A 56,395-nucleotide genomic window follows, 5' to 3' on the forward strand; every position below is an offset into this window, starting at 1 on the left:
GCCGTGATCCCGTTCTCCCCATGGCGGAGCGACGGCGGCGGGCTGCTGCCGGACTCGCCGTTCATGGGGTCCATCGTGTTCCTCATCGTCGTGGTGTTCTCGGTGACGGGCATCGTCTACGGCGCACGGCTGGGTACCATTCGCACCGGCGGCGACGTGGCCCGTCACATGGGGCAGGGCCTGCGATCCATGACCAGCTTCCTCGTGGTGGCCTTCGCCCTCGCACAGTTCCTGGCCCTGTTCGAGTGGAGCGGGGTCGGCACCTATCTCGCCGTGCACGGCGCGGCCTGGCTCGAGTCGGCGCAGCTCGGCGGACTGCCCGTGATCCTGGCCTTCGTGGTGCTGTGCGCGGTCGCCAACCTCTTCATCACGTCCGGCACCTCGATGTGGGGGCTGATGGCGGTCGTGTTCGTCCCCATGCTCGGCCTCGCCGGCCTCGAGCCCGCCTTCGTGCAGGCGGCCTTCCGGATCGGCGACTCCTCGACGCAGATCATCACCCCGCTCAGCCCCTACCTCATCGTGCTGCTGGGGATGGTGCGCCGGTACGAGCCGGACGCGGGCCTCGGCACGCTGGTGGCACGTCTGGTCCCCTTCACCCTCGTGTTCTTCACGGTATGGGTCGCGGTCCTCCTCGTGTTCTACGGTCTGGACCTGCCGATCGGACCCGCGAACGGCATCCACCTGGAGTGACGTCCGGCCGACCGCGCGGGGCGGTGCGCCCCCGGTCGGTCCTGTCATCGGCGGCGGTGCGCCCCCGGTCGGTCCTGTCATCGGCGGCGGTGCGCCCGTCGTCGGCGCCGGTGCGCTTGTCGGCGGCGGGGCCGACGCACGTCCGTGGGTCGGTCGTCGTCCTCGTGAGGCCGGTCGGAGCGCTAGCCTGATCCCACCCCCGACCAGGCCAGGAGCCCCCGATGATCTTCACCCAGTCCTCCAAGCTGCGCGACGTCTGCTACGAGATCCGCGGCCCGGTGCCCGCAGAGGCTGCGCGCATGGAGGCAGAGGGGCACAAGATCATCAAGCTGAACATCGGCAACCCCGCCCCGTTCGGCTTCGAGTGCCCCGACGAGATCCTCGTCGACATGATCAAGAATCTGTCCACCGCACAGGGCTACTCCGACTCCAAGGGCATCCCTGCGGCCCGTCGTGCGGTCGCGCAGTACTACCAGACCCGCGACATGCCCGGCATCGGGCTGGATGACGTCTACCTCGGCAACGGCGTCTCGGAGCTGATCCAGATGGTGTGCCAGGCACTGGTGGACGACGGCGACGAGGTGCTCGTGCCGCAGCCGGACTATCCGCTGTGGACGGCGTCGGTCGCGCTCGCCGGGGGTCGTGCCGTCCATTACGTGTGCGACGAGGAGGAGAGCTGGTGGCCCGACGTCGAGGACATCGCCTCGAAGATCACCGAGCGCACCAAGGCGATCGTGGTCATCAACCCCAACAACCCCACCGGCGCCGTGTACCCCGAGCACGTGCTGCGCGACATCGTCGAGGTCGCCCGCACGCACGGCCTGATGATCCTGGCGGACGAGATCTACGACAAGATCCTCTACGACGATGCGGTCCACACCCCGATCGCGTCCCTCGCGCCCGATCTGCTCTCGATCACCTTCAACGGGCTGTCCAAGGCGTACCGCGTGGCCGGCTTCCGCGCCGGATGGATGGCGCTGTACGGGCCCAAGGATGATGCGACCAGCTTCATCGAGGGCCTGGACGTGCTCTCGAACATGCGGCTGTGCCCGAACGTGCCGGCCCAGCACGTGGTGGCGACGGCGCTGGGCGGCTATCAGTCGATCAATGAGCTGCTCCTGCCCGGAGGGCGTCTGCTCGAGCAGCGCGACGTGGCCTATGAGGGGCTCAGCGCGATCGACGGGGTCAGCGTGGTCAAGGCCCAGGGTGCGCTGTACATGTTCCCGAAGCTGGACCGCGAGATGTACGCGATCGAGGATGATGAGCAGTTCGCCTATGACCTGCTGCGCACGCAGAAACTGCTGGTCACCCACGGCACCGGTTTCAACCTCGCCACGCCGGACCATTTCCGCCTGGTCACGTTGCCCAGCACGGAGCTGCTCGCCAACGCGATGGACCGCATCGCCGACTACCTCGCCGGCATCCGCCGCTGAGCACGGGCGGCCGCGCCCGGACGGCGAGGGCGTACGGCGAGGGCGGGCGGCGAGCTCAGACCGCGGCGCGCTCAGACGGCGAGGGCGAGCAGCAGCGCGAGCACCGCGAGCAGGGGAAGCGTCCCCTGCCGCACGGCAGCGCCGCGATGCGCGGGCGAGCTGAGCAGCAGCACCGTGGCCGCTGCGAGCATGCACCCGGTGCCGGCGAGCATGAGCGTGATGCCCACCGTGCTGAGCCCGGCGAGGGCGAGGACGGCGCCGAGTGCGGCGAGCACGCCGAGGAACAGGTTGTAGAAACCCTGGTTGAACGCCAGGTCGTGGGTCGCGGCCACCTCGGCCTCGCTCTGCTCCCCGAACACCTTCGCAGCGCGGGGGCTGCCCCAGGCGAGCGACTCGAGGACGAAGATGACCGCGTGGAGCAGGGCCGCGAGCAGGGCGAGGACGGATCCGAGGGCGAGCACGGCGGCCTTCCGGGGAGAAAAGGGGTGAGCGCGGCGGCGGGAGCGGTTGCCGACTCCTGCCGCCGCGGATCAGGCGTTCGAGGTCTGGGGCATCCCCGACTGGGAGACGCGCACCATCTCGTCGCGCTCGACGACCTTGACGCGGGCGCGGGGCTCGCCGTCGGCGTCCACCGCGGCGGCGCCGAGCGACTTCTCGTGCTCGTCCAGGGCGGTCCAGCCCTCCCACGTCGTGTACTGGACGCCGCGGTCCTCGAGCAGGCGCAGGATCGCGTCATCATCGCGCTCGGGGGCCGCAGCGAGGACGCCGGCGTCGATGTCCTCGATCAGCGAGGTGATGGTCTCGATCGCGTCGGACTTCGTGGCGCCGATCAGGCCCACCGGTCCGCGCTTGATCCAGCCGTTGGCGTAGACGCCGGGCAGCACGGTCCCGTCGGCCTCGGTGACGCGGCCGGCGTCGTTGTGGATCACGCCGCGCGCGGCGTCGTAGGGGATGCCGGGCAGCTCCGAGCCGTGGTAGCCGACGGCGCGGTAGACCGCACCGATCTCGTAGTCCAGGAACTCGCCGGTGCCCTGCACGCGACCCTCGGCGTCGAGGCGGGTGCGCTCGAAGCGCATTCCGGTGACCTTGCCGTCCTCGCCGAGCACCTCGACGGGGCGGTGCCAGAAGTGCATGTGCAGGCGACGCTGCGCGGGGTTGCCGTCCTTGTCGGTCGGCTCCTCGCCGGCGGCCTCGCGGCGCTGCTGCTCCTCGAGCCAGCCCACGAAGGTCCGCGTGACCTGGTCGGTGCGCTTGTCCGCCTTGATGGCCTCCCACTCGGCGTCGGTGATCTGCTCGACGTCGCGGGGGTCCATGACGACCTGGAGGCCCTTGGGGTGGGCGAGCTCGCGCGCCTCGAGCGGGGAGAACTTGGTCTGGGCGGGACCGCGACGGCCGAAGATGTGCACGTCCGTGGTCGCGGCGGCCTGCAGGCCCTCGTAGACGTTCTCGGGGATCTCCGTGCGCAGCAGCTCGTCGGCGCTCTTGGAGAGCACACGGGCCACGTCGAGTGCGACATTGCCGTTGCCGATCACGGCGACCGACTCCGCGTCGAGCCGCCAGGTGCGGGGGTAGTCGGGGTTGCCGTCGTACCACGCCACGAAGTCGGCGGCGCCGTGGGAGCCTTCGAGGTCGATGCCGGGGATGTCGAGGTCGGCATCCTTGAGGGCGCCCGTGGCGAAGATGACCGCGTCGTAGTGGGTGCGCAGATCCTCGGCGGTGAGGTCGGTGCCGAACTCGACGTCACCGAGGAAGCGGATGTCGCCGCGGCCCAGGATGCGGTGCAGGGCGGTGATGATGCCCTTGATCCGCGGGTGGTCGGGCGCGACGCCGTAGCGGATCAGGCCGAAGGGGGCGGGGAAGCGGTCGAACAGGTCGATCGAGACCTCGAGCTCCCCGTTCTTCACCTGCGGGGTGCGCAGAAGGGTCTCGGCGGCGTACACGCCGGCAGGGCCGGAGCCGATCACGGCCAGACGGAAGGGCTTCTGGGAGGAGGACATCTCACCTCGGTCTCGTGGCGCCGTGGCGCCGGGTCTGGTGCGTCGTCGAAGGCGTCGTCGAGGGCGCGCTGATTTCCGCACCACTGTATACGCGAAATTCGTTCCGTCCCCGGTGCATGTGAGCGGCTCGACGCCGCGAAACCGCTCGAGATCAGGCCTGTTCTGCGGCAAGAACGCAGGTCGCCGGCGTCGTACGGGTGCTGGGGACGAGGGACGCCCGGCGCTGACTTAGCGTGCGCAGACGTTCACTGTCGGTCATCTTCCTCGCGAGGGGACTTCCGGCCGCCACGGCGCCTCCTGACGACGGCTGCGACCCCCGACGACGGCGTCCCCCGGTGACGACCACTGACGGCGACTCCCGACATTGACGGCGATTCCCGATGTCGTCCCTCGACGACGACGGCGGCTCGACGGACTACTCCGGGGTGGGGGCCGACGCGCCCGTCGTCGCGACCGGCTTCTCGGAGGCGGAGGCCGAGGCGTCGACCGGGACCACCTCGACCGCGACGTCGAGCGTGCTGCGGGATCCGGGAGGGCCGACGACGATGCCCTTCAGCGGCGGCACGTCCGCGTAGTCCCGGCCCCAGGCCGTGGTCACGAAGCGCTGATCCACGAAGGTGCGGTTGGTGGGGTCGATGTCCACCCAGCCGATCCCGGGCACCAGCACGCTCAGCCACGCATGGGAGGCCGCCGAGCCGACCATCTCGCCGGCGGGCTGGGTGACCAGCGCCCCGGCCTGGGAGGGCGCGGTGCGCAGATAGCCGGAGACATAGCGCGCGGCGAGACCGGCCTCCCGCACCGCCGCGACGCCCACGTGCGCGAAGTCCTGGCACACGCCGTGCCGCGCGGAGAGCACCTCCTGCAGGGTGGAGGCGACGGTGGTGGCCGAGGAGTCGTAGGTGAAGTCGGTGTGGATCAGGCCGGTCAGCTCGGCCAGGCACTCCCCGATGGGCCGCTCCGGGGTGAACACGGCGTCGGAGAGCTCCCTGGCGGCGGTCCCGGCGGGGATCCTCGGCGAGGGGTGCACGAAATCGATGCTCTCCGCGGGCAGCAGCGGCCCCCAGTGCTCGGGGCCGCACAGCTCCCACGGGCGGGACATCGCGTCGGCGCCGTACCGTCGTTCCGCCACGGTCACCAGGGCGTGGGAGTGCACATCGAGCCGTTCGTGCATGCCGTCGACCAGCAGGTACGTCGACGAGTTGCCGAAGAAGTCGGTATGGGCCGTGAGCCGAGCCGGCGCCGGATCCACGGCCACCTCATGGGAGAGCACCCGCTGGTGCGGGGTGGCGCGGGGCTCGACGTGGGCGCGGCCGTAGTTGCGCGAGACCGGCTTCGCATAGCGATAGCTGGTCAGGTGGTGAACGCGGTAGTCGAGCGACGGGGCCGACGGCTCGTCGTCGTGGCGCAGCGGGATCTTCGGAGCGGCACGGCGTGCGGGTCCGGGATTCTCAGACATCGTCGATCCCCCATCGTGACGTGGCCTCCGAGGGCCGGAAGTAGTGGTCCTCCAGAGCGGTCGCCAGTTCGCGCAGCGAGGCGATCGCGGAGTCGACCTCGGCGAGCATCGCCGTCGGCGCCCCTCCGCTCTCGCCGCCCTCGACCAGCATCCCGCTGCCGGGGCGCAACAGGGACCGTGGCTCCCAGGAGGCGATGCGGGAGCGCAGCGAGGTCCACGGCGCGCGCAGCTCCGGGGCGGGCTCCACCTCGGGCAGGCGATCGAGGGTCGACCCCAGGCGCTCGATCTGGAAGGCGATCGATCGCGGCAGCGTGGTGTCGTGCAGCAGCAGCTCGAGGAGGAGCTCGGGCTGGACGGCCGCATGGAACGAGCGCCGGTAGGAGGCCCCGGACTCGGTGATCTGGGCGATCGCGGTGGCGATGCGGATCTCGGCGGCGCGGGAACGGCGATGGCCCAGGGCGACGCGCAGCAGCGCGAGCAGCCCCATCGTCCGTTCGAGCTTTCGTCCGGCTTCGGTGAAATCCCATCCGAGGTTGCGGGGCATGGAGTCGGCGACCGCGCCCGAGAGGGTCAGGCAGCCGTCGACCACGTCGGTCAGGCCCTGTTCGAGCGGCTGCAGGTCCGAGCCGTTCAAGGTGCCGAAGCTACCGCGCATCCGCGCGATGATCGGCCACACGTCATCGGAGACGAGATCCCGCAGGGTGCGAGTGGTGTGGGCCAGCGACGAGTAGGACTGGGCGAGAGAGCCGGGCCGGCCCGCGTCGGTGAGCAGGCTCAGGATCTCCCGGTGCACGGCGTCGGGATCCGTCGGATCCAGGGCCTGGAACCCGGGATAGGTCGTGGTGACGTGGGTGACCGCCCCGAGCAGCACCGCCTGGGCCGTGGTGGCAGCGCGGCTGTGCTCGGAGCCGAGGTCGTTGGAGGTGTCCAGCACGGTGCGCAGCAGCCGGGCGGTGGAGTCGACCCGCTCGAGATAGCGGCCGAACCAGAACAGGTCCGAACCGATCGACCGGGTCATCGCGGGCGGGGCGGCGAGGACTCCGTGGCTGGCGGGGCCACCGTTCCCCTGTGCACTCATCTCGAGGGTCGAGCCGTTCAGCGCGGAGTCGTCCGGGCGGGGCTCCTGGAGATCGCGGGGATCATCCGGCAGGGAGGAGGGCTCCGGGACGGCCACGCAGATGTCCTTGAGTGCTTCGGGGCCGTCGTCCGCAGTGCGGGCGACGCCGCCGGGGAGCACGTCGAAACCGTCCTCGGAGGCGATCACCAGCAGCTGCAGACGGACGGGCCGCTCCACGAGCTGGTCGCCGCCGTGGGGGTCCACCGACAACCAGCCGGCGCCCATCGGTGCCTGACCTGCCTGACCCGGAGAATCTGCCGATCCTGGCGGACCCGGAGACTCTGCCGGACCTGCCGGACCTGCCGGACCTGCCGGACCCGTCGGATCCGCCGGACCTGCCGGCCGCAGCTGGAGGTCCTCGTGGAGGATCTGACGGCACAGATCCGGCAGGGTGGCCCGCAGCGCAGGGTTCTCGAGCAGACCGGTGCCGAAGGGGTTCAGCATCTGGAGATCGCCGCAGCGTGCGGCCTCGACCAGCCCGGTCACTCCGCCGTAGGGCGTCGGCCCCAGATCCAGGGGATCCAGCAGGTGCGAGGGCAGCAGGCGCACCAGGGAGTCGACCGTGTCCCCGGAATCGGACTCCAGGCCCGGTCGGCGCAGGGTCAGCGTGCCGGACCCGGTGCGCAGGTCGCCCACGGAGACCAGAGGCGCGCCCAGCAGGTTCGCGAGCCAGCTGTGGTCGAAGGCGCGCAGCGGGTCCTCGGGATCGGTGTCGGTGAGCACCACGGTGCGTCCCGCACGCCCCTCGGCACGGGAACGGTGATGCAGTGCCGTGCGGACGGTGTCGAAGAAGGGGTGCAGTCGGCGCAGCGCGGTCGAGCCGTACAGGGTCGGTGCGCAGCGGGAGAGCACCCGGCGCAGCTCCAGGGCGGTGCCGGCGCCCTCGGGCACGTCGAGGTGGTCCTCGTGCACCACCCAGCTGCCCTCCTCGGTGCGGGAGACGACGCAGCTCAGCGCGAACAGATGGGCGGAACCGGCGGACGGGATACCGATCGCGGAGCGCAGGTAGGCCGGATCCTGGAGGAGCTCTGCCGCGGGGGCGACGTCGGTGCCGAGCACCGTGCGCGGTCCGTACAGATCCGCGTACAGCGCATCGAGCAGCCGCATCCGCTGCACCAGGCCCGAGGAGAGGGTCTCCCACTCCTCGGCGTCCAGGACGACGGGGACCGGATCGATGCGCGGAGGGGCGACGGAGACGTCGGCGGCGAACATCCTCGCCGCCGACGTCGCGGCGCGCGACCGGCCGACGGGGCCGAGCGCGGCCAGCTCGTCGGCCAGGGCCGTGGGTGGTGCGATGCTCACCCGTCCATCGTAGGCACGGAGCCCTGATGGGTAGTCAGGAGAGGCGTCACGAGCCGGTGCCGACGGGCAGTCCCTCGGAGGGCTGGACCACCACGAAGCCCGGGCCGTGGAAGGCCAGCTGGAATGATTCGCCGGAGCCGCGCCCGATCAGCGAGCCCATCTTGAAATCGTTCTTGATCTGCGGCTGCAGGTTCGCGGACCAGCACACGGCGGCCTGCGGATCCACGAAGGTGGGCTGCTGGGAGCAGTCCAGCAGCATCGGCGGCCCGTCGGACGTCACCGCGACCATGCCCTGCCCCTGCAGGAACAGGTTGAACAGTCCTCCCGCCATGAACCCTGCCCCGCCGAGCGACCGGATGTCCCACTGGATGGAGGAGTCGAAGGCCAGCATGTTCCGGGTGTTCAGGGTGAGGGCTTCGCCCTCGAGCTGGATCAGGAAGATCTCGTTGGCCTGGCGGGCGTAGAAGATCTCGCCGTGGCCGCGGGTGCGCATCATGTTCGCGCCTTCGCCGGTCGCCATCTTCTTCAGCAGCTTCATGCCGCCGCCGGAACCCTGATAGGAGAAGTCCATCTGGCCCTGATAGGCGACCATCGCGCCGGCGGAGGAGATGATCTCGGGGGCCTGCGGGTTCAGCGAGCAGCGCAGCATCTTGGGGGACTGCAGCGCCCAGCGATCCGTGGTCTGGCGTTCCTGGTTGGAGGCGTCGAACAGGTTGGAGCGCATGGCGGCCCTCTCCTCGGGTGGGGTGATGTGTGCGAGCGGACGACTCGGGGGATCGAACGGTTCGCGGTGTGACGACGCGCACCGCATGGCGAGGGAGATCTTCTCACGGTGGGGCAGACACCTCCCGGCGGTGCCGCATCGCGGTGCGGAACGGCGCGACGCGCGTGCACTGAGGGCGCGATGCGCGTGCGGAGCGGGTTCGATGCGGGTGCGGAACAGGAGCGTGCAGGGATCCGCGGTGGTGACTGTGTGCGGGAGCGGTGAAGCGGATGCCTGCCGGCCGCCGCGCCTCGTAGCATGGCGGACATGGTCGAAACTCCGCCTCCCGGCTCCGCGGGATCCACCGGATCGCACGGGTCCCCTCGCGGCGAGCGCCGTGATCCACGGCTGGTCACGCTCGCCGAGGACTCCGGCTACGAGATCCTGGGCAGGATCGGCGCCGGCGGCATGGGGATCGTCTACCGGGCGTTCGATGCGGATGACCACGAGGTGGCCATCAAGCTGCTGCGCCATGAGATCTCCGACGATCCTCGAGCGCGCGAGCGCCTCTCCCGCGAAGTGGCCGCCCAGAAGCTGGTGCGCAGCGACAACATCGTGCGGATCCTGGATGCGGAGCTGGATTCCTCGGACGCCTTCGTGGTCACCGAGTTCGTGCCAGGCCCGACGCTCGAGGACGCCGTGCGCACCCAGGGCGGCCTGCATCCCGAGGCGGTCCGCGAGATCGGACTGGTGATGGGCGACGCCCTCAACGCGATCCACCGCTCCGGTGTGATCCACCGCGACCTCAAGCCCAGCAATGTGCTGCTGCGCGGTGCCGACGAGGAGGACCTCACCGGTTTCGATCCCGACGGCGACCGGCTGGACCCCGTGATCATCGACTTCGGGATCGCGATCGCCGCCGAGGAGTCCCGCCTGACCTCGACCGGGCTCGTGATGGGCACGGCCGCCTACCTGGACCCCGAGGTGATCCGCACCGATCACACCGGTGAAGCGGGGGACTGGTGGGCGTGGGCAGCGCTGCTGGCCTTCGCCGCGACGGGCCGAGAGCCCTTCGGCAGCGGCCGCGCCGACCTCGTGTTCCTGCGTGCCGAGCGCGGCGAGATCGACGTGGACGGCCTGCCCGTCGAGCTCGCCGCCTGGCTGCGTTCCGCCCTGCAGTCCGAGCCGTCCCAGCGCCCCGCCCCCGAGGATCTGCTCGCGCGGCTCACGGAGCTGGACCTCAGCCGTTACGAGGACGCCGGGCCGACGGAGGCGCTGAACACCGATGGCTCTACGGCCGCGCTCCCGGTGACGGGGGCAGGAGGGGCTGCCGGCGAGGACACCGATGCCGTGGGCACGGCCGCGACGAACGCTGGTGCTGGTGCTGGTGCTGGTGCTGGTGCTGGTGCAGCCGGTGCGGCTGCCGCTGGTGCGGTCGGCGCGGCGTCGGCCGCAGCCGCCGACGGGCCCGGGACTGGTGGTGTCGACCCGCGGCCTCCGCACAGCCACGAGGCGATCGGTGACGAGCCGCCGACGGAGGCCCTGTCGCCGATCACCAGCCCGGACGAGGCCCCGACCCAGGCCCTGCCGCGCGTCGGCACCCCGGATGAACCGCCCACCGAGGCGCTGTCCCTCGGCGGCTCGGGGTACGACGCGGAGGACGCTCCCACGGAAGCCCTGCCCGTGATGGGCCCGCCCACCCGGCAGATGCCCGTCGTGCCCCCGCCGGCCCCGCCGCCGCCCGAGCAGACCGGCGGATTCGGTGTGACCTCGCAGTACCCGGTTCAGCGAGCCCCGCAGCAGTACGCCGCCGACCCTCGGCAGGCCGCGCACTACCCGGCCCCGGGCCAGACGGTCGCGCAGCCGGCGCAGCATCCCGCGTACGACCCCTCGGCGCTGCAGCAGGGGCCGCCGCCGAGCTACCCGGTCCAGGGCGGGGGCCAGATGGCTCCGATGCAGCAGGGCTGGCCCGCCCCGGCTCCGCGGCCTCCGCGCCGCCCGGTGCTGGTGTGGCTCGGGCACCTCTTGATCATCGCCCTCGCTGCGCTCGCGCCGTACGTCTCCCTCATCGCGTTCGTGCTGCTGGGCACCCTCGCCCGCACCTGGGAGCGTTCGCACCGACGGATCGCGGACCGCCGCATGCGCGGCTCCATCGGCTCCGGTCCGCTGTGGGCCGCCGGTCTCATCAGCCCGTTCGCCGCTCTCCTGGGCCTGCTCGAGATCGTTCTGCAGGCCATCTTCCCGCTGATCCTCGGCGTGCTGGTGGGCATCGCGATCGATGCGGGATGGACTCTGCTGGAGGGCTCGGCCCCGCCCGACGGGGTCGCCTTCGGCGCCGCGATGGCGGTGACGCTCCTGATCACCTGGGTGGGCCTGGGCAGCCGCACGACCCGCAACGGTGCTCATCGCATGGTCGATGCGGCAGCGCCGGACCGTGTGTGGACCTCGGTGGTGCTCGTGCTGCTGCTGGCGCTGGTGGGCGCCGTGGTGTTCACCCTGCTGGCCCGCGAGGGCATGGTCGACTACTTCCCGTTCCCCTCCGGCCCCCGGCTCGAGGACATCGCGATCTGGAGGCGCTGAGCGACGCCGAGCCTGTCCGTGAGGTGCCTCATCCCTCCGGTCGTGCTCAGGGAACCCCGGTTAAACTTCCTCCGACCTGTCACCCACCGCAGCCCCGTCCCGGGGTGAGGAGCATTCATGGCCGCGTCCGGATCATCGAAGTCAGCGCCCTCGCAGTCAGCGCAGGAGCGCCGCGAGGCACAGAGGGAGAAGCTCCGCCAGCAGCGTCAGGCCGAGCTGCGCCGGCAGCGTTCCGTGCGCACCGTGGTGATCGCTGCGATCGTCGTGGTCGCGCTGGTCATCGCGAGCGCCATCGGTTTCCTCGTCTACCGCTCCATGCAGCCCGAGCCCGCACCCACCGTCCCGACCGGCATGAGCGAGGACCAGCCGTACCTGACCTTCGGTGCCCCCGAGGACTCCGGCAAGCCGGTCGTCGAACTGCACCTGGACTTCATGTGCCCCATCTGCGGGCAGTTCGAGGAGGTCAACGGTGAGGACGTCATGTCGATGGTCGAGGACGAGGAGATCACCCTCCACCTCGTGCCTCGCAACATGTTGGACTTCGCCTCGACCACGGGCGACTACTCCTCCCGGACGGCCGCCGCCATGGTCTCCGTCTACGAGGAGGACCCGGAGGCGTCGCTGGCCTTCATGCAGCTGCTGTTCGCGAACCAGCCTGCAGAGAACTCCGCCGGCCTCACCGACGAGGAGATCTGGGCCTATGCGGAGGAGGCGGGTGCCTCGGCCGACGTCAAGGCGTCGATCGATGCCGAGACCTACCGTCCCTGGGTGAACCAGATCGCCGATCCCTATGCGGCCGACAAGACGGAGGGCACGCCCTACGTCGAGATCGACGGGACGCAGTTCCAGGACTGGCAGACCGAGGGCGCCCTGCGCGAGGCGGCGCTCGCCGCCGGTGGGGACGCCGCGGCCTCCGACGGTGGTGAGGGCTGAGAAGCTCGTCCGCGGAGCCCGCTGGGCTCCTCTAGACTTCTGGGGTCGGCCGATCCGTCGGCCGACCCCACCCGCTGGAGTGGCGCAACGGTAGCGCACCTGTCTTGTAAACAGGTGGTTGCGGGTTCGATTCCCGTCTCCAGCTCGATCAGGAAGACCCCATCAGGCGCAATGCGTGATGGGGTCTTCCGCTGTGGTCCTTGGACCCGCTGTGATCCCGTCGTGGCCTCGCTGTGGCCCCGCGGGGCGGTGCCGTCACCGGCCCCGGGACGGGGCTCCATGAGCGGTCAGAAGCGGGAGTAGGTCACCTTGTTCACCGTGAAGCCGTGGCCGGTCATCACGTTCCAGCAGGTCATCCCGTCGAAACGGCTCGTGCAGGCCACGTCGCCATGGGCTGAGCTCTTGTCGTACTCCAGGGTCTGCGCGGAGTCGCTGAGGAAGGACTTGCCGCAGGCGGTCGCCGCGTCCTCCGCTCCGACCTGGATGGAGAAGGGGCCGTTGTCACAGTCCTCGAGGCTCGCGTCCGCGTAGTCCCGCTCGAGCACGGAGCAGGCCACGGAGTCGTCCTCGAGCAGGCAGACGATGTTTCCGGTGGGGGACTTCAGCGCCGTGATGTCTTCGGCGTCGTCGGGCGCTGGGGAGACGGGCTCCTCGGAGGGCTCCTCGGTGGTGGGCTCCTCGGTCGGCGACTCCGAGGGGGCCTCGGAGGCCGAGGTCGCACTCGTGCGCTGGTAATCCTCGCCATCGTCGCTGACCCAGGCCCGCACCACGAACGCACCGACGATCACCAGCAGAAGCGCCAGCAGCAGGCAGCCGCCGCAGGCGAACAGGGCGCGTCGACCGTTCGAGCCGGAGCCATCGGAGTCGGCCTCCGGTGGCACGGTGGGAGGGCCGCCTGCCGAGGCGGCCGCAGTCGGGCCGGTCTGACCGTGCGGCGGCACGCCGTAAGGGTCGGGCGTCGGATAGTCCGGATAGGTGGCGGCCGGGGAGGCGCTGGTGCCAGCAGCAGGGCCCGTACCCGCGACGACACCAGCGCCTGCTCCCGCAGCGACGACTGCGCCGGCACCTGCGCCTGTGCCGGCACCTGCTGCGGGGGCGGCGTCCGAACGGGATACTGAGGAGGGGCTGGTCGCGGGGGACGCCCCTGCGGGGCCGAGGGGGACGACACGGGCGGACGGGGCCACACGCACGCCGCCGGTCGTGGGAGCGGCGGGCGCGGAGTCGGGTGACGCCGCACCGGCGGGGGAGGGGGCCGACCCCTCTGCCGGGGAGGACGCGCTCCAGGCGTCGGCCGACGCGAGGTCGCCCCAGACGGACGCTTCCTCGGAAGCCTCGGAAGCCTCGGAAGCCTCGGAAGCCTCGGAAACCTCGGAAACCTCGGGCGAGCCGGTGGTGCGAGCATCAGCCGCCGCGGCCTCGGGCCGAGCGGAGCTCTCGGCCGTCTCCGCGTCGTCCTGGTCGGTGACGGCGGGCGAGATCTGCGTGTCGTCCTGATCGGTGATCACGGGGGACGCCTGGGTCTCGTCAAGGTCATAGTCGTCGGAGCCGTCGGAGCCGTCGGAGCCGTCGGAGCCGTCGGAGCCGTCGGAGCCGTCGGAGTCGCCGGACGGTTCTGCGGCCCTCATGGCCTCGTCGTACGCTTTCTTCGCCCAGGGGTTCGTCGCCAGGATCCACGACCGCGCCACCTCGGGGCACGACGGGTTCAGCACGATCGTCCTCTGCAGCTGAGGGTGCTTCTCGGTCAGTTCGAGAAGGCGCTCCGGCGGGGTGCTCGGATCGCGTGCTTCCTCAGCTGATGATCGTGGCTCTGCCACATCCACTCCCTCGGTGTCGACACGGGCTCGCGGGGGCGCCCAGGTACGGCTCGAGCCGTACGAGGACGGGGACGAACCTCCGAGAGTCTGACACCAGGCACTCCAGCGGTCCACTCCCGAGCCCGCGATGTGGATCCCTTCCCGGTCTGGTCGGCAGGTCACGAGATGGCGCGGACCAGGGGTGCGGGCACACTTTTCCTGCCGTCATCGATCCCGCGGGCCGTTGGATCTGTGACGGTGCTCATGGCATGCGCGGATCGTGGTGGAGACCCACGGGTCCACAGGGATCTCCGCGCAGCTGCGCGCCCTCCGCAACAGCTGGGCGTGGCCCGTTGGGGAGCGAAGCGCGGAACCGGAGCGGCGAGAACTCCTGCGGCGCGGCAGGCACCGCCGGTATCCTGCGCCTGACGCTCGGCCGAGCGCGGGGGCACGGTCGACAACGATCGTGCAGGACGAAGACGACGACACGGGGGAAATCGATGATCATCTGGCGCGGTTGGGGGTTCCTGGCCATCGTGTACATCGCGCTCGGCGCGGCGCTGCTGGGAGGACTGATCGGAGCATCGCTCCTCCAGTCGTCGACGGCCGCCGGCCCGCTCGCGGGCGTGGGGATCCTGATCGGCGGAGCGCTGACCGCCGTGCACGGCTGGTACCTCAACGTGCTGCGCCCCCGCCGGCGAGCCGATGAGTGGGAACAGGCCGAGCGGCCTCGGCTCGAGGCCGCTGCGGATCAGGGCACCCTGGTCGTCGCCAATGTGCAGCCGCGCAGCCCTGAGGAGGCCGCCGACATGATCGAGGCCGTCCTCACCGACGGGCGCCGTGCGATCGGTCGGCACGGCCCGCATTCGGTGTTCTGGATCCCGATGGAGATCATCGGGATCCTGGCGATCGTCGGCGGACTCGTCCTGGCAGGGGCGACACTGGCCGGTGCACTCCTGGCGTGAGGCCCGGCCCACCTGGCTCACCTCGGTGACAGCTCTCAGCAGGTGCAGCGGTCGGTAGGATGCGCGACAGCCCGGGACCCCTCGGTGCAGCGGAGGCGAGCACGGGACGGGAACGGATGAGCGATCACGCGCAGTCGGCGGGCACGACGAGATCTCGGAGGCTGACCGTCGCCCTGCTCCTCTCCATCGGATGCCTCACCGCCTCCGTGCTCCTGCTGCTGGCCACCACCGCCGGCGGCATCACCTATCTCGTGCTGCAGAAGCGTGCTGCAGAGGCCGCGACCACATTCACCGGCGCGACATACGCGTTCGGCTACCCCGTGGACTGGCACCGGACCACGACCGGCGTCGAGCTTCCTGATCCCGATCAGGTGCTCGAGCTCAGGAACGACGACACGACGAAGTACGTGACGGTCCTGGACCGCAGCGGGGCGATGTCGGCCGCAGGGGAGTGCTCGGACGCTACCGCGCGCGCGAACAGCCAGGGGTTGGGGGCCGACCAGAACGAGGTGATCGGTGCTCGTGACGTCGACGGCCGTGAGGCTCTCCACCATCGCGCCGTCGCCACCGACCTGGACGGGGAGCACTCCTCCAGCGTGGTGGACACCTGGTGCCTCCCCAAGCCCGACGGGGTGGTCCTCTTCGTGGCCCAGACCTTCAGCGACGATGACAGCCCCGAGTCGATGCCGGATGCGGAGAGGATCCTGGACAGCTGGGAGTGGACGGTCGACGGCCTGTCCGCGGAGGACTCATGACGCACCAGACCACGAGGCCGGCAGGGGCCCGCCGTCCCCTGATCCTGCTGATCGCAGGCTTCCTGATCGCGGCGCTGCTGCTCACGCTGCTGGCCGTCGGCACGGTCACCTACCTCGTGCTGAGCACCAGGCCGGAGCCCGCCGCCGCCCCGGAGTTCCCGACCTACCAGGCGCCGACGCCCATGACCGAGGTCGATACCGGCTGGTACACGTTCTCCTATCCCGCGCACTGGGCGCCCCAGGACCCGTCGGAGGACATCTCCTCGTTCGAGTACGTCCTCACGACCCTCGACGCTGCAGACAACTCGAAGATGGCCGTCATGGATTACGTGGTCGAGGACGGGATCGAGGAGGAGTGCCTGGATCAGGCCGAAGCGCTGAGACTCCACGAGATGCCCGATGTCGAGGTGGACGGTCGCGTCGCAGCGCACTATCAGACCATCGCGCCCGCCCCGGACACGGAGGAGACCATGGTCCAGGACCTGTGGTGCCTGCCCAGGCAGTTCCACATCGTCGTGGTGCTGGGACGCACCAGCGGGCCGGAGGCCGAGGCCGCAGGGGTCTCCGAGGCCCAGAAGGTCCTGGACACCTGGTCGTGGACCACGGAGTCCTGAGCATCCCGGCTGCTCGACCCGGGAGAGTTCCTCAGGGACCCACGAGAGCCAGGGAGAGTCAGGGGGCGGGGGTCAGGGCCTCACGTCAGCGGACCCAGGTCCACGTATCGAGCATGACCTCGGCGACAGGCGCGGGGCCGGCGCCGTCGGGGGAGGAGCCCTCGGCGAGGAGGACGACGACGCTCTCGGCATCTGCCATGCAGTACGCATCGCCCTGATGCCATCGGTCCTCGCTGTACGAGACCCACCGACTGTGCGCCGCGCGAGCACCGTCGACCATGAGCGGGTCGAGGACCTCGGCGGAGACCGTCGCCAGGCCCTGCTCCTTGGCGCTGTCGAGCAGCACGGAGCAGAAGCCAGCGGCATTCCGGATGCCCGTGGTCTCGCGAGCGATCGCGACCCGCTGATCCTCGGAGGGGGGCGCGAGGGCCGAGAGCACCCGGAGGGAGACGAACTCAGGGTTCTCGACCTCGGACCATCCCGCCGGGACCACGGTGCTGATGCCGTCCACCTCCAGCGGGACCGTCTCCGGGGACGTGGCGGCATCGCGCTGGATGACCAGATAGGTCACTCCGCCGCCGATCGCCAGGACGAGTGCCAGGCACAGGAGACCGGTGCAGAGGAGCACCGCGCGCACGGCACGCCGTCGGCGAGGAGGCCCGCCGCTCGCCGCGGACTCATCTCCCGCAGAGCCGGAGGCATCCTCCGCGGAGCAGGGCGCATCGCCCGCCGGGCCGGGGGACCACTCCTCGCGACCGCCGGGCGGCCCGGCGACGCGGGTCGTGTCCCCGACCCGGGTCCTCACTGCGGGATCCGCCAGTCGATCGGTGCGGCGCCCTGCGCCTCGAGCAGCTCGTTGACCCGGGAGAAGGGGCGCGAGCCGAAGAATCCGCGGGAAGCGGACAGCGGACTGGGGTGCGGGCTCGCGACATACGGCACGTCACCGAGCGCTGGGATCAGGGCCTGGGCATCGCGCCCCCACAGGATCGCCACGAGCGGCCCGCCGCGGGCGACCAGCGCCTGGATCGCGGCGTCGGTGACGAGCTCCCAGCCCTGGCGTCGATGCGAGGCGGGGGCGCCCGGCGTGACCGTGAGGACCCGGTTCAGCAGCAGCACGCCCTGATCCTGCCAGGCCGTGAGATCGCCGTGGCTCGCACGCGGTATGCCCAGGTCGGTCTCCAGCTCGGTGTAGATGTTCGCGAGCGAGCGCGGCAGCGGCCGCACGTCACGGTGCACCGCGAAGGACAGCCCGATCGGATGGCCGGGCGTCGGATAGGGGTCCTGACCGACGACGAGCACGCGCACGTCCGCCATCGGGCGGGTGAAGGCCCGCAGCACGGCATCGCCGTGGGGGAGGTAGCCGCGGCCGGCCTCGATCTCGGAGCGCAGGAACGTTCCCAGGGCGTGGATCCTGTCCTCGACGGGGGCGAGGGCCTGGGCCCAGTCGGCACTGATGGTCTCGGGAAGAGGCGTCGGCATGTGAGCAGTCTTCCACCCGTCGGGGGAACGCGGCGAGCCGAGTTCGGCAGCGGTCCGCTCCCGCGTAGCCTCGAACCATGTCCGCTGACCATGCCCGTGATCGAGATCGCGCCCCGCGCGAGAGCGAGGCGACCGATGCGGCGCTGTGGGACCCGGAGACCGGCGACGCACCCGATCCGGTGACCGGTCCGGCGCCGTCGGCCCCGCAGGACGGACTGACCGAGCGCGACCGGATGATCCTCGCGCTCGAATCCCGCACCTTCCGCTACGTCGGGGCCAAGGAACGAGCCATCCGCGAGGAGATCGGCATCTCCAAGGTGGCGTACTACGTGCGGCTCAACGCCCTGCTCGATGACCCCTCGGCCCTGCGCGCGGCCCCCGCCGTCGTGAACCGGCTACGCGACCGGCGCACCTCCGAGGACGGCGTCCCGCCGGTGCGTGACTCCGGTCGCGTGGCCTGACGGACCGGGTGCCGGGGCGTGTGCTCCACCCGCAGGACGGATCGAGCAGGTTTAATGGGGCCGTGGCTGATTCCCAGTATCCTTACCCGCCGGACCGGTTCGACGACGAGGCGGACGCCGTCTCGTTCCACGGCGCCCATCGCGCCGAGGAGCCGTTCTGGCGACAGAACCTGCTCTACATCATCATCATCGGCGCCGCGCTGGTGATGCTGATCGTGCTCCTGTTCGTCATCGGAGGTCGCGGAGGCGGCGGCGATGATCGTGCGCAGGACCCCACCACTCCCGCCGCGAGCGAGGACTCCTCGTCCGAGTCCGAGGCCGAGGAGAGCGACGAGGAGGAGCCTGCGGCGGAGCCGGACAAGTCCACCCCCGTGCTGGTCGTCAACGCCGGCGGGATCAACGGCCTGGCCGGGACCTGGCAGGAGAACCTCGAGGATGCCGGCTGGTCCGACATCAGCCTCAACACCGCGGACAACGTCCAGCAGGAGCCCATCGTGTTCTACCGCGACGCGGAGGATGCGGACACCGCGAAGGCCCTGGCCGAGGAGGTCGGCGCCGGAGAGGCCCGCCAGAGCGACGAGTACGACGCGCGCATCACCTTCGTGGCGGTCGACGAGCCCGATGCGGGCGACGACGGGGGCGACGGCGAGGGCTGATCCGCTCGTCGCCACGCCTTCTGTTCCAGCATGCGACGCGCGCCTGCCTTCCCCCTGGGGTCGGCGGGCGCGCGTCGTGCTGTGCGCGGCGGCCGGTCCGGGGCAGATCCGGGGATGCGGGCGGTCGTCGGCTCTGCACTCCGGCGTCGGCCCAGAGCAGAAAGCACGAATCCGACCCTGCGGAGTTAGCACTCTCCCCCTCCGAGTGCTTATGATGATCTGGCACTCGGTGATCGAGAGTGACAGCGCCCCTCGGGGCAGTCGCCCTCGGGAGTCGGGAGCCTGATCGGACAGCAGGCACTGCTGCTCGACCACGAACATTCCGGCCCCGTGAGGGATCCGGCGCCGTGGGACATGAACACGGCGTGGGATCTCGTCCGTCGCGGGCACAGGGTCGGGTGGACACCACACCACACGGGAGAGATTCCACAATGGCCAAGCTCATCTCTTACGACGAGGAGGCCCGGCGCGGCCTCGAGCGGGGAATGAACCAGCTCGCCAACGCCGTCAAGGTCACCCTCGGCCCCAAGGGCCGCAACGTCGTCCTCGAGAAGTCCTGGGGCGCCCCCACCATCACCAACGACGGCGTGTCGATCGCCAAGGAGATCGAACTCGACGATCCCTACGAGAAGATCGGCGCCGAGCTCGTCAAGGAGGTCGCCAAGAAGACGGACGACATCGCGGGCGACGGCACCACCACCGCCACCGTCCTTGCCCAGGCACTGGTCAAGGAAGGCCTGCGCAACGTTGCCGCAGGCGCCAACCCGATCGCGCTCAAGCGCGGCATCGACCAGGCCGTGGCCGCGGTCTCCGAGACCCTGCTCGCGCAGGCCACGGAGATCGAGACCAAGGAGCAGATCGCCAGCACCGCCGCCATCTCGGCGGCCGACCCGGCCATCGGCGAGCTCATCGCCGAGGCGCTCGACAAGGTCGGCAAGGAAGGCGTGATCACGGTCGAGGAGTCCAACACCATGGGCCTCGAGCTGGAGCTCACCGAGGGCATGCGGTTCGACAAGGGCTACATCTCGCCCTACTTCGTCACCGACGCCGAGCGCCAGGAGACCGTGCTGGAGGACCCCTACATCCTCCTGCTGTCCTCCAAGGTCTCCTCCGTCAAGGACCTGCTGCCGCTGCTGGAGAAGGTCATCCAGGCCGGCAAGCCGCTCGCGATCCTCGCCGAGGACGTCGAGGGCGAAGCCCTCGCGGTTCTCGTCGTCAACAAGCTCAAGGGCTCCTTCAAGTCCGTGGCCGTCAAGGCCCCGGGCTTCGGCGATCGCCGTAAGGCGATGCTGGAGGACATGGCCATCCTCACCGGCGGTCAGGTCATCTCCGAGGAGGTCGGCCTCAAGCTGGAGACCGCTGGTCTCGAGCACCTCGGCCAGGCGCGCAAGATCGTTGTCACCAAGGACGAGACCACGATCGTCGAGGGCACCGGCGACGCCGAGCGCATCGCCGGCCGCGTGTCGCAGATCCGTACCGAGATCGAGAACTCCGACTCGGACTACGACCGCGAGAAGCTCCAGGAGCGCCTCGCGAAGCTGGCCGGCGGCGTGGCCGTCATCAAGGCCGGCGCGGCGACCGAGGTCGAGCTCAAGGAGCGCAAGCACCGCATCGAGGATGCCGTGCGCAACGCCAAGGCCGCTGTGGACGAGGGCATCGTCGCCGGCGGCGGCGTCGCGCTGCTGCAGGCCGGCAAGGACACCTTCGACAAGCTCACCCTCGAGGGTGACGAGGCGACGGGCGTCAACATCGTCAAGGTCGCCGTCGAGGCACCGCTCAAGCAGATCGCGGTCAACGCCGGTCTTGAAGGCGGCGTCATCGCGGAGAAGGTCAAGGGCCTTCCCGTCGGCCAGGGCCTGAACGCGGCGACCGGCGGGTACGAGGACCTCCTCGCCGCCGGCATCATCGACCCGGTGAAGGTGACCCGCTCCGCGCTGCAGAACGCAGCGTCCATCGCGGGCCTCTTCCTCACCACCGAGGCCGTCGTGGCCGACAAGCCGGAGCCCAAGGCCCCGGCCGGCGGCGACGACATGGGCGGCATGGGCGGCATGGGTGGAATGGGCGGCATGATGTGATCCAGCCTCACGGCTGATCGCGTCGCTCCCACCAGAGCACCAAGGGCCCCGATCCTCTCCGGAGGATCGGGGCCCTTCGCTGCGTGCGGCTGGTACTGCCTGGGGTGCTGGGGTGCTGGGGATCTGTCGACGCCGCGCCCTGAGCCGAGCCGCTGACCGCCGGCGCCGATGGGTAGCGCTTTCCCAGGTCAGCGGCGGAATTGCCTGCTCGGGCCGCAACCATGGCAACCGTCGGCAAGGGGTGAGACCGGTTTCCCGGCGGCTGGCACTCTGTCCGAGGTCGGCTTCGCGAAGCGACCGGGCGCTGCGGCCATCGGGCACAGCAGCCCTTCGACGACGGATCTCGGAAGCCCGAGGAACGTCGTCTCGCGCGAGGCCGCGGCTCCTGGGTCACCGGGAGCCCTGTCCGACCGGCACGCCCCGGGAAGGACGACGACGCTGCAGTGCGGTGATCGTCGCGCGCCTTCCGGCCGGAGCTGCCCATTCGAGGAGGAATGCAGTGCGATCACGTTTGCCCCGCCGACGAGGAGCACCCCGCTCGCTCGCCGGCTCCCGCTCCGGAACGCTGGGAGGAGTGGGCCGGCGAGGATTCCTCAAGGCTCTTCCTATCGCCGGTGCCGGTGCCGCCCTCCTGGGAGGCTGCGCCACCAAGGAGGGAGCCGTCACCGACGTGGACAGGGTGCTGTCCATCTCCCTCGGGCAGGCGGAATCGCATCCCAGCTACGGGTCGCTGGTCTCCTTCGGCGAGCGCATCGCCGACGCGACCGACGGCCGCTACGGAGCCCGCGTCTACGCCAACAACTCGTTGGGCGATCAGCAGGAGACGGTCCAGCTGGTCTCCGACGGCGCCATCGACATGGCCGTCATCTCCGGCACTCAGATCGAGAACTCGGAACCGCGTTTCCTGCCCATGAACGTGGCCGGGGTGTTCGACGACATCGACCACCAGAACCGCGTCATGCTCGACGACTCGATCGTCGGCGACCTGTTCGCCTCCCTCGAACCGCACAAGCGCCTCACCGTGCTCGGCGGCTACACCCAGGGCAGCCGCCACCTCTACACCTCCGGCGGCCCGATCGAATCGCCCGACGACCTGGCCGGGATGAAGATCCGTGTGCAGGAGTCCGAGATCTTCCTGCGTCTGATCCGCAACATGGGCGGGGTGCCCACACCGATGGCCTACAGCGAGGTCTACACGGGGCTGCAGGCAGGAGTGCTCGACGGGGCGGAGAACAACGAGATCTCCTACGTCACCCAGCGGCACTACGAGGTCGCCAAGCACTTCACCATGACCAACCATCTCGTCGGCTTCGACTTCATGCTGGCCAACACCGACCTGCTCGCGGACATGGACGAGACCGACCGCGAGGCGGTGCGGGAAGCCTGGAAGGAGACGCAGAGCGAGTTCGTCGAGATCTGGAAGCGGGAGACCGCGGAGGCCACCCAGGAGATGCTCGATCGCGGCGTGATCATCTCCGAGCCCGACGCCTTCGCCCCGATCATCGAAGAGACCGGACAGTCGATCCTCGAGAACCCCGAGGACATCGCGCTGTACGACGCGATCCGCGCGCTCTCCGAGAAGGAAGGTGCCTGATGTCCACTCTTCGTCACGGATTGCTCTCCGCTCTCAAGGTGCTGTGCATCGCGCTGTTCTCGGTGCTCGTGGTGGTCGTGGTCTGGCAGGTCTTCACCCGCCAGGTTCTCGGTGCACCGAGCCCCTGGACCACGGTCACCGCCCAGTACATGTTCGTGTGGCTGAGCCTCTTCGCTGCCACGCTGGTGTTCGGCGAGCGCGGCCACATCGCTGTCGACGTCGTGGCCCAGCGCGCGCCGGGCGTCTCCCGCCACGTGCTCATCGTGCTCGTGCAGATCTGCATCATCGCCTTCGCCGTGCTGGTCATGGTGTGGGGCGGTCTCCGCGGCATGTCGATGTCCTGGGACCAGGTGATCCCCGGGTTCCCCTTCACCGTGGGGCACATGTACCTCGCCCTGCCGGTCACCGGTGTGATGATCGGCTGGCTCGCCCTCGAGGATCTCCTCCTCGCGCTGCGCGGCGATGAGCTCGCGCCGCTCGAGCAGACCGACGACGAGGCGGCCGAGAGCTCCGGCGCCGCGGCTGCGGCCGCCGTCGTCCACGAGCAGGGAGCCGACGCACACCCGGTCGAGCGATCGTCCGATGGCTCCGGCACCCTCCCCGACACCGAGAAGGAGCGCTGATCATGGATCCCGCAATGCTCGCCGGGATCATCCTGATCATCGGCATCGTCATTCTCATCGCGCTCGGCGCCCCGATCGCGATCGCCATCGGCCTGCCGTCGGTGGTGGCGCTCATCGCCGTCATGGGCGTCGAACCGGCCGTCTTCGTCTCGGCCCAGCAGATGTTCACCGGGGCGAACTCGTTCTCCCTGCTCGCGATCCCGTTCTTCGTGCTGGCCGGTCAACTCATGAACACCGGTGGCGTCGCGGCGCGACTGATCGATGCGGCGAAGGTCGTGGTGGGGCGGATGCCCGGCTCACTGGCACAGACCAACGTTGTCGCCAACGCCCTGTTCGGCTCCGTCTCCGGCGCTGCCGTGGCCTCGGCTGCGGCCGTGGGCGGCATCCTCGGCCCGCGGCAGCGCAAGGAGGGGTACGACCCGGCCTTCGCCTCTGCGGTGAACGTGGCCTCCGCCCCCTCCGGGATGCTGATCCCTCCGTCGAACACGCTGATCGTGTATTCCCTGGCGTCCTCCACCTCGGTGGCGACCCTGTTCGCCGCCGGCTACGGCCCGGGCGTGGTGTGGATGCTCGCCTGCCTGGTGATGGTCTGGGTGGCGGCGAAGCGACGCCCCGAACTGGTGGGCTCGGACAACGGGGCCGCGCGCGGTGAGCTCACTCTCGCCGTCGCACTGCGCACCCTGCTGGCGGCGGTGCCCGCCGTGTTCATGATGGTGATCGTGATCGGCGGTCTCGTGGCCGGGTTCTTCACCGCGACCGAGTCCGCCGTGATCGCGGTCGTCTATTCCCTGATCCTCGGCTTCATCTATCGCGAGCTGACCGTGAAGAAGCTGCCGGCCGTGATCCTCTCGGCCACCCGTACCACTGCGGTGGTGCTGCTGCTGATCGCGGTCTCCGGAGTGCTCGGGTGGGTGCTCGCCTATGCGACCATCCCGCAGTTCATCTCCACGGCGCTGCTGGGGGTCTCGAGCTCTCCGATCGTCGTGCTGCTGCTGATGATGCTGGCACTGCTGATCGTGGGCATGTTCATGGACCCGACCCCGGCGATCCTGATCTTCACCCCGATCTTCCTGCCGGTGGCACTCGAACTGGGCGTGGACCCGATCCACTTCGGCCTGATGCTCACGTTCAACCTGTGCCTGGGAACGATCACCCCGCCGGTCGGCGTGATCCTGTTCGTCGGCGCCCGAGTGGGTCGCATGAAGGTCGAGCCGGTGATCACGCGCCTGCTGCCGTTCTACGTGCCGCTCGTGACCGGCCTGCTGCTGATCGTGTTCGTCCCGCAGATCTCGATGTTCATCCCGAACCTGCTGGGGATGTCGAGCGAATGAGAGGAGCGCTGGGACGTTGACCGTTCGATGCCCGAGCGGTGGCGGACCAGCACGTCGAGGTCGACTCGACGCAGGCCGCTCCTCGTGAGCGCTGTGGGCCCCGATCCTCTCCGGAGCGTCGGGGCCCTTCGCACGCCGGAACCGGGGCGTGCGCCAGGCGGGCAGGACGCGGTGGGGAGGGCGCCGTGCACCAGGCGGGCAGGATGCCGTGGGAGGGCGCCGTGCGTCAGGAGGCGGCACCGCCGTCCGCTCAGAGGAACGGGTTCCAGAACCGTCCGCCGTTGACCACCAGCAGAGCGATCGGCGTCGCCACGAGCGCGATGCTGACGACGATCACGAACACGTCGGCGGCACGGACGGGTGTCTGGACGGACCAGGTGCGTCCCTTCGCCCGGCCGAAGCCCCGCAGCTCCATGGCGGCGGATACCGACTCGATACGGTCGAAGGTGCCGAGCAGGAGCGGCATCAGCACGGAGGTCAGGTTCCGGAGCCTGGTGGGCAGGCGCACCGCACGCGAGGTGTCCATCCCGCGCGCCTGCTGCGCCTGGGAGATCGTGCGGAACTCGCGCTGCACGTCCGGAATGTAGCGCAGGGCGAGGGAGACGGCGTACGCGATGCGATACGGCACCCCGACCCGCGCCAGGGAGGAGGCGAATTCCGGAGGTCTGGTGGTGGCGACGAACAGCAGCACCGCTGGGAGCACGGCGACGTACTTCAGAGTGACGGCGAGCTGGTAGAACAGCTGCTCGGCCGTGACGTCCCAGCGCCAGGGCCCCTCCAGGAGCAGATGGCGGGTTCCGAACAGGTCGGTTCCGTAGCCGGGAGCGAACAGGAAGATGCCGATGTTGTTCAGGACCATGAAGATGGCGATCAGCCACAGCACGACGGCGAGATCCCGCAGTCGCACACGGGAGACCGCCCACAGCAGGATCGAACCTGCCGAGACGGCGGCGAGGTAGCGGACGTCGAAGCCGATCATCGCACCCAGCACGACGCCGAGGGAGAGGACCAGCTTCGAGACCCCGGAGAGGGTGTGCAGGGGGCCGTCACGGTCGATGTATCCCAGCAGGGGGCTGCTCATCGCTCCTCCTCCCGCGCAGCACGATCCACCGCCACGAAACGGTGCACCAGGGTGTGTGGATCACGGAGACCACAGCGCCTGGCCAGTTCGTAGAGTCCGGTGGTCACGAGGTCGGCGCGACGGGTGAGGTCCGGGTCGGTGAGCACGACGGCGGGGTCGGCGTCGGCCAGCAGGCGCCCGTCGGACAGCACGAGCACGCGGTCCGTGTACTCGACCGCGAGATGCATGTCGTGCGTGATCAGGACGACGGTGGTGCCGTCGGCGTTGAGGGTGCGCAGGAACTGCATGAACTCGGTGTAGTGCGCGAAGTCCTGTCCGGCGGTCGGTTCGTCGAGGATGAGGACGTCGGGTCCGAGCGCGAGCACGGAGGCGATGGTCACGCGCTTTTTCTGGCCGTGGCTCAGAGCCGAGAGGGGCCACGAGCGGAACGGGGCGAGCCCGCAGGCCGTGAGGACGGTGGTGGTGCGACGGGCGATCTCCTCCTCGTCCTCCCCGCGGGCGCGCAGGCCCAGCGCGATCTCCTCGGAGACCAGAGGACGGGAGATCATCTGACCCGGCTCCTGGAGCACGAAGCCGACGTGCTCGCCGCGATCCGAGAGGCTCCATCCGCTCGCATCGGCCGCGCCGATCCGCAGCGCTCCGCCGGTGAGCTTCTCGAAGCCGCAGATCACGCGAGCGAGGGTCGACTTCCCGGCCCCGTTGGAGCCGAGCACGCCGAGCATCTCGCCACGGTGCACCTGGGCGGTGATCCCGTCGAGCAGGACCGAGGTGCGTTCAGGGCTGACACGGACCTCGCAGCGCACGTCCTGCAGGTCCAGTGCGGGGGCGAGTGCGGGCGACGGCTCGGCGGCCTCCGGCTCGGCGGCCAGGGAGGACCCCGCAGTCGCGACCCAGTCGCGCACGGCCGTGATCTGCTGCGCCGTCAAGGCGATGTCCGTGCTGCGGGACGGCCTCTGCTCGGCCGTGGCCGGTGCCCCGGCATATCTCAGCGCGGCGATGTGCAATGGCGGACGAATGCCGTGCTGCTCGAGCAGACCGGAGGCGAGGACGACGTCCGGGGCGGCATCGGCGACGATGCGACCGTCGGCCATCAGCACGAGCCGGTCGATATCGCGGTGCAGGACGTCTTCGAGGCGGTGCTCGACCAGCAGGATCGTCTTCCTCTGGTCACGGTGCAGGTCGTCGAGGAGTTCGATGGCGGCTCGACCGCTGGCAGGATCGAGGTTCGCGAGCGGCTCGTCCAGCAGCAGCACCTCGACGTCGTCGACCAGCACGCCGGCGACCGCGACGCGCTGCTTCTGGCCGCCGGAGAGGTTCTGCGGGGAGTCGTCGAGGCGATCGCTGATGCCGGCGAGCTCGGCGGCCCTCGTGATGAGCGCGGGCATCTCAGCGTGTGGGACCTGCTGGTTCTCGAGGCTGAAGGCGATGTCCTCGGCGACGGTGAGGCCCACGAACTGACTGTTGCTGTCCTGCAGCACGGTGCCGACAACGGACGCGGTGGCGGCCAACGGCACCATGGCAGGGTCGTTCCCGGCCACACGCACCGCACCGTTGGACGTGCCGCGGTGATGGTGAGGAATCAGCCCGTTGATCGCGCTGATCAAGGTGGACTTCCCGGACCCGGAGGCACCGACGATCGCGATCTTCTCGCCGCGCCGCACCGTGAGATCGATGTCGTGCAGAGTCGGCTCGGACTGGGCCCGGTACTGGAAGGAATATCCCGCCAGCTCGATCAGCGGGGCCTCGTCCGATGCGCCACCGGTGTCGGACACGGTCACTGGTCGTGGCTCAGGGATCCGGTCCGGGTACGCGTGCGTGCATAGACCGACAGGATGATCGTGCCCAGCACACAGGCCGTGACCGAGTTCGCGATGAAGGCCAGCGTGCCCTGTGCCCATACCTTGCTCGCAGGCTCGGAGTGGATCAGGACGTCCCCGAGGGGTGCGATGAGCAGCCAGGCCACGGCGTTCGCCAGGAGGATCGCGAGGTTGACGCGGAGGCCCGTCGCCTTCCCGAACTCGCCATCGGTGATCGCGTGCTTGAGCAGCAGCACGCCCACGACCAGCCCGAAGACACCGGAGGCGAGTTCCCAGCTGATCCAGATGCCGTACCCGGTGACGTCGATCAGGAGATGTCCGATGAAGCCCGCCAAGGCACCCACGAGCGGTCCGTACAGCACGGCGAAGACGGCGAGGATCGCGTACTGGATGTTGAGGGACGTGTTGGGGATCGGGGTCGGGATCGCGGCGAAGCGGCCGAGGACGAAGAAGAGGGCGGCCCCGACGCCGATGGCGACCACCTGGGTGACGGGGGAATAGGTGCGGTTCATGGAGAGTCCTTCGTGGGCAGCGGAGAGGGGATCAGCGCACGGGCACCAGGGTCACACGCCACGAGGTGCCGGTGCCGAGGGAGAACGCTCGGGCGTAGTGACCTCGATTGATGGCGATCGCCATACGGTCCAGAGAGTTCACGTAGAGCAGTGATTCGCCCACCTCGACGGCCGCGAAGCTGCGCGCGTACGTGATCTGTGCGGCGTGCACCACCGTGTCGTGGTGGCGGACCCGCACCGTCACGCGGTCGCCGGGTGCGACGTCGAGCTCGCGGAACAGGGTGCGGGGGATCGAGGTCCACAGGGAGCCATAGCGCACGTCGAGGGTGTCGATGGTGCCCTGCACCGCGCCGTCGCTGAGCTCGGGCTCGGTGATGGGCAGGCGCACCATCCGCTCGAGGTCGACGACAGGTCCGACCTCCTCGAAGCTCGTCGCGCCTGAGGCCAGCCGCGCACCGGTGAAGGCATAGATGTCCCGGCCGTGGAAGGTGTAGGACTCCTCCGAACCGGGGCGGCGGTTGCGCGTCTCGTCGATCTCCCGCAGCTCGGTGACGCCGAAGATGCGCTCGAGATGGGTGAGGGTGCCGTTGTCAGGGGTGACGACGAGGTGCCCGGTCGCCGTGCGGGCGACCACCGAGAGACGATCCGAGCCCACGCCGGGGTCGACGACGGAGACGAACACCGTGCCCTCGGGCCAGTAGGTGAGCACCTGCGCGAGACGGTAGGAGCCCTCCCAGATCTCGTAGGGCGGGATGTTGTGCGTGACGTCGTGGATCCGGAGGGAGGGCTCGACGCCGACGGCGACGCCGTACATGGCGCTGACCGCGCCGTCGTCGAGACCGAAATCGGATTGCAGGACCAGAGCGCTCATAGGGGAAGTATGCGACGTCGACAGCGGTGGTCGTGCAGCGAGTCGTCACGCGGTGTCATGTGCCGTCATAGAGGAGAAGCCATGACAGGGACACGGCAGCTGCGACAGGATGGGGTGATGATCCTCCCCAGCGCGCCCTCTCCCGCCTTGAGCATCCTCTCGCAGAACATCCGCATGGACACCGGGACCACCCGCCCCGGGGAACCGGACCATTGGGGCCAGCGGGCGCCCGTGCTCGTCGATCTGCTGCGCACCGCCGATCCCGACGTGGTGGGCGCGCTCGAGGTGCTGCCCTCGCAGCTCCCGGTGCTCGAGGATGCTCTCGCCTCGACGCATCTGCGGCTCGGCTTCGGACGGGAGGGAGGCGGCCGGGACGAGCACAACCTGCTGTTCCTGCGGCGTGAGCGCTTCGAGCTGCTGGGCTGGGACCAGTTCTGGCTCTCCGAGCAGCCGGAGCTGATGGGATCAGTGGGGTGGGACGGCCACTGCCCGCGGATCGCCGTATGGGCACGGGTCCAGGACCGGGACACCGGCCGGGAGCTGCTGATCGCGGTGACTCATCTCGATCACGCCGGACCGCTCGCGCGGATGAACGGCGCAGCCCTGGTGGCGCGCCGCCTGCTCGAGGCGGCCGACGGCGCGCCCGTGATCCTGATGGGCGACTTCAACGCCGATTCCGGCGCGAGCCCGGCGTGGGAGGTGCTGCGCGAGGCGGGGTTCGAGGACGCTCGGCAGAACGCAGCACAGATCCATGGCGAGGACATCGGCACCTTCCCGGACTACGGGGAGCCGACGACCGACGGGCCGCGCATCGACTGGATCATGACCCGCGGTGTCGCCGCCGACGCCTATGCGGCGCACTCGCACGACGTCGACGGCATCCAGGCGAGCGATCATGCCGGCGTGATGGCACAGCTCCGCGCGCTCTGAGCCGTGCCGTTCGGCTCGGAGGAACCCCGGCTCAGAGGCCCCAGGCCTCGGCGAGCAGCTCGAGCCCCTTCAGACGATCCGCCGGGTCGTAGTAGTAGGCGGTGAGGATCAGCTCGTCGGCCTGCGTGGTCGCGACGATCTCCTCGAGCTGGCGCACGACGGTCGCAGGGGAGCCGACGGCGCGGATCGAGAGGGTCTGGTCGACCTGCTGGACGAGATGAGGTGCGGCGACCTCCTCGATCGGCGTCGGCGGCTGGATCTTCTTCCGCTGACCGGTGACCACGCCGAGGAACATCTGCTGCAGGGTGCTGAAATGGCGCTGCGCCTCCTCGTCGGTCTCGGCGACCACGAGGTTCACCCCGACCATGGTGCGCGGCGTCTCGAGCTGCGCGGCCTCGGCACGGGGGTTGAAGTTCTCCCGGTACGTCTCGAGCGCCTTGAGGTACTGGAACGGGGCGAAGTGCGAGGCGACGGAGAAGGGCATGCCGAGCTGCGCCGCGAGGCGAGCACCATTGGCGGTCGAGCCGAGGATCCACATCGGCACCTCGGTGCCGCGGGCGACGTCCGCCGTGATGGGCAGGCTGTCGCCGAGCGGCTCCTCGCGGGACCAGTCCCGCATCTGCTCCACTGCGGCGATGAAGGCCTGGGGCTCCGCCGACGTCCGGGCGAGCAGCTGCGCGGTGAGCTGGTCGGTGCCGGGCGCACGGCCAAGCCCCAGGTCGATACGGTCGCCATGGAACTGCACGAGCGTGCCGAACTGCTCGATGACGGCGAGCGGCGAATGGTTGGGGAGCATGACGCCACCGGACCCGACGCGGATCCGCTCGGTCATCGAGGCGGCACGATCGATCAGCAGCGAGGTGGCGCTGGAGGCCAGGCTGTTGGTGTTGTGGTGCTCGGCGAACCAGTAGCGCTCATAGCCCAGACGGTCGGCGACCTGTGCCCCCTCCATGGACGCGGCGATCGCCTCCCGGGTGGACATCCCTTCGGAGATGGAGACGAGATCGAGGATCGACAGCGGCACGTGAGGGGCATTCATGGCTCGAGCCTAGCCACGCTCCGCAGCCCGTGGACAGGGCACGGGATGAGACGTTCTCGACCGTGGATCCGGGAAGTTCCGGGCGGTCACCGGCGTTGATCACGGCATGAGGCTCTCCCTGCTCGACCGCTCCCGCACGCGCCGTGGCCATCCGGCGTCGGCCGCCCTGGAGCACTCGGCCCGACGGGCCGTCGCGGTGGAGAGTGCAGGCTATGAACGGTTCTGGGTGGCCGAGCATCACGCGGTGCCCGGGATCGCGAGCGGCTCCCCGGCCGTGCTGCTGAGCGCGATCGGTGCCCGCACCTCGAGGATCCGTCTCGGTTCCGGCGGCGTCATGCTCCCGAACCATCGCCCGCTCGTCGTCGCCGAGCAGTTCCTCATGCTCGCTGCGCTGTATCCGGGCCGCGTGGATCTCGGGGTCGGCAGGTCGCTGGGATTCACCGAGCCCGTGCGGGAAGCGCTCGGACGGCTCGAGGCCGCGCCGGAGTCGTTCGCCCAGGAGATCGCAGCGGTGCGCGACCATCTGGAGGGGGCCGCACCGGTCACCGCCTGGCCGGCGGACGCCGGTGACGTGCCGCTGTTCGTGCTGGCGACCGGCACAGGGATGGACGCCGCCGCCGAGCTCGGCCTGCCCGTGGTGATCGGCGGACCGATCCTGGATTCCCCGGAGCTGCCTGCACGGCTGGAGTCCTACCGGCGGGCGTTCCGTCCGCACCGGGGCAGCAGCGCGCAGGTCATCGTCTCTCTCGACGCGCTGGTCGCCGACACCGACGAGGAAGCCCTCGAACTGGCCCTGCCCGAGATCTGGGCGATGGCCCGTTCACGGACCACGGGCGTGTTCGAGGCGCTCGAGCCGGTGGATCGGATCAACGCCGCGACCTGGAGCGGCACCGAATCGCGACGGGTGGAGAAGGGGCTGGCCACCACCGTCGCCGGATCCGCGCAGACGGTGCGCCGCCGGCTCGAGCAGATCATCGAGCGCACCGGCGCCCAGGAGATCCTCGCGACGGGCTCGACCTACGACCGCGAGGCGCTCCGCACCTCGGACCGCGAGCTCGCGCGCGTGGTGAACGGCTGAGGATCCCGGGCAGCAGTCGGCTCAGTGCTGCTGCGCGCCGGCCTCCAGGCTCTTGCGGAAGCAGACGCTGATGCCGTCGGTCGGGCTGTAGGGCGCGTAGGTCTCCGCGTGCTGCCAGCCCTCGCGCTCGTACAGCGCGATCGCGGCGGGCTGGAGGTTGCCGGTCTGGAGGAAGATCTCCGTCGCGCCCCGCTCCCGTGCCGCGTTCTCGACCTGGGTGAGCACTGCACTGGCCAGGCCCAGTCGGCGGTGATCGGGGCTGACGAACACTCGCTTGATCTCCCAGCGATCCGGCAGCCTGCGCAGCGTCCCGGTGGCCGCGGGGGCCCCGTCGATGAGCGCCAGCAGCACGGTGGCCACGTCGTCGCCGGTGGGCCGGCCAGGAGGGACGACGCCGGCGCCACGGATCGCGGCATAGCGCGGACCCACCTCGGCATCCATGGCGTCGCGCAGCGCCGTGGCGCGCGGATCGGTCCAGGGGACGTGGAGCCACTCGACCTCGACGGCGGTTCCGGTGCGTGCGATGGTCGTCATATCTGCAGCTCCTGAGCTCGGGGGAGGGGTCCGGTCGATCCGGGGGAACCGGGGGAACCGGGGGCGTCGGGGGCATCGGGGGAACCAGGGACACCAGCGGCGCCGCGCACCGGCACGGAGGCGAGCAGCTCCCGAGTGTATGCGTGCTGGGGGCTGTCGAAGATCGCGGTCACCTCGCCGCTCTCGACCACTTCGCCCCGTCGCAGCACGCTCAGGGTGTCGGCGAACTGCCGCACCACCGCCAGGTCGTGGGAGATGAACAGGTAGGTCAGCCCGAGGTCGCGCTGCAGGGTCGCGAGCACGTCGAGGATGCCGGCCTGCACGGTGACGTCCAGCGCACTGGTGGGCTCATCGAGCACGAGCACCTTCGGTCGCAGCGCGAGGGCCCGGGCGATCGCGACGCGCTGGCGCTGGCCGCCCGAGAGCGCTCCGGGCCGACGCCCGACCAGCTCCTGGGGCAGCCGCACGGCCTCGAGCGCCCATCGGGTGCGTTCCTCCCGCTCGGCGCGCGTGCCCACGCGGTAGAGGTCCAACGGTTCGCGCACGATGCGGCCGACCGCGAACCGCGGGTCGAGCGAGGTGAACGGGTTCTGGTGGACGATCTGCAGGTGACGGCGCACCTCGCGCAGCGCCCGACGGTCCTGGGCGCGCACCTCGTGCTCGCCCACCCGAAGGGTCCCGGCGTCGACGGTCTCCAGCCCCAGCAGGGCGCGGGCCGCAGTGGACTTCCCCGACCCGGATTCGCCGACCAGGGCATGAGTGCGCCCGCGCGGGATCGACAGGGAGACGTCCCTCAGGGCGGCCACCTCGCGGGAGCGGGTGCGGAAGGTGCGCGAGATGCCGCTCACCCGAACCTGCGCGTCCGCTCCTTGGCGTCCGTCGGGCTCCACCGGCCTCTGGTCACCGGTGAGCGGATGCTTCTGATCGCGTTCAGCGCGCAGGTCGGCGAAGCGATCGGGGTTCAGCCCCGGCACGTCGGCCTGCAGCGAGCGGGTGTACTCCGCGGACGGGGCGGTGAAGACGGAGCTCGTCGGCCCGGCCTCCTGGATCCTGCCCTGCTGCAGCACCACCACCTCGTCGGCCCGCTGCGCAGCGATCGAGAGGTCGTGGGTGATCAGCAGGATCCCGATCCCCAGCTCGCGGCGGAGGGAGTCCAGCAGGTCGAGGATCTGCTTCTGGACCGTGACGTCCAGGGCGCTGGTGGGCTCATCGGCCACCAGCAGCGTGGGCCCGGGCAGGATCGCCAGCGCGATCAGCACGCGCTGCAGCTGCCCGCCGGAGAGCTGATGGGGGAAGGACTCGATGATCCGCTGAGGGTCCGGCAGGCCCACCCGCTCGAACGCGCCCCGCACCAGGGCCTCCTGCTCCTCACGGCGCCCGGCCCCGGGCACCAGGGCCGCGGCCTCGAGGGCCTGGGAGCCGATGCTGCGCACCGGGTTGAGGGAGGAGCCGGGATCCTGGGGGACGAAGCCGAGCACCCGGCCGCGCAGCGGCAGGAACTCGCGGTCGCGCAGGGTCGTGACCTCGCGGCCCTGCACCGTGATCGAGCCGTCCACGCGGGCCCGACGGGACCCCAGCAGGCGCAGCACGGCGCGGGCGATCGTGGACTTCCCGGAGCCGGACTCGCCGATCAGGGCGAGGGCCTTCCCCGCACCCACGGCGAAGGAGACGCCGTGCACCACCTCGGTCGGACCGTAGGCGACGCTCAGATCGCGCACCTGCAGCAGCGGTTCCTCCGGGGCGGTCCGCACCGGGGCGGGCAGGGTGTTCTCGAGGGTGCTCATCGGTTCCTCTCCTGGTCCAGCCAGCGGCTGATACGGCTCACGGACAGCACGACGACGGCGATGACGCAGCCCGGGGCCAGGACCAGCCACGGGGCATGCAGGAGGTGCTCGCGGCCGTCGGAGACGAGCAGACCCCAGTCGGAGGCGGGCGGCGGATCGCCGTACCCGAGGAAGGCGAGCCCGGCGATCACGAGGATCGCGATGCCGAACTGCAGCACGGCCAGGGAGAGCACCGGGCGCAGGGCGTTGGGGAGCACGTGCCGGGTCAGGATGTGCAGCGTGGAGCCGCCGTTGACCCGGGCGGCCTCGATGAACACGCTCGTGCGCACCCGCAGCACTTCGGCGCGCATGAGGCGGGCGAACACGGCCACCGCGGAGATGCCGGTGGCGATCGCCGCGTTGCGGGTGTCGTATCCCAGCGCCGTCACCACCACCACGGCGAGCAGGAAGCCGGGGATCGCGAGCAGCACGTCGACCAGTCGGCCGATCACCGCGTCGACCCAGCCTCCGAGGTAACCGCCCAGCAGTCCCAGCACCCCGCCGACGATCACGCCGATCGCGACCGCCACCAGCGCGCTGGTCATCGAGGAGGCGGAGCCGTGCACGATCCGGGTGAGCAGATCGCGCCCGAGGTGATCGGTGCCCAGCCAGTACCGTGCACCAGGCGCGGTGAACTTGTCGTCCGGCACGCCGACCGCGGGATCGTGCCCGGTGACCAGGCCCGGGACGAGCGACCACAGCAGCACCACGGCGATGACCGCGGCGGAGACCACGACGGAGACCGGGACCGTGCCGGACCGACGGGCGGCGGCCTGCGAGGCGGTGCGGCCGGGGGTGAGGGCAGCAGTGGTCATCGGGACACCTCCGAGGTGCGCAGGCGGGGGTCCAGCAGCAGGTAGAGCAGGTCGATCACGAGGTTCACGACCACGAACACGAGCGCGGAGAGCACCACGGCGGCCAGCAGCACCGACACGTCCTGGGTGGCGACGGCCTTCTGGACGACCATGCCGATGCCGGCCCGCCCGAAGATGGTCTCGGTGATCAGGGAGCCGCCGAGCACCTCACCGATCACGAGCCCCACGACGGTCACGGTGGGCAGCAGCGAGGGACGCAGCAGGTGGCGCAGCACCACCTGGGCGGGTGGGAGGCCGCGAGCGAGCGCGACCTCGGCGTAGTCCTGGCCGGCGGATTCGTCCAGCGCGGTGATGAACACCTGGGCGATCTGCGCGGAGACGGGGATGGCGAGGGTCAGCGCGGCGGCGACGGTCGAGGCGAAGCCCTCGGAATCGACCAGGCTGAAAAGACCCAGCTGCACGGCGAGCACCTGGATCAGCACCAGGCCGATGAGGAAGTTCGGGGTGGACAGGAACAGGGTGGGCAGGGAGCGCACGAGGTCATTGAGCCGCCCCTCGGGCAGCAGCCGGGTGGCCAGGCCCAGTGCGGCGGCGAGGGCCACCGCGAGCACCAGCGCGGTCACCGCGAGTCGCAGCGTCGACGGGATCGCGGCGCCGATCACCTGGGTGACGGGCTGCGAGGTGGCCATCGACAGACCGAGGTCGCCCTGCACCGCATGGCCGAGGGAGACCACCAGCTGCACCAAGACGGGCTGGTCGAGTCCGTGGAAGGAGCGGATCCGGGCCTTCTCGGCGTCGCTGAATCCGGCCTGCGGGTTGTCGAGCTGCGCGGAGACCGGGTCGCCCGGGATCGCGGCCAGCACCAGGAACACCAGCACATAGGCGAGCACGATCACGACGAGCGCCTGGGCGCTGCGCCCGACCGCGGCGCCGAGCAGGCCGCGGGAGGAGCGGACGGTGCGCCTGGGCGCCTCCGTGCTCTCGGGGAGGGTCGCGGTGGTGCTCATGAGGGGTCCTTGCGCGCGGCGTGGTACGAGGGGATCGCGACCGCGTTGAACGTGATCCCGCTCAGCTGCGGCGACTGCACGTAGATGCGCTGCACGTTCTGCTCGAGCGGGATGAAGTAGGCCTGCTCGAGCACATGGCGGGAGAGCTGCTCGACGATCGCGGCGCGCTCGTCGTGATCGGCGGCCCCGGCGACCTCGTCGCGCAGTCGCACCAGCTCCTCGTCGGACGTGCCGACGGCGAACCAGTCCTCGCCCTCGTCGGTGATGACCCCGGCGACCGTGCCGACGTCCACGAAGCTGCGGGTCACCGGGGAGATACCCTGCTCCGGGTTGTTGGTGACGCGTTCGGTCCAGGTGGGGATGTCGAGCCGCTGGGTGGACACGCGGATCCCGAGCCGCCCCAGGTGCTGGGAGATCAGCTCGGCCTCGGGCACGGAGCCGGTGAGATACGGGGTGGGATAGATCGTGAAGCCGAGCTCGGTGCCGTCCTTGCTGCGGAAGCCGTCCTCGGTGCGATCGGTCCAGCCGGCCTCGTCCAGCAGCTGCGCGGCGAGGCCCGGATCGTAGGCGAACAGCTCGGTGAGGTCCGTGGTCTCGGGGACGCCGGCCTGCAGCCAGCTGGTCGCGCTCTCCCAGGCGTCGGTGAACACGGTGCGCAGGATCTCGTCGCGGTCGATGCCCCGGGTCACGGCCTGACGCACGCGCACGTCGTCGAAGGGGGCGACGTTCGTGCGGAGGCTGAAGCCGTGGACGAATCCGAGATAGCGGGGCACCTCGATCACGAAGCCGGCCTCGGTGAAGGAGTCCAGCACCTGCGGGTTCACGTTGTAGGCGATGTCCGTCTGGCCGGCACGCGCTGCGGAGGCCCGCAGGGTGTCGTCCGGCAGCACCCGGAAGGTGATCGCCGACAGCGTCGCCGGGCCGCTCGCCCCGAGCACCTCGGGGGCCCAGTCGTAGTCCTCCCGGCGCACCAGGCGCACGTGGTCGTTGCCGGCCCAGGTGTCCAGCACGAACGGTCCCGAGCCGATCTGGTTCGCGAGGTCGGACTGCTCCTCGAGGGAGGCGGCGATGCTCGCGGGGGCCATCAGCTGGCAGCCGTGGTATCCGAGGGTGGGCAGGAAAGAGAGCGTCGGCGCGGTGAAGGTGACGCGCACGGTCAGCGGGTCCAGCGCCTCGGCGCCCTCGTAGGTGCCGCCGGGGAACAGGCCCACGGGCGCCAGTCCGTCATCAGGCCGGCCGACGGCCCAGGACTCCAGGTTCGCGAGCACGGCGGCCGCGTCCAGCGGGGTGCCGTCGGAGAAGGTCACGCCCTCGCGCAGGTGCAGGACGAACTCGGTGGAGTCGGCGTCCTGCTCCCAGGACTCGGCGATCCACGGGGAGACGACCCCGTCGGCGTCGGTGTGCACGAGCTTGTCGGTCAGCTGCTGCCAGACATTCGCCTCGTAGCTGGAGATCGCGCTCTTGGAGGGCACCCATCCGCCGTCGAGGTTGGAGATGAGGAAGGTCAGCTCGTCATCGGCCGCGTCGCCCTCCCCGCCGTCGGCGAACGCGGAGGGCAGGGCGCAGCCGGCCAGCGGCAGCGCCGCGAGGCCCAGGGAGCCGGCTCCGAGGGTCTGCAGCAGGTGGCGGCGGGAGAGCGTGGAGGCACTCATCGCCGTGCCTCCGGGTCGGAGAGGGCGGCGGCGAGCCGCTCGACGCCGAGGCGCAGCTGCGAGGGCTCGAGGTGGCTGATGCCGATCCGGAGGCCGCCGCGGTCGTCGTCCGGGCGGTCCCGGTGGAAGAAGCGCCCGAGCACCGCGTCGGTGCCGTAGCGGGTGCGGGCCAGCTGCTGGGCGGCCGCGAGGTCGATGCCGCTCTCGCGCAGACGCGCCCACAGGAAGATGCCACCGGTGCGGTGATCGATCTCGACCCCGCCGGGCACCTGCTCCTCGAGGATCCCGGCGACCAGGTCGAAGCGCTCGGCATAGGCGGTGCGGGCCCGCGCGGCGATCGCGTCCAGCCCTCCGTCCTGCGGGGAGTGGGCCCCGGCGCCGACGATCCGCGCCACGATCGCCTGCACGAGGGCCGAGGAGTGCTGGTCCTGGTTCGCGCGCAGGCGGGTCACCGGGCCCACCAGCCAGTCCGGGAGCAACAGCCAGCCCAGGCGCAGCCCGGGGCCGAGCGTCTTGGAGAAGGTGCGCACGTGCACGACGAGGTCGCTGTCCAGCGGGTAGTCGGCCGGCACCTCGACGCCGTCGAAGCCGAGCCCCGCATAGGCGTTGTCGGAGACGATGACGAAACCGTAGTGCTCGGCGAGCTCGACCAGTCGTGCTCGCTGCTCGGCCGGGGTGATGAAGCCGGTGGGGTTGTGGAACTCCGGCACCGTGTAGAGCAGGCGCGGCCGGGCCCCGGCCTCCAGCCGGGCCTCGAGCGCGGAGATGTCGAAGCCGTCGGCCGTGAGGTGCAGGGGCAGCAGCTCGGGCTCGTGGTGCTGGAGGTCGCGGAAGATCAGCGGGTAGGTGGGGTCCTCGACGATGATCTGGTCGCCGCGGTCCAGCAGCGCATCGAACAGCAGGGAAAGTCCGTGGAAGGCCCCGTTGGTGATCAGCACGCGGTCGGCGGGGACGTTCTCGCGCTCAGCGATCCAGCTGCGCAGGTCCCCGATGCCGGAGGGCACCGAGTACTGCAGGGCGGCGGCCAGGGCCGTGGGATCGGCGCAGAGCTCGGCCGAGGCGCGGCCGATCGCGGCCAGCGGCAGCAGGTCCGCGCTCGGGGCGCCGCCGTTCAGCGCGATGTCGCCCGGCTGCGGGGCGACCCTCCGCCCGAAGCCGCGGGACCTGTCCTCCCGTCGGCCGAGGTCGGAGAGCAGCCCGTCGGCGAGCCGGGCGGGGGAGATCGAGGTCGTGGTCATCACAGGGCCTTCCCGGGATTCAGCAGGTGCTGGGGGTCGAACGCGTCCTTCAGGCGGAGCTGCAGAGCTCGCGAGACGGGGGAGAGCTCGAGGTCGAGCCACCCCTGCTTGGAGGTGCCGATGCCGTGCTCGCCGCTGATCGTGCCGCCGAGGTCGATCGCAGCACGGACCAGGTCGTCGGCCGCGGCGAGCAGGGTGGGCGGCAGCGAGGAGTCCGCCGCCTCGGACGCCTCCCGGTCCACAGCGAGCAGGGGATGGAGGTTGCCGTCCCCTGCATGGGCGAGAGCCGAGGTCTGCACCCCATGGCGCTCGCCGATCACCGCGAGCTCCGTGAAGATCTCCGCGAGGCGAGACTTCGGCACGGCGATGTCCTCGCCGAGCCGGTGCCCGCCGGCGCCCGAGCCACGGCCGGAACGTCGCAGCTCCCACAGACGCTCGGCCTCCTGCTCGTCCTCGATGACGAGCACGTCGCCGCCGACGGCTTCCAGCGCGTGGGTCAGATCCGCGGTCTGCTCCCTGATCCCGTAGCCGTCGAGCTCGAGGAGGAGCACCGCGTCGGTGCCGCGGGCGAGGGACGAGCCGGAGTGCGCGTCGATGTCCGCCAGGGTCCCGCCGTCGATCAGCTCGGTCGCCGCCGGTCGCACCGGGCTGCGGGAGATCGCCCCCACCCCGGCCGCCGCCCCGGCGGAATCGGCGAAGCGGGCCAGCAGCGTGCGCCGCGCGACCGGCAGCGGGCGGATCCGCACCGTCGCGGAGGTGACCACGGCGAGCGTGCCCTCGGAACCGATGAGCAGCTGGGTGAGGTCCAATCCGGTCACGCCCTTGAGCGAGCGATGGCCGGTGCGCAGCAGCGTGCCGTCGGCCAGCACGACCTCGAGCGCGAGCACGGACTCGCGGGTCACCCCGTACTTCGCGCAGTGCAGGCCGCCGGCGTTGGTCGCGATGTTCCCGCCGATCGTGGAGATCGCGGCACTCGCGGGATCGGGAGCGTAGAAGAAGCCGTGCGGGGCGAGCGCCGTCGAGAGGTCAGCGGTGATGACCCCGGCCTCGACCACCGCGACCTCGTCGACCGGATCGATCTCGCGCACGGCGGTGAGCCGCTCGAGGCTCAGCACGATGGCGCCCTGGGTGGGCGTGGCGCCGCCTGAGAGCCCGGTCCCGGCGCCGCGCGGCACGACGGGGGTGGCGGTCTCCTGGGCCACGCGCAGCGTCGCCTGCACACCGGCGACATCATCGGGCAGGACGAGGACGAAGCGCGTCCCCTGCGGTGCGCGCACCGCGCGGTCACCCTGGTAGATCTCCGACGGGGAGTCCTGCACGGCGTGCGCGCCGACCTCGGCGCGCAGGCGCGCGGCAAGGTCCTCATGGACGGTGGTGGGGCCGACGGGGGCGCTGATGGTCATCGTGCTCCTGGTGCGAACGGTGGATGCGCGCCCATCGTGCGCCCACCCCGTACATAAGCGCAAACGATGTCCGCCATAAGGGGTAACAGGGGCTGGAGTGCGCCCGCCGCCCGTGATGCAGGGCACTCGTCGGCCTCGAGGGCGAACTCTGCGGGCAGACGACGAACGCCCCGTCGGCGCGCGGCCGACGGGGCATTCGGAAGGGTGGGCTGCAGCGGGAGCGCTGCGGGGGTCGAGGCGTCGGCGTCCAGGTCGAGGCGCTCCGCCTCGGATCCGCCGCCGGTGTCAGTACCCCGGGGGTCGGTGGCCGCCGAAGGCTGCGAGCTGGGCCTGCACCCTCTCGTTGTGCCGGCTCGCCGCCAGGCATCCCCAGATCATGCTCGCGATCCACACCGGGAGCCCCACCAGAGGCGCGAAGATCGCCAGCACGGCGCCGATCCCGAGGGTGACCAGCGAGATGACGAAGAGGACGATCCCGGTGAGAACCGCCAGGCCCAGGGTGACGCCGATCATCACCAGGGCCCCGCCCACCGTGGAGTAGAGCATTCCGAGCGGTCCGAAGAAGAAGGTGAGCACGAAGGCTGCGCCGACGCTCTTCAGCGGGAGGAGCATCGGCACCGGGCCAGGAGGAGCACCATAGGGGCCTGTGCCGGGGTGGCCGGCGGGCTGGGCGTACGGCTGGACGGCGGCGGGTCGGTAGGGCACGGCGGCAGGCCGGAGGGGCGCGGCGCTGCCCGCGAGCGGAGCGTGGGGGTGCGCGCCCGGCTCGGTGTGGCCCGGGTCGGCGTATCCCGGAGGGGCGAGCTCGCCGCGGATCACCGGCGGCGAGGGGTGCGGGTGGTGGGCGTCCTGCGGATTCTGGCTCATGGTTCCCCCGGGTCGGCGTGCACGTCGGGTCATCCTACGGGCGGCGTCCGCCCGCTCACGTCTCGGGTGGTCGCAGGCTGGATCCGTCGTCGTGGATCGGCACGTGGGCCTCGGGGATGTCCTCGTAGCTGGCGGGATCGGAGATCGGTTCGAGATGCGTGAGCACCGTGAGCTCGGGCAGGCAGGCCTTGAGCTCGTCCTCGAGCGCCTCGATGTAGTCGTGCCCCTCCTTGACCGTCCAGTCGTCGGGCACCAGCACGTGCACGCTCATGAAGCGCTCCTGGCCGGCCTCCCTGGTCTGCAGTCCGTGGAAGGTGACGGTCGCATCGGTGCGCCGACGCAGGATCTCGGTGATGACCTCGTGGTCCTCATCCGGCAGTGCCTTGTCCAGCAGGCCGGAGATCGATTCGGAGAGCAGCCCGATGCCGGTGACGATGATGTTCACGCCGACCGCGAAGGCGACCAGCGCATCCAGGCGCTCCCAGCCGGTCAGCGCCACCAGGCCCACGCCCACGAGCACGCCGGCGCTGGTGACGACGTCGGTCATCAGGTGCTTGCCGTCGGCGCGCAGGGCGATCGAATTGTGGGTCCTGCCGGCGCGCAGGAGCACGAGGGCGACGCCGCCGTTGAGCAGTGAGGCGACCACCACGATGAGCAGGCCGATGCCGAGGTTCTCCAGCGGGCGCGGGTTCACGAAGCGCTCGACCGCGGTGACCAGGATGACCGCTGCGGCCACGAAGATCATCAGTCCTTCGACGGCCGCTGAGAAGTACTCGGCCTTCGCGCGGCCGAAGAGGAAGCGGTCTGTCGCGGGGCGAGCGGCGACGGTCAGCGCGATGAGCGCGACCACGGCGGCCACCAGGTTCACCGTGGATTCGGCGGCGTCGGAGAGCAGGCCGACGGAATCCGTCATCGCCCAGGCGCTCGTCTTCAGCACGATCGTGAGGATCGCGGTGATGATCGACAGCCAGGCGAACTTCCGCAGATCGACCTTTCGGGTCGGGGTGGCGGGGCTTGAGGTGGTCATGCGCGGGAGTCCTTGATCGGCGGGTCGGGGGCGAGGGTGCCATCCGGGGCGATGTGCTCGAAGATCTGCTCCACCAGCGACAGGACGTGCGGATCCTCGACCGTGTAGAAGCTGTGGCGCCCCTCGCGGCGGGCCGAGACGATGCCGGCCAGGCGCAGCTTGCTGAGGTGCTGGCTGGTGGTGGGCAGGCTCAGCCCGACCTGTGCGGCGAGTGCGCCCACGTCGAAGTGCCCGGAGCTCATGAGCTGCACCAGGTGCAGACGGGCCGGGGAGGCGAGCATCGCGAAGGTGTCGGCCGCGGCGGCGAGCTGCAGCTCGGTGGGTGCATGGGGTGCGTCGGCTGCACCGGTCGCCGGGGCGTCGGGCAGTGCGCGGCCTGCCGGGCGCGATGCGTCGCGTCGGGCCCGGGCCGTCTGCTGCGCCGGAGGCGCCTCCGGGTCCGAGGGATGGTCCATGCCTCGAGTCTGGTGTCGGTTCCTCAGTTGCGCAAGGAACGAAATGGCGATGTGAGCGAGTCGTCGGCTCCGTCGGACACGCCCTGGCCCGGACGACTTCCCGTGAACGGCCCGGATGCGGGGGAGGGCAGTCGTACCGTGGGCGCACACCGTGCGTTGGCGCACATCGAGGCAGGACGTTCGAAGGAGTCGATCCGTGTACAACCTCTCCGTCGTGCTCGAGGACAGCGCGCGCACCTGTCCTGACCGAGTCGCTCTCATCCTGGGGTCCGCGCGCCTCACCTATGCGCAGATCGACGGCGCCGCGAACCAGGTCGCCCATCTCCTGGGCTCCCTCGGCATCCGCCCTGGCGACCGGGTCGCCCTGAGCTGTCCGAACCTCCCCCAGTTCCCGATCGTCTACTACGGGATCCTCAAGGCGGGGGCCGTGGTGGTGCCCCTGAACGTCCTGAGCAAGGCTCGCGAGATCACCTACTTCCTGGACGACGCCGATGCGAAGGCCTTCTTCTGCTTCGAAGGGTCGGAGGATCTGCCGATCGGCCGCTACGGGCACGACGGCGCCCTGGCCTCTGCCTCCCTGCCGCACCTGGTGATGATGACCGCCGATCCCTCAGCGCCCAGCCCCTACGACGACGTCCCCACCTTGGCGCAGGCGGTGGCCGGACTGCCCTCCAGCTTCGAGAGCGTCCAGACCCGCGAGACCGACACCGCCGTGGTCCTCTACACGTCCGGCACCACGGGGCGGCCCAAGGGGGCGGAGCTCAGCCACTCCAACCAGCTCATGAACGCTCTGACCTGCAACCGGCTCTTCGGTTCCCAGCCGGGCGAGGACACCCACCTCGTGGCTCTGCCGTTGTTCCACACCTTCGGCGCGACGGTGAACCTGAACGCCGGGTTCTCGATGGGCGCGACCCTGGTCCTGGTGCCCCGTTTCGACGCGGAGCAGGTGCTCGAACTGCTGGTGGAGCACGAGGTGTCCGTGTTCGCGGGGGTGCCCACGATGTGGTGGGGGCTGCTGCGCGCGCTGGAGGACGGTGACGAGCAGAGGGCGAGGATCGCGCAGACCCTGCGCCTGGGAGTCTCCGGCGGGGCGCCCCTTCCGGTGGAGATCCTCACGGCGGCCCGTGAGCGGCTGGGGGTCTCGATCATGGAGGGGTACGGCCTGTCCGAGACCTCGCCGGTGGCCTGCTTCTCGCTGGCGGACCGGCCTCGACCCGGTTCCATCGGGGTACCGGTGTGGGGCGTCGAGGTGAAGCTCATCGACCCCTCCGACCCGGACTGGGCGGAGGTCACCGAGACGGATGCGGTGGGAGAGCTCGTGGTGCGCGGCCACAATGTGATGAGCGGATACATGGGGCGCCCGCAGGAGACGGCGGAGGTGATGCGGGACGGCTGGTTCCGCACCGGTGACCTGGCCCGACGGGATGACGAGGGCTTCTACTTCATCGTCGACCGCTCCAAGGACATGATCGTGCGGGCCGGGTACAACGTGTATCCGCGGGAGATCGAGGAGGTGCTGATCTCGCATCCACAGGTCTCGCTCGCCGCGGTGGTCGGTGTGCCCGACGAGCGGGTCGGCGAGGAGGTCAAGGCGCACGTCATCCTCGAGGACGGCGCCACGATCAGCGCCGACGAGCTGCGCGACTGGGGGCGGGAGCAGATGGCCGCCTACAAGTACCCCAGGGACGTGGTGATCCTCGAGACGCTGCCGATGACCGCGACCGGGAAGATCCTCAAGCGCGAGCTGACCTGAGGAACGGGTCGGGCCCGGCACCTGAGGTGCCGGGCCCGATCAGTTCGCCGTAGGAGGGGTCAGCGCACGGAGCGCGTGGGCTCCACAGCGACGGGCTGCTCGGTCTCGGCGTAGGCGCGGAAGCCGCCGATCAGATCGGTGGCTCGGTGGAATCCGAGATCGCGCAGGTCACGAGCGGCGAGCGAGGAGTAGTACCCCTCGTTGCAGACCACGATGACCAGGTCCTCGTGCTCCGGACCCTTGCTCATGCGGTCCGCGCTGCTCGGGTCCAGGCGCCACTCGAGCACCAGGCGGTCGATCACGATGGCGCCGGGGATGTGTCCCTCGGGCTCCCGCATGGTCACCGGTCGGATGTCGATCACGTGTGCGCCCTGCTCGATCAGTGCGGGCAGCGCGGCCGGTTCCACCCTCTCCACTCCCGCACGGGAGGCGGCGAGGATCTCGTCGATGCTGTGCTGGGCGGGCGAGTCGGCCCGGCGCCGTCCGGCGCCGGCCTCGCTCATCGGCTGCGACCCGAGGAGAACGCGGCAAGGCCGCTGACGCTGTCGCCGCCGCGCGACCCCTCGGAGCTCGTCGAGTAGCGCGCCGGAGCAGCCTCACGACGGCCGCCGCCCTGGCCTCCGCGACGACCGCCGCCGGAGCGCTGGCCCTGTTCGCCGGAGCCCTGGCCGCCACGACCGCCCTGACCACCACGGCCTCCCTGGCCGCCACGGCCTCCTTGACCGCCACGGCCGGAGCCCTGGCCACCCTGACCGCCACGGCCGGAGCCCTGGCCACCGCGACCGGAGCCCTGACCACCGCGACCGCCCTGGCCTCCGCGGCCGGCGGAGCGCTCGGGCCGCTCGACCGGATCGGCCGTGCGCGGCTCGTGCATCTCGGTGCGCTCACCGGGGGCGAGCTGCGTGAGCACGGTGGAGGCGGGGTTCACCTGCGGGTGGACGGTGGGCTTGATGCCGGCCTTGCGCATCAGATCGCTCACGTCGCGCTTCTGCTCCGGGGTCTGGACCGTGATCACGGTGCCGGACTCGCCCGCGCGGGCGGTGCGACCGGAGCGGTGCAGGTACGCCTTGTGCTCGACGGGCGGATCGGCATGGACCACGAGGGCCACTTCGTCCACGTGGATGCCGCGGGCGGCGATGTCGGTGCAGACCATCGTGGTGGCCTCGCCGGTGCCGAAGGCCTCGAGGTTCCGGGTGCGCGCGTTCTGCGAGAGGTTGCCGTGCAGATCGACGGCGTCCACCCCGCGAGCGCTGAGCTTGCGGGCGAGGTTCTTCGCGCCGTACTTGGTGCGCGTGAACATGATGGTGCGTCCGGGGGCGGCGGCGAGATCGCGCAGCACGTCGAAGCGTGCCGCGGGCTCCACCTCGAGCACGTGGTGCTCCATGGTGCCGACGGGGCTCGAAGCCGGGTCCGCCGAGTGGGTGACGGGCTCGTGCAGGAACTGCTTGACGAGCTTGTTCACGCCCGAGTCGAGGGTCGCGGAGAACAGCATCCGCTGACCCTTGGGCGGCGTCTTGTCGAGGATCTTGCGGACCATCGGCAGGAAGCCCATGTCGGCCATGTGGTCGGCCTCGTCGATGACGGTGACCTCGATGCCGCCGAGGTCGGCATGCCCCTGGCCCATGAGGTCCAGGAGTCGGCCGGGGCACGCGACGAGCACGTCGATACCGCCGGCGAGAGCCTTCACCTGCGGGTTCTGGCCCACCCCGCCGAAGACGACGGCGCTGCGCAGGCCCGCGGCCGCCTCGAGCGGCTTGAGCGAGTCGGCGAGCTGCGAGGCGAGCTCGCGCGTGGGGGCGAGGATGAGCGAGCGGGGCCGACGCGCCACGCGACGGCGCGGCTCGGCGATCAGGCGCGCCACCAGGGGCAGCAGGAAGGCGTAGGTCTTGCCCGAGCCGGTGCGGCCACGACCCAGGACGTCGCGCCCGGACAGGGAGTCCGGCAGCGTCGCGGCCTGGATGGGGGTGGGCTGGGTGATGCCCTGGGGCGCGAGCGCCTCGACCAGGACAGAGGGCACGCCGAGGCGTGCGAAATCGGGGGAGGTCACGGATGTTCCGTTCTGAAGATGCAGATCCCGCCCGATGCGTCATGTGCCGGAGCACTGCCGTGGCAGCGCGTCGGACGCTGCGCAGTCACCACCAGAAGTGGGACCTGTGCCGCGGCGGGATGACGGCACGCAGGACCCACGCTAGACCTGCTGCTGTCCACGGGGAATGATCAGGGCCGGGGATGTGAGAAACACCTGACGCCGCGCGCCGTGCAGGGCCGGTAGTGTCCCCACGTGAGAACCTCCACGGCCGTCGGAGGACCGCAGGGAAGGGGCACGAGATGGCTCGCAGGGTGAGCATCAAGGACGTCGCACAGCATGCGGGCGTCTCCTGGAAGACCGTCTCGAACGTCGTCAACGAGCGCCCCGTCGTGCGGGCCGACACTCGGGAGAAGGTCCTGGCCGCGATCGACGAGCTCGGGTACGTGCCCAACCACGTCGGCCGCGAGCTGCGCGGCGGCCCCACCCGCTCGATCGCCCTGGTGGTCCCCGAGCTGCAGAATCCCTACTTCGCCCGTCTGGCCGAGCGGATGCAGGCGGCCGCACGCGAGCGGGGATACACCGTGAGCGTCGAGGTGTCCCTGCACAGCCCCCAGGTGGAGCGCGCCCACGTGCATGGCCGCACGGCGCGTCCGGTCGATGCGGTGGTCATCTCGCCCACCGCGCTCGAGCCCGCAGACCTGCTGGAGCGGCACTCCGGCCCGCCCGTGGTGCTGCTGGGGGAGACCCTCACCGCCGCCCAGGGTGTGGTGCACGTGGCGATCGACAACGTCGGCTCCGCCGGGGACGTGGTGCGCCATCTCGTCGCGACCGGCCACCGACGGCTGCTGTTCCTCGGTGCCGACAGCGCTGCGCGTTCGACCGGCGCCGACCGTCTCGCGGGGTTCCAGGAAGCGAGCCGCGCCGCGGGCCTCCCGCAGGATCCGGACCTGCTCCGCAGCGCCACCTCCTGGACCCGGGAGGAGGGGTGCGAGGAGGTCCGTCGCACGCTCGAGGCCGGGATCGAGATCGACGCCGTGGTGGCCGGCAACGACCTGATGGCGATCGGTGCGCTCGCCGCCCTGCGGGAGCACGGGCTGCGGGTGCCCGAGGACGTCGCCGTCGTGGGCTGGGACGACGTCGCTGAGGCGGCCTGGACCATGCCCGCGCTCACCACCATCGCCCCTGACCTCGATGCCCTGATCGCCGCCGCCCTCGATGCCGCGATCGACGGCGTCGAGCGCAGCCGGACCGCCGGCGCGGAGAACGTGATCGCGCATCGCCTGGTGCAGCGCGCGAGCACCCGGCCCGTCGACGCGGAGAGCGCCGCGGTCTGACGAACGGATTTCCCACGTTGCAATTTGGGGTCCGGTGCGCTTGACTGGCTCCCGACAGAACCTGCCGGCGCCCCGCGGCGCCGGTGACTCAGCGCCGAGCACCACTGATCCCAGGAGCCGTTCGTGAACGCCCAGAATCCTGACCTTCCGGAGCACCTGAGCTCCCTGTTCTCCCGCGCCGACGAGCTCGCCGCACAGCTGGATCCGCCGCTGTCGGCCGTGACCGACGTGCCGCGCCCCGAGCACCCGCGCCCCCAGCTGCACCGTCCCGCCTGGCTCACCCTCAACGGCCCCTGGGCGTTCGAGATCGATCAGGGCGATTCGGGCCGTGAGCGGGGACTGCTCGAGCGCCGGCTCGACTCCGAGATCCTCGTGCCCTTCGCCCCGGAGACCGCCGCCTCCGGGATCGGCAACCGCGACTACCTCGAGGCCGTCTGGTATCGCCGCACCGTGACCGTCCCGGCCGATTGGGAGGGCCTGCGCCCGATCCTGCACTTCGAGGCCGTGGACCACGATGCGACCGTCTGGGCCGACGGCGTCGAGGTCGCGCGGCACCGTGGCGGCTTCACCCCGTTCTCCGCGGACCTCTCCGTCGTCGACGGCGTCGGCCCCGGCGCGGAGGTCGAGATCACGGTGCGGGCCCGCGACCCTCACGGTGTCCCGCAGGCTCGCGGCAAGCAGTCCCACGACTTCACGCCCACGGCCGCGAACTATCACCGCACCACCGGCATCTGGCAGAGCGTGTGGCTCGAGGGCGTCCCGGCCGACGAGATCCGCTCGCTGCGGATCCTGCCCTCCCTCGCCGGACGGTCCTTCGCGCTCGACGTGCCCCTGGCCCGCACCACCGCGGGCACCCGCCTCGAGGTCGTCGCCTCCGTGCCGGGCGGCGCGGAGGCGGCGCGCGCGCAGGTGCGCGCCGATCTGGACCTGGCCCCGCACCTCGAGCTCGCGATCCCCGAGGACGCGGTGCGCGTGTGGGGCCCCGGAGCTCCTGAGCTCTACGCCCTGAGCGTGCGTCTGCTCGGCGCCGACGGTGCCGTGCTCGATGAGGTGCGCTCCTATGCGGGCCTGCGCTCGACGTCGCTGCGCGACCACGAGTTCCGGATCAACGGGGAGAAGGTCTTCCAGCGCCTGGTCCTCGACCAGGGCTACTGGGAGGAGTCGTTCATGACCTCCCCGACCGACGGCGCGATCACGACCGACATCCGTCTCGCCCTCGAGGCCGGCTTCAACGGGGCACGACTGCACCAGAAGGTCTTCGAGCAGCGCATGCTGTTCTGGGCGGATCTGCACGGCTATCTCACCTGGGGCGAGTTCGGGGACTGGGGCGTCTCCGGGTTCGGGCCCACGGGGGACAACCAGCAGCCCACCGCAGCTTTCGTCGGCCAGTGGGTCGAGGCCGTGAAGCGCGACCTCAACCATCCCTCGATCATCGGCTGGTGCCCGCTCAACGAGACCCACCAGGTGATCCACGACCGGATCACCCAGCTCGACGTGGTCACCCAGGCGATGTACGACGCGACCAAGCTCGCTGATCCCACCCGTCCCGTGCTCGACACCTCCGGGTACTCGCACCGGGTGCGCGGAGCCGACGTCTACGACTCCCACTCCTACGAGCAGGACCCCGAGCGCTTCCGCGTCGAGCAGTCCGGTCTCGCCGACGGCGAACCCTTCGCCAACCGGCGCGACCTGGGCCCGGACGAGATGCCCTTCGCCGACGGCGCCTTCTCCCTGCCCTACGCCGGTCAGCCCTATTTCGTCTCCGAGTACGGCGGCATCTGGTGGAACCGGAAGGAGGCCGAAGAGGCCGAGGAGGCGGCCCGCGCCGGCAACAACGCCGCCGAGTCCTGGGGCTACGGCGAACGGATCCGCAGCGAGGAGGAGCTCTACACGCGCTTCGAGGGGCTGACCCGGGTGCTGCTCGAGGACCCGCTGATGTTCGCCTACTGCTACACCCAGATGACCGACGTGTTCCAGGAGAAGAACGGCATCGTCGACTTCGAGCGCGGCCGCAAGCTGGACCTCGCCCGCCTGCGGTCCGTGCAGGAGAAGACCGCCGCCTACGAGCGGGAGGCCTGACCCCGAAGAGACGCTGAACGGCTGGGTCGAGCTGCTGAGCTGACGGGCCGACGAGCCGCTGAGCCGACGAGCCGCCCGGGACGCCACGGATAATCCCGTGACGCCCCGGGCGGCCTGCGTCAGGATGTGGGCATGGTCGATCAGTCACGCCTGTGGGATGCGCATGCCGCCGCCGAGTACGACACCCCCGGAGAGGGCATGTTCGCTCCCGAGGTGCTGGGGCCGACGGTCGAACTCCTCTCGTCGCTCGCCGACGGCGGCCGCGCCCTCGAGCTCGCGATCGGCACCGGCCGTGTCGCGATCCCGCTGCGGGAGGCCGGGATCGAGGTCACCGGCATCGAGCTGTCCGAGGCGATGGTCGCCCGGCTGCGGGAGAAGGTCGACGCACAGCAGGTCCCCGTCGTGCACGGCGACATGACCACCACGACGGCGGGGGAGGGGTTCTCCCTCGTCTACCTCGTGTTCAACACGATCGGGAACCTGCTCACCCAGGAGCAGCAGGTCGAGTGCTTCCGCAACGCCGCGCGGCATCTCGCGCCGGGAGGCTGCTTCGTGATCGAGCTGGGCGTGCCCGACCTCCGCTCGCTCACCCCGGGCACGGGAGGCACCCTCGAGCGCACGGAGCCCGGCTATCTCCTGGTGGACACGTACGACACGCTCCGTCAGATCCTGGTCTCCCATCACGTGCGCTTCGACGCGCCGGTGGACGGCTCCCGCGAGGCGCGCATGGATCGCACCCCGCAGCGCTACATCTGGCCCTCCGAGCTCGACCTCATGGCGCAGCTGGCCGGTTTCACCCTCGAGGACCGCTGGGCGGACTGGGACCGCACGGAGTTCACGGGGGAGTCCCACAGCCACGTGAGCGTCTACCGGCTCCCTACACTGGACCGGTGACGTCCATGGCCCCACGCACCGCCCCCACCGACCAGACCGACCAGACCGACCAGACCGACCAGACCGGCCAGACCGACCAGAGCGCCCCTGCCGTTCCGACGGCCCAGGCCTCTCGGGATCCCCTGACCCGGAGCCCGCTCAGCGTCGAGGACGTCCCCGCGCTCACCGCGCTCATGAACCGCGTGGACGCGGCGGACGACGGCGATGAACCGGCCGAGGAGCCCGGCATCCGCGAGTGGCTCACCATGCCCGGCCTCGACCTGGCCCTGGACACCCTGGCCGTGCGCGACGGTGAGGACCTCGTGGCGTTCGGCGCCGTCGACGTCTCGACCGCCACCGACCGTGAGGGACGGGTGCGCTGCCAGCTGATGGGTGCGGTCGACCCGACCCGCCGCCGGCAGGGCCTGGGCACGGAGCTGTTCGAGTGGGCCGAGGCCCGCGCCGCGCAGCTCGCCGCCGAGCGCCATCCGGGCGTCGAGACCGCGGTCTTCCGATCCCCCGGGGGCCGGGACCCCGCGGACGGCACCTCGGCGGATGCTCCGCTGACCGGCGGGGCCGATGTGCGTCCGCTCCTCGCGCAGCGCGGTTACCGGCGGGCTCGCAGCTGGCTGACCATGGTGCGGAGACTGCCCGGAACGGAGATCCCGGAGACCGACCTCGCCGGCGTCCAGGTGAGCGCCCCGTCCGAGACGGACGAGGAGGCCACTCGTTTCGCCCATCTCGACGCCTTCGCCGATCACTGGGGCTCGGCCCCGGTGACCGCGGAGCGCTGGAGCGTGTGGTGGTCCTCCCACACCTCGCGTCGTGAGCTCTCGAGCATCGCGACGGACGCCGACGGGACCGTGCTCGGCTACGTGATCACCTCGGAGGACAAGCCCGGCGTGCTGCACATCGCCCTGGTGGGCACGCGCCCTGCGGCGAGGGGCCGAGGCATCGCCCGCGCCGTGATCGCCCGCTCGCTGCGCGCGGCGGCCCGGGCGGAGTACGTGACGGCCGAGCTGGAGGTCGACGCCGACTCGCTCACCGGCGCGACCCGTCTCTACGACGCCCTCGGCTTCGTGCGCGAGCACGTCCACGGGACCTACGAGAAGCCGGTCGCCTGACCCGTCAGTGCCCGTCAGCGCCCGCAAGTGCCGGCCGGCGCCCTCCGGCACCCCCGATGCTCATCATCGAGCCTTGACACCCTCCCTCTCTACTGTCCATAGTGAATATGAACAGTAGAGGCAGTCGGTTCGGTCGACGTGAACGCTCGGAGGAGTGGTGAGCATGCACATCCCGCTCGACCCCTCCGACCCCGAGCCGATCTACGAGCAGATTCGAGCCCGCCTCGCCGAGATGATCCTGCGAGGGGATCTCGCCCCCGGAGAGGCCCTGCCCTCGATCCGGGCCCTCGCCCGTGACCTGCGGGTCAGTGTCATCACGACCACGCGCGCCTACAACGAGCTGGTGGCCGACGGGCTGGTCGACGCCGTGCGCGGCAAGGGAGTCTTCGTCCGCGCGCAGCAGCCCGAGCAGCTGCGCAACCGAGCCCTCGACCGCATCGACGCCGCGCTCGCCGAGGTCGCCCGAACCGCTCGCACCGCCGGGATCGACGCCGACGAGCTGCACGAGCGCCTCGCCCATGCCCTCGAGGAGGAGGACCGATGAGCACGATGCCCCCGGAGCCGCACGGCGGCCTGGATCCACTCGCGCTCGGCGCGGACGAGACCCCGTCGGACGCGGTCCGAGCCGAGGAGCTGTCCGTGCAGCTGCCGTCTCTCGGCCGCCCGTACTCAGCACCGCTGCGGGCCGTGCACGAGCTCAGCCTGAGCGTGCCGACCGGGCAGGTCACCGCGCTCGTCGGGCATAACGGCGCCGGCAAGACCACCACGCTGCGCACGCTGATCGGCGCCCTGCCCTTCTCGGCCGGACGTCTCGAGGTGCTCGGCACCGAGATGGGGCCTGCCCGCGTCGCGATGCCGAGCGGTGTCGCCGTCGTTCCGGATGCCCCCGCCTACCCGCCGCGCTGGACCGCGCGCCAGGTCGCGCGAGCGCACAGCGCCACGGCTGCGCGCTTCGACCACGCGCGCTTCGACGCCTATCTCACGGACCATCGTGTCCCGGTCGACAGGCCTCTCAGCGGCTTCTCCCGAGGCCAGCTCACCCAGCTCACGATCGCCGCGGCCCTGGCCCAGCATCCCCGTCTGCTGATCCTCGACGAGCCCTTCGCCCGCCTGGATCCGCTGGCACGCACCGAGCTGGTCGACGAGCTGCGTGACCTGATGGCGCTCGGTGATCGCACCATCCTGCTGTCGACCCATGACCTCGAAGGGATGGACCGCTTCGTGGACCATCTCGTGGTGCTCGCGCAGGGGCGGACGGCGCTCGAAGGCGATGTGGAGACGCTGCGCGAGGAGTTCCTCGTGCTCGAGCAGGCCGGCACCGGCAACACCTCCGATGACGCTCACGGTCTCGAGCCGCTGATCGGGCCCGTCACCACGGGCGACACGACGCGTGGCCTCGTGCACCTCGACGAGGCCGCCGGGCTGCCGCCCGGAGCGCACCTGCGGCGCCCGGGGATGAGTGAGCTGGTGACGCACTGGCTGCGGGCCGCGAGCCCACCGGACCGTGCATCCTCCACGGCCACCACCTCGAGGAGGGGAACGGCATGATCTCGACCCGACGAGCCCTCGTCATGGAGGCCCGCCTGAACAGCGGCCGCTTCGGGCTCACCATGGCCCTGTGCGTGCTGAGCGTCGTGGTCGCCGTCGTGATCACCGACGGTCTGATGACGGTGCTTCCGTTCTGGGCCGCTCTGGCCTGGTATCGCTATGGCCGCGCGGACACCATCGAGCGCGCGGAGCTGAGGGCGAGTCTCGGCCTCTCCCGGGCGGACCGGGTGCGTGGACGCGTGGCGCTGATCGGCGTCGAGACGATGGTCCTCCTGCTCACCTCGGCGCTCTGGCTGCTCATCGCTCCGGCACTGGACCTCAGGACGACCGTGCGGCCCGGCGCCACGTTCACCCTGTCGGGGCCGCCCGGCCTCTCCGAGATCCTGCTCGTCCTGGTCGGCACGGGACAGGCCGCCTTCGTCCTGCTGCTCACCGCGATCGTCGTCGGCGGCGACTGCACCACCCACCGGCCGGCCCGCTCGATGGCCGTGCTGAGCATCATCGTCTACCTCGGCGCCGGTCTGCTCAGCGCCATGCTCGTCGGGCTGCCCCTGAGCATGCTCGAGCTCTCCGGCAGTCCTGCCGTGCCCTCCCTCGTGATGGGGGCGGGGGTGATCGTGGTCGGCGCTGTTCTCCTGCTGGTGCTGCGCCGCCGCGTACGCGCCTGGAGCGACGTGCTCGACTCCGGTGCGGCCACACGGATGCGGGCCGCAGCATGATCCGCCCCGAGCCTTCCGGCCGTCCCGTGGAGCCGCAGTGCCCCGTCGCCCCGGCCATCCGGGTCCAGCAGCTGGCCGTGGACATCCCCCATCCCCGCAGCCGCTACCGGGCACCGACCCCAGCCCTCCACGACATCAGCTTCACCGCGCCCCGAGGTCAGGTCACCGCACTGGTGGGCACCAACGGAGCCGGCAAGACGACCGTGCTGCGAGCCCTCACCGGGGCCCTGCGGCCGGCTGCCGGATCGGTCGAGGTGCTCGGTCGCACCGTCGGCCCCGCCGATCGTGCCTGCCCCGAAGGCGTCGGCGTCGTGCCCGACGCCCCGGTGCTCCCCGAGGAGTGGACCGCGCAGGACGTCATCGCGCTGCGACGCTGCCTGGGCGACCCCTTCGACACCAGCCTCTTCCCGCGGATGCTGCAGGCGTCCGGGATCCGCCCGCGGGCCATGATCGGCTCGCTCTCCGCCGGGCAGACGACCGCGTTCGCGGTGGCCGCAGCGCTCGCCACCGATCCACGGCTGCTCGTGCTGGATGAACCGCTCACCCGGCTCGACCCTCTGGCCCGCAGCACCCTGGTGGATCTGCTGCGCGATCGGCTGGCCGACGACGACTCCCGCTCCGTCCTGCTCTCGACGCATGACCTCGAGGGGATGGACTGCTTCGTCGACCATCTCGTGGTGCTGCACGAGGGCCGCACGGTGCTCGAGGGCGACGTCGACGAGCTCCTGGAGGCCCACGTCGTGGCGACCTACCCCGCCGGCGCTCCGCAGATCCCGCTGGGGGCGCGTCCGCTCGGGCGCAGCGGCGCCGCCGAGGCGCTGATCGCGACCGACGACTCCGTCGGCCTGGCGCCGGGGACCGCTCTGCGCGAACCCGACCTCCCCGATCTCGTGGGCCTGACCCTCGCGGCCCGTGCCGGGCGCGCCATCGGGGAGGACCGCCGATGAGCGCGACGCTGCGCAGACCGTCGACGGCACCGCGCGACCGCGCCCTCCGCCTGGAGCTGACCCTCCAGCGGCCGCTGCTCTGGGGGAGCGGTGTGGTCGCCGCCCTCCTCCTGCTCGCCGCGATCGGACAGTTCGCACGACTGGGGAACGTGCTGATCCTGCTGGCCGTCGCCGTGCCCGTCGCCGCCGCCCCGCGAGACCCCGCTCGAGAGGGATGGCTGAGCGGGACGCTCGGCATCTCACGGGCCGCCCGGGTGAGGGCCCGGGTGCGCGTCGTGCTCTTCACGCAGCTGGGGCTCCTGCTCGCCGCTGCCGTGGTGATCCTCGTCGGCCCGCAGGGCGGAGGGGGTGATCCGGCGACGCTCGGACGGGTCAGCGCGGGCGGTCTCTCGCTGCCGGTCCCGACCCTCGCGTACTGGCAGGACGTGGTGATCTGGGCGTCGGCGGCTGTGTGGTCGCACATCTGGGTGGGGCGGGACGCCCTGCACGACGCGTCCACGGCGATGTGGGCACGAGCGCTGGCCTCCTACCTCGGCATGTACGTCGTGGTGACGGCCGTGACCTTCGGGGTGAGGATGCTGCCCCTCGCCCTCGGGGCGCTGCTGGGTCGGGAACCCGTGGCGGGGCCGGCGCAGGAGTATCCGGCGGTCCTGGCCGGGGCTGCGGTGTTCGGGGCCGGGCTCCTCGTCCTGCGGTGGCGATCGCGGGCCTGGGCGCAGGCCGCCTGAGAAACGGCTCGAGCGTCCGGCCTGATCGGCGGAGCATCGAGCGACGGCTGTGCGCGAGGATGGACTCATGAGAGCTGTGCGCTACGACGAGTTCCGTGACCGACCCGTTCTGGTCGACATGCCTGATCCCGTGTGCCCGCCGCGCGGCGCGGTCGTCGCGGTGCACGCGACCGGAGTGTGCCGCAGCGACTGGCACGCCTGGCAGGGCCATGACGACTCCCTCCAGCTGCCCCACGTCCCCGGGCACGAGTTCGCGGGCATCGTCGAGCAGGTCGGCGCGGACGTCACCGGCTTCGCGCCGGGGGACCGGGTCACGGCCCCTTTCATCCTCGCCTGCGGCCGCTGCGAGGAGTGCCTCGCCGGAGCACCCCAGGTCTGCCCGGAACAGCGCCAGCCCGGCTTCGACCTCCCCGGGTCCTGGGCGGAGAAGGTGCTGGTCATCGAAGCGGACCACAACCTCGTCACCCTGCCGGAAGAGATCGACATGGTCCGTGCGGCGGGGCTCGGCTGCCGCGTCGGCACCGCCTATCACGCGGTGCGCACGCAGGCGCGGGT

51 protein-coding genes and 1 tRNA gene (2 of these 52 cut by a window edge) are annotated in these 56,395 nt (G+C 70.9%); 27 read left to right on the forward strand and 25 right to left on the reverse strand.

The window, feature by feature from the left end:
- Positions 1–690 carry the 3' portion of an AbgT family transporter gene (locus CIK81_RS06270; protein WP_114355532.1) on the forward strand. The gene continues 984 nt to the left of window position 1, outside the view, so only the last 690 of its 1,674 coding nucleotides appear in the window; its start codon lies off the left edge, out of view; it ends in the stop codon at positions 688–690.
- 221 nt (positions 691–911) lie between these two features.
- Positions 912–2,123: a pyridoxal phosphate-dependent aminotransferase gene (locus CIK81_RS06275; RefSeq protein ID WP_096163824.1), complete on the forward strand. Its 1,212-nt coding sequence runs from the start codon at positions 912–914 to the stop codon at positions 2,121–2,123.
- A gap of 71 nt (positions 2,124–2,194) precedes the next feature.
- Here the strand turns inward: CIK81_RS06275 and CIK81_RS06280 are convergent, their stop codons facing one another.
- The 5 genes from CIK81_RS06280 to CIK81_RS06300 all read right to left on the reverse strand — a co-directional run bounded on the left by CIK81_RS06280 (position 2,195) and on the right by CIK81_RS06300 (position 8,719).
- On the reverse strand, positions 2,195–2,584 hold the full coding sequence (locus CIK81_RS06280; RefSeq protein ID WP_096163825.1) for a DUF1304 domain-containing protein: 390 nt from the start codon (positions 2,582–2,584) through the stop codon (positions 2,195–2,197).
- A 69-nt stretch (positions 2,585–2,653) separates the two neighbouring features.
- Positions 2,654–4,120 carry an FAD-dependent oxidoreductase gene (locus CIK81_RS06285; RefSeq protein ID WP_096163826.1) on the reverse strand — a complete coding sequence of 489 codons (1,467 nt, stop codon included), beginning with the start codon at positions 4,118–4,120 and terminating at the stop codon, positions 2,654–2,656.
- Positions 4,121–4,535: 415 nt separating this feature from the next.
- Entirely contained in the window at positions 4,536–5,576 is a 1,041-nt protein-coding gene (locus tag CIK81_RS06290; protein WP_096163827.1) for a transglutaminase family protein, read from the reverse strand.
- Entirely contained in the window at positions 5,569–7,995 is a 2,427-nt protein-coding gene (locus tag CIK81_RS06295) for a circularly permuted type 2 ATP-grasp protein (protein WP_176485528.1), read from the reverse strand. The genes CIK81_RS06290 and CIK81_RS06295 overlap by 8 nt, the downstream gene beginning before the upstream one ends.
- A gap of 46 nt (positions 7,996–8,041) precedes the next feature.
- Positions 8,042–8,719, reverse strand: coding sequence for an AIM24 family protein (locus CIK81_RS06300; protein WP_096163828.1), 678 nt, complete (start codon positions 8,717–8,719; stop codon positions 8,042–8,044).
- A 306-nt stretch (positions 8,720–9,025) separates the two neighbouring features.
- On the opposite strand from CIK81_RS06300, the gene CIK81_RS06305 reads away from it, so the two are divergent.
- The 3 genes from CIK81_RS06305 (at position 9,026) to CIK81_RS06315 (ending at position 12,356) form a co-directional block, all read left to right on the forward strand.
- Positions 9,026–11,278 (forward strand): serine/threonine-protein kinase, encoded by a 2,253-nt coding sequence (locus CIK81_RS06305; RefSeq protein WP_114355554.1) that lies wholly within the window; start codon positions 9,026–9,028, stop codon positions 11,276–11,278.
- 117 nt (positions 11,279–11,395) lie between these two features.
- Positions 11,396–12,211: a thioredoxin domain-containing protein gene (locus CIK81_RS06310; RefSeq protein ID WP_096163829.1), complete on the forward strand. Its 816-nt coding sequence runs from the start codon at positions 11,396–11,398 to the stop codon at positions 12,209–12,211.
- Positions 12,212–12,284: 73 nt separating this feature from the next.
- Positions 12,285–12,356, forward strand: a tRNA-Thr gene (locus CIK81_RS06315).
- A 142-nt stretch (positions 12,357–12,498) separates the two neighbouring features.
- On the opposite strand, the gene CIK81_RS06320 is transcribed toward CIK81_RS06315, so the two are convergent.
- Entirely contained in the window at positions 12,499–14,025 is a 1,527-nt protein-coding gene (locus CIK81_RS06320) for a hypothetical protein (RefSeq protein WP_096196692.1), read from the reverse strand.
- Positions 14,026–14,504: 479 nt separating this feature from the next.
- On the opposite strand from CIK81_RS06320, the gene CIK81_RS06325 reads away from it, so the two are divergent.
- From CIK81_RS06325 to CIK81_RS06335, 3 genes are all read left to right on the forward strand, one after another.
- Positions 14,505–14,969 carry a hypothetical protein gene (locus CIK81_RS06325; RefSeq protein WP_096196693.1) on the forward strand — a complete coding sequence of 155 codons (465 nt, stop codon included), beginning with the start codon at positions 14,505–14,507 and terminating at the stop codon, positions 14,967–14,969.
- Positions 14,970–15,085: 116 nt separating this feature from the next.
- Positions 15,086–15,724, forward strand: a complete 639-nt coding sequence (locus tag CIK81_RS06330; RefSeq protein ID WP_114306986.1) for a hypothetical protein — start codon at positions 15,086–15,088, stop codon at positions 15,722–15,724.
- Positions 15,721–16,338 (forward strand): hypothetical protein, encoded by a 618-nt coding sequence (locus tag CIK81_RS06335; RefSeq protein ID WP_114306985.1) that lies wholly within the window; start codon positions 15,721–15,723, stop codon positions 16,336–16,338. The genes CIK81_RS06330 and CIK81_RS06335 overlap by 4 nt, the downstream gene beginning before the upstream one ends.
- Positions 16,339–16,423: 85 nt before the next feature.
- Here CIK81_RS06335 and CIK81_RS06340 read toward each other — a convergent pair whose 3' ends face one another.
- Together CIK81_RS06340 and CIK81_RS06345 are read right to left on the reverse strand one after the other, a co-directional pair.
- Positions 16,424–16,966, reverse strand: coding sequence for a hypothetical protein (locus tag CIK81_RS06340; protein ID WP_147272346.1), 543 nt, complete (start codon positions 16,964–16,966; stop codon positions 16,424–16,426).
- A 173-nt stretch (positions 16,967–17,139) separates the two neighbouring features.
- A complete protein-coding gene (locus CIK81_RS06345) occupies positions 17,140–17,817 on the reverse strand; it encodes a uracil-DNA glycosylase (protein ID WP_096163834.1) in 678 nt (225 codons plus the stop codon).
- A gap of 77 nt (positions 17,818–17,894) precedes the next feature.
- Between CIK81_RS06345 and CIK81_RS06350 the strand changes: the two genes are divergently transcribed.
- The 6 genes from CIK81_RS06350 to CIK81_RS06375 all read left to right on the forward strand — a co-directional run bounded on the left by CIK81_RS06350 (position 17,895) and on the right by CIK81_RS06375 (position 24,557).
- Complete coding sequence (locus tag CIK81_RS06350) at positions 17,895–18,278, forward strand: DUF3263 domain-containing protein (protein ID WP_241964030.1); 384 nt, start codon at positions 17,895–17,897, stop codon at positions 18,276–18,278.
- A gap of 62 nt (positions 18,279–18,340) precedes the next feature.
- Positions 18,341–18,934, forward strand: coding sequence for a LytR C-terminal domain-containing protein (locus tag CIK81_RS06355; RefSeq protein WP_096163835.1), 594 nt, complete (start codon positions 18,341–18,343; stop codon positions 18,932–18,934).
- A gap of 431 nt (positions 18,935–19,365) precedes the next feature.
- The gene (gene groL / locus CIK81_RS06360; RefSeq protein ID WP_096196698.1) at positions 19,366–21,009 is read left to right on the forward strand and encodes a chaperonin GroEL; all 1,644 of its coding nucleotides are present in this window, start codon (positions 19,366–19,368) and stop codon (positions 21,007–21,009) included.
- 499 nt (positions 21,010–21,508) lie between these two features.
- On the forward strand, positions 21,509–22,603 hold the full coding sequence (locus tag CIK81_RS06365) for a TRAP transporter substrate-binding protein (RefSeq protein WP_241964031.1): 1,095 nt from the start codon (positions 21,509–21,511) through the stop codon (positions 22,601–22,603).
- Entirely contained in the window at positions 22,603–23,226 is a 624-nt protein-coding gene (locus tag CIK81_RS06370; protein ID WP_096163837.1) for a TRAP transporter small permease, read from the forward strand. The genes CIK81_RS06365 and CIK81_RS06370 overlap by 1 nt, the downstream gene beginning before the upstream one ends.
- A gap of 2 nt (positions 23,227–23,228) precedes the next feature.
- Positions 23,229–24,557 (forward strand): TRAP transporter large permease, encoded by a 1,329-nt coding sequence (locus CIK81_RS06375; protein WP_096163838.1) that lies wholly within the window; start codon positions 23,229–23,231, stop codon positions 24,555–24,557.
- A 250-nt stretch (positions 24,558–24,807) separates the two neighbouring features.
- On the opposite strand, the gene CIK81_RS06380 is transcribed toward CIK81_RS06375, so the two are convergent.
- From CIK81_RS06380 to CIK81_RS06395, 4 genes are read right to left on the reverse strand one after another with little or no spacing between them, the layout of a single operon-like run.
- Positions 24,808–25,638: an energy-coupling factor transporter transmembrane protein EcfT gene (locus tag CIK81_RS06380; RefSeq protein ID WP_096163839.1), complete on the reverse strand. Its 831-nt coding sequence runs from the start codon at positions 25,636–25,638 to the stop codon at positions 24,808–24,810.
- Positions 25,635–27,416: an ABC transporter ATP-binding protein gene (locus CIK81_RS06385; RefSeq protein ID WP_176485519.1), complete on the reverse strand. Its 1,782-nt coding sequence runs from the start codon at positions 27,414–27,416 to the stop codon at positions 25,635–25,637. The genes CIK81_RS06380 and CIK81_RS06385 overlap by 4 nt, the downstream gene beginning before the upstream one ends.
- On the reverse strand, positions 27,413–27,967 hold the full coding sequence (locus CIK81_RS06390) for an ECF-type riboflavin transporter substrate-binding protein (RefSeq protein ID WP_096163840.1): 555 nt from the start codon (positions 27,965–27,967) through the stop codon (positions 27,413–27,415). The genes CIK81_RS06385 and CIK81_RS06390 overlap by 4 nt, the downstream gene beginning before the upstream one ends.
- Positions 27,968–27,998: 31 nt before the next feature.
- Positions 27,999–28,838, reverse strand: a complete 840-nt coding sequence (locus tag CIK81_RS06395; protein WP_096163841.1) for an S-adenosyl-l-methionine hydroxide adenosyltransferase family protein — start codon at positions 28,836–28,838, stop codon at positions 27,999–28,001.
- A 117-nt stretch (positions 28,839–28,955) separates the two neighbouring features.
- Between CIK81_RS06395 and CIK81_RS06400 the strand changes: the two genes are divergently transcribed.
- Entirely contained in the window at positions 28,956–29,768 is an 813-nt protein-coding gene (locus CIK81_RS06400; protein ID WP_096163842.1) for an endonuclease/exonuclease/phosphatase family protein, read from the forward strand.
- Between the two features lie 31 nt (positions 29,769–29,799).
- Here CIK81_RS06400 and CIK81_RS06405 read toward each other — a convergent pair whose 3' ends face one another.
- A complete protein-coding gene (locus tag CIK81_RS06405) occupies positions 29,800–30,807 on the reverse strand; it encodes an LLM class flavin-dependent oxidoreductase (RefSeq protein WP_096163843.1) in 1,008 nt (335 codons plus the stop codon).
- Between the two features lie 106 nt (positions 30,808–30,913).
- Between CIK81_RS06405 and CIK81_RS06410 the strand changes: the two genes are divergently transcribed.
- Positions 30,914–31,885: an MsnO8 family LLM class oxidoreductase gene (locus tag CIK81_RS06410; protein WP_096196699.1), complete on the forward strand. Its 972-nt coding sequence runs from the start codon at positions 30,914–30,916 to the stop codon at positions 31,883–31,885.
- Positions 31,886–31,906: 21 nt separating this feature from the next.
- Here the strand turns inward: CIK81_RS06410 and CIK81_RS06415 are convergent, their stop codons facing one another.
- The 10 genes from CIK81_RS06415 to CIK81_RS06460 all read right to left on the reverse strand — a co-directional run bounded on the left by CIK81_RS06415 (position 31,907) and on the right by CIK81_RS06460 (position 42,706).
- Entirely contained in the window at positions 31,907–32,419 is a 513-nt protein-coding gene (locus CIK81_RS06415) for a GNAT family N-acetyltransferase (protein WP_096163845.1), read from the reverse strand.
- Positions 32,416–34,203 carry an ABC transporter ATP-binding protein gene (locus CIK81_RS06420; RefSeq protein WP_114306983.1) on the reverse strand — a complete coding sequence of 596 codons (1,788 nt, stop codon included), beginning with the start codon at positions 34,201–34,203 and terminating at the stop codon, positions 32,416–32,418. The genes CIK81_RS06415 and CIK81_RS06420 overlap by 4 nt, the downstream gene beginning before the upstream one ends.
- Complete coding sequence (locus CIK81_RS06425; RefSeq protein ID WP_096163847.1) at positions 34,200–35,057, reverse strand: ABC transporter permease; 858 nt, start codon at positions 35,055–35,057, stop codon at positions 34,200–34,202. The genes CIK81_RS06420 and CIK81_RS06425 overlap by 4 nt, the downstream gene beginning before the upstream one ends.
- Positions 35,054–36,064 (reverse strand): ABC transporter permease, encoded by a 1,011-nt coding sequence (locus tag CIK81_RS06430; RefSeq protein ID WP_114311257.1) that lies wholly within the window; start codon positions 36,062–36,064, stop codon positions 35,054–35,056. Before CIK81_RS06430 ends, CIK81_RS06425 begins: the two co-directional genes overlap by 4 nt.
- Entirely contained in the window at positions 36,061–37,716 is a 1,656-nt protein-coding gene (locus CIK81_RS06435) for an ABC transporter substrate-binding protein (protein ID WP_096163849.1), read from the reverse strand. The genes CIK81_RS06430 and CIK81_RS06435 overlap by 4 nt, the downstream gene beginning before the upstream one ends.
- Positions 37,713–38,954, reverse strand: a complete 1,242-nt coding sequence (locus CIK81_RS06440; protein WP_114355534.1) for a PLP-dependent aminotransferase family protein — start codon at positions 38,952–38,954, stop codon at positions 37,713–37,715. Before CIK81_RS06440 ends, CIK81_RS06435 begins: the two co-directional genes overlap by 4 nt.
- The gene (locus CIK81_RS06445; protein WP_114311258.1) at positions 38,954–40,357 is read right to left on the reverse strand and encodes an FAD-binding oxidoreductase; all 1,404 of its coding nucleotides are present in this window, start codon (positions 40,355–40,357) and stop codon (positions 38,954–38,956) included. The genes CIK81_RS06440 and CIK81_RS06445 overlap by 1 nt, the downstream gene beginning before the upstream one ends.
- A gap of 285 nt (positions 40,358–40,642) precedes the next feature.
- Entirely contained in the window at positions 40,643–41,224 is a 582-nt protein-coding gene (locus CIK81_RS18500) for a hypothetical protein (protein WP_241964032.1), read from the reverse strand.
- Between the two features lie 55 nt (positions 41,225–41,279).
- Positions 41,280–42,251 carry a cation diffusion facilitator family transporter gene (locus CIK81_RS06455; protein ID WP_096196705.1) on the reverse strand — a complete coding sequence of 324 codons (972 nt, stop codon included), beginning with the start codon at positions 42,249–42,251 and terminating at the stop codon, positions 41,280–41,282.
- Positions 42,248–42,706 (reverse strand): helix-turn-helix transcriptional regulator, encoded by a 459-nt coding sequence (locus tag CIK81_RS06460; RefSeq protein WP_096163853.1) that lies wholly within the window; start codon positions 42,704–42,706, stop codon positions 42,248–42,250. Before CIK81_RS06460 ends, CIK81_RS06455 begins: the two co-directional genes overlap by 4 nt.
- A 196-nt stretch (positions 42,707–42,902) precedes the next feature.
- On the opposite strand from CIK81_RS06460, the gene CIK81_RS06465 reads away from it, so the two are divergent.
- On the forward strand, positions 42,903–44,459 hold the full coding sequence (locus CIK81_RS06465; RefSeq protein ID WP_096196707.1) for a long-chain fatty acid--CoA ligase: 1,557 nt from the start codon (positions 42,903–42,905) through the stop codon (positions 44,457–44,459).
- 59 nt (positions 44,460–44,518) lie between these two features.
- On the opposite strand, the gene CIK81_RS06470 is transcribed toward CIK81_RS06465, so the two are convergent.
- Complete coding sequence (locus CIK81_RS06470) at positions 44,519–44,962, reverse strand: rhodanese-like domain-containing protein (RefSeq protein WP_114306977.1); 444 nt, start codon at positions 44,960–44,962, stop codon at positions 44,519–44,521.
- Positions 44,959–46,506, reverse strand: a complete 1,548-nt coding sequence (locus tag CIK81_RS06475; protein WP_114355535.1) for a DEAD/DEAH box helicase — start codon at positions 46,504–46,506, stop codon at positions 44,959–44,961. Before CIK81_RS06475 ends, CIK81_RS06470 begins: the two co-directional genes overlap by 4 nt.
- Positions 46,507–46,787: 281 nt before the next feature.
- Between CIK81_RS06475 and CIK81_RS06480 the strand changes: the two genes are divergently transcribed.
- The 10 genes from CIK81_RS06480 to CIK81_RS06525 form a co-directional block, all read left to right on the forward strand.
- Positions 46,788–47,822, forward strand: a complete 1,035-nt coding sequence (locus CIK81_RS06480; RefSeq protein WP_096196710.1) for a LacI family DNA-binding transcriptional regulator — start codon at positions 46,788–46,790, stop codon at positions 47,820–47,822.
- Between the two features lie 123 nt (positions 47,823–47,945).
- The gene (locus CIK81_RS06485; RefSeq protein WP_096196711.1) at positions 47,946–49,901 is read left to right on the forward strand and encodes a glycoside hydrolase family 2 protein; all 1,956 of its coding nucleotides are present in this window, start codon (positions 47,946–47,948) and stop codon (positions 49,899–49,901) included.
- Between the two features lie 132 nt (positions 49,902–50,033).
- The gene (locus tag CIK81_RS06490) at positions 50,034–50,795 is read left to right on the forward strand and encodes a class I SAM-dependent methyltransferase (RefSeq protein WP_114355536.1); all 762 of its coding nucleotides are present in this window, start codon (positions 50,034–50,036) and stop codon (positions 50,793–50,795) included.
- Between the two features lie 5 nt (positions 50,796–50,800).
- The gene (locus CIK81_RS06495) at positions 50,801–51,898 is read left to right on the forward strand and encodes a GNAT family N-acetyltransferase (RefSeq protein ID WP_114355537.1); all 1,098 of its coding nucleotides are present in this window, start codon (positions 50,801–50,803) and stop codon (positions 51,896–51,898) included.
- Between the two features lie 163 nt (positions 51,899–52,061).
- A complete protein-coding gene (locus CIK81_RS06500; RefSeq protein WP_096196714.1) occupies positions 52,062–52,442 on the forward strand; it encodes a GntR family transcriptional regulator in 381 nt (126 codons plus the stop codon).
- Complete coding sequence (locus CIK81_RS06505; protein WP_158541943.1) at positions 52,439–53,446, forward strand: ABC transporter ATP-binding protein; 1,008 nt, start codon at positions 52,439–52,441, stop codon at positions 53,444–53,446. The genes CIK81_RS06500 and CIK81_RS06505 overlap by 4 nt, the downstream gene beginning before the upstream one ends.
- Positions 53,443–54,165, forward strand: coding sequence for a hypothetical protein (locus CIK81_RS06510; RefSeq protein ID WP_096196715.1), 723 nt, complete (start codon positions 53,443–53,445; stop codon positions 54,163–54,165). The genes CIK81_RS06505 and CIK81_RS06510 overlap by 4 nt, the downstream gene beginning before the upstream one ends.
- On the forward strand, positions 54,162–55,112 hold the full coding sequence (locus tag CIK81_RS06515; RefSeq protein ID WP_114355538.1) for an ATP-binding cassette domain-containing protein: 951 nt from the start codon (positions 54,162–54,164) through the stop codon (positions 55,110–55,112). The genes CIK81_RS06510 and CIK81_RS06515 overlap by 4 nt, the downstream gene beginning before the upstream one ends.
- Positions 55,109–55,840, forward strand: a complete 732-nt coding sequence (locus CIK81_RS06520) for a hypothetical protein (RefSeq protein ID WP_096196717.1) — start codon at positions 55,109–55,111, stop codon at positions 55,838–55,840. The genes CIK81_RS06515 and CIK81_RS06520 overlap by 4 nt, the downstream gene beginning before the upstream one ends.
- A 67-nt stretch (positions 55,841–55,907) precedes the next feature.
- A protein-coding gene (locus tag CIK81_RS06525; RefSeq protein WP_096196718.1) for an alcohol dehydrogenase catalytic domain-containing protein crosses the window boundary here: on the forward strand, positions 55,908–56,395 show its beginning. Its footprint extends 547 nt past the window's final position; the window shows 488 of its 1,035 coding nt (coding positions 1–488); it begins with the start codon at positions 55,908–55,910; the stop codon falls past the right edge of the window.

It is taken from the genome of Brachybacterium sp. JB7 (assembly GCF_003335205.1).
Classification (GTDB): Bacteria; Actinomycetota; Actinomycetes; order Actinomycetales; family Dermabacteraceae; genus Brachybacterium; species Brachybacterium alimentarium.

Excerpts from the sequence above, each read along its gene's own strand:
- CIK81_RS06350 (WP_241964030.1), top strand. The coding sequence starts at position 17,895 with ATGTCCGCTGACCATGCCCGTGATCGAGATCGCGCCCCGCGCGAGAGC.
- CIK81_RS06425 (WP_096163847.1), bottom strand. The coding sequence starts at position 35,057 with ATGACCACTGCTGCCCTCACCCCCGGCCGCACCGCCTCGCAGGCCGCC.
- CIK81_RS06370 (WP_096163837.1), top strand. The coding sequence starts at position 22,603 with ATGTCCACTCTTCGTCACGGATTGCTCTCCGCTCTCAAGGTGCTGTGC.
- CIK81_RS06405 (WP_096163843.1), bottom strand. The coding sequence starts at position 30,807 with ATGAATGCCCCTCACGTGCCGCTGTCGATCCTCGATCTCGTCTCCATC.
- CIK81_RS06415 (WP_096163845.1), bottom strand. The coding sequence starts at position 32,419 with ATGACGACCATCGCACGCACCGGAACCGCCGTCGAGGTCGAGTGGCTC.
- CIK81_RS06300 (WP_096163828.1), bottom strand. The coding sequence starts at position 8,719 with ATGCGCTCCAACCTGTTCGACGCCTCCAACCAGGAACGCCAGACCACG.
- CIK81_RS06510 (WP_096196715.1), top strand. The coding sequence starts at position 53,443 with ATGATCTCGACCCGACGAGCCCTCGTCATGGAGGCCCGCCTGAACAGC.
- CIK81_RS06345 (WP_096163834.1), bottom strand. The coding sequence starts at position 17,817 with ATGCCGACGCCTCTTCCCGAGACCATCAGTGCCGACTGGGCCCAGGCC.
- CIK81_RS06520 (WP_096196717.1), top strand. The coding sequence starts at position 55,109 with ATGAGCGCGACGCTGCGCAGACCGTCGACGGCACCGCGCGACCGCGCC.
- CIK81_RS06325 (WP_096196693.1), top strand. The coding sequence starts at position 14,505 with ATGATCATCTGGCGCGGTTGGGGGTTCCTGGCCATCGTGTACATCGCG.
- groL (WP_096196698.1), top strand. The coding sequence starts at position 19,366 with ATGGCCAAGCTCATCTCTTACGACGAGGAGGCCCGGCGCGGCCTCGAG.
- CIK81_RS06310 (WP_096163829.1), top strand. The coding sequence starts at position 11,396 with ATGGCCGCGTCCGGATCATCGAAGTCAGCGCCCTCGCAGTCAGCGCAG.
- CIK81_RS06430 (WP_114311257.1), bottom strand. The coding sequence starts at position 36,064 with ATGAGCACCACCGCGACCCTCCCCGAGAGCACGGAGGCGCCCAGGCGC.
- CIK81_RS06470 (WP_114306977.1), bottom strand. The coding sequence starts at position 44,962 with ATGAGCGAGGCCGGCGCCGGACGGCGCCGGGCCGACTCGCCCGCCCAG.
- CIK81_RS06480 (WP_096196710.1), top strand. The coding sequence starts at position 46,788 with ATGGCTCGCAGGGTGAGCATCAAGGACGTCGCACAGCATGCGGGCGTC.
- CIK81_RS06395 (WP_096163841.1), bottom strand. The coding sequence starts at position 28,838 with ATGAGCGCTCTGGTCCTGCAATCCGATTTCGGTCTCGACGACGGCGCG.
- CIK81_RS06440 (WP_114355534.1), bottom strand. The coding sequence starts at position 38,954 with ATGACCACGACCTCGATCTCCCCCGCCCGGCTCGCCGACGGGCTGCTC.
- CIK81_RS06505 (WP_158541943.1), top strand. The coding sequence starts at position 52,439 with ATGAGCACGATGCCCCCGGAGCCGCACGGCGGCCTGGATCCACTCGCG.
- CIK81_RS06410 (WP_096196699.1), top strand. The coding sequence starts at position 30,914 with ATGAGGCTCTCCCTGCTCGACCGCTCCCGCACGCGCCGTGGCCATCCG.
- CIK81_RS06380 (WP_096163839.1), bottom strand. The coding sequence starts at position 25,638 with ATGAGCAGCCCCCTGCTGGGATACATCGACCGTGACGGCCCCCTGCAC.
- CIK81_RS06375 (WP_096163838.1), top strand. The coding sequence starts at position 23,229 with ATGGATCCCGCAATGCTCGCCGGGATCATCCTGATCATCGGCATCGTC.
- CIK81_RS06420 (WP_114306983.1), bottom strand. The coding sequence starts at position 34,203 with ATGAGCACCCTCGAGAACACCCTGCCCGCCCCGGTGCGGACCGCCCCG.
- CIK81_RS06400 (WP_096163842.1), top strand. The coding sequence starts at position 28,956 with ATGATCCTCCCCAGCGCGCCCTCTCCCGCCTTGAGCATCCTCTCGCAG.
- CIK81_RS06490 (WP_114355536.1), top strand. The coding sequence starts at position 50,034 with ATGGTCGATCAGTCACGCCTGTGGGATGCGCATGCCGCCGCCGAGTAC.
- CIK81_RS06495 (WP_114355537.1), top strand. The coding sequence starts at position 50,801 with ATGGCCCCACGCACCGCCCCCACCGACCAGACCGACCAGACCGACCAG.
- CIK81_RS18500 (WP_241964032.1), bottom strand. The coding sequence starts at position 41,224 with ATGAGCCAGAATCCGCAGGACGCCCACCACCCGCACCCCTCGCCGCCG.
- CIK81_RS06455 (WP_096196705.1), bottom strand. The coding sequence starts at position 42,251 with ATGACCACCTCAAGCCCCGCCACCCCGACCCGAAAGGTCGATCTGCGG.
- CIK81_RS06460 (WP_096163853.1), bottom strand. The coding sequence starts at position 42,706 with ATGGACCATCCCTCGGACCCGGAGGCGCCTCCGGCGCAGCAGACGGCC.
- CIK81_RS06330 (WP_114306986.1), top strand. The coding sequence starts at position 15,086 with ATGAGCGATCACGCGCAGTCGGCGGGCACGACGAGATCTCGGAGGCTG.
- CIK81_RS06285 (WP_096163826.1), bottom strand. The coding sequence starts at position 4,120 with ATGTCCTCCTCCCAGAAGCCCTTCCGTCTGGCCGTGATCGGCTCCGGC.
- CIK81_RS06305 (WP_114355554.1), top strand. The coding sequence starts at position 9,026 with ATGGTCGAAACTCCGCCTCCCGGCTCCGCGGGATCCACCGGATCGCAC.
- CIK81_RS06500 (WP_096196714.1), top strand. The coding sequence starts at position 52,062 with ATGCACATCCCGCTCGACCCCTCCGACCCCGAGCCGATCTACGAGCAG.
- CIK81_RS06515 (WP_114355538.1), top strand. The coding sequence starts at position 54,162 with ATGATCCGCCCCGAGCCTTCCGGCCGTCCCGTGGAGCCGCAGTGCCCC.
- CIK81_RS06435 (WP_096163849.1), bottom strand. The coding sequence starts at position 37,716 with ATGAGTGCCTCCACGCTCTCCCGCCGCCACCTGCTGCAGACCCTCGGA.
- CIK81_RS06390 (WP_096163840.1), bottom strand. The coding sequence starts at position 27,967 with ATGAACCGCACCTATTCCCCCGTCACCCAGGTGGTCGCCATCGGCGTC.
- CIK81_RS06290 (WP_096163827.1), bottom strand. The coding sequence starts at position 5,576 with ATGTCTGAGAATCCCGGACCCGCACGCCGTGCCGCTCCGAAGATCCCG.
- CIK81_RS06445 (WP_114311258.1), bottom strand. The coding sequence starts at position 40,357 with ATGACCATCAGCGCCCCCGTCGGCCCCACCACCGTCCATGAGGACCTT.
- CIK81_RS06275 (WP_096163824.1), top strand. The coding sequence starts at position 912 with ATGATCTTCACCCAGTCCTCCAAGCTGCGCGACGTCTGCTACGAGATC.
- CIK81_RS06335 (WP_114306985.1), top strand. The coding sequence starts at position 15,721 with ATGACGCACCAGACCACGAGGCCGGCAGGGGCCCGCCGTCCCCTGATC.